Source organism: Peptoanaerobacter stomatis (assembly GCF_000238095.2).
Classification (GTDB): Bacteria; Bacillota; Clostridia; order Peptostreptococcales; family Filifactoraceae; genus Peptoanaerobacter; species Peptoanaerobacter stomatis_A.
In genome coordinates this window covers 130,981-188,651 of sequence record NZ_JH815225.1, presented here as the reverse complement: position 1 = coordinate 188,651, position 57,671 = coordinate 130,981, and the positions used below count along the sequence as shown (strand labels likewise).

The following is a 57,671-nucleotide window of genomic DNA, read 5'->3' as shown; positions in this document are numbered from 1 at the left end:
AGATATTTTTTAAATACACTTACCACAAAGACAATAGATATGTCAAATCACACAGCTAAAATTTATAACTACAATTATGAAAATTATGTTATAGAAAAAGAAAAAGATGAAGAATTAGAAATAAAAAACTATGAACTCAATCAAGCCGAAATAAAAAGACAAAAAGAAATAATTGACAAATTAAAGGCATTCGGCAGAGAAAAACAAGTCAAAAGAGCAAGATCAAGAGAAAAAGCCTTAGAAAAAATGGAAATCATACAAAAGCCCACAAAAGAAAATTATAAATCAAACATAATGTTTGAATGCAGTGTAAAATCAGGAAAAGATGTACTTCATATAAATAATTTATCAAAATCATACGATACAAGAAATCTGTTCAAAAATGTCAACATGGATATATATTCAAGCGAAAAGATAGCAATAATAGGCGCAAACGGTACAGGCAAAACCACATTTTTCAATATCTTATTAGGACTTGAAAATCAAGATACAGGCGAAATAAAATATGGTGTCAATGTAAATACCGAATATTTCAATCAAGAGCGTTCAGACCTTAATATGAACAATACAATATTAGAAGAAATATGGAATAACTACCCTAATCTAAAAGAAGTACAAATAAGAAACTATTTAGCCGGTTTTTTATTCACAGGAGATGATGTTTTCAAAAAAATATCTGACTTAAGCGGTGGAGAAAAATCAAGAGTATCACTTCTGAAATTAATGCTTTCAAAATCAAATTTCTTGTTTATGGACGAACCTACAAATCACCTCGATATAGCCTCAAAAGAAGTATTGGAAGATGCAATTTGTGCATATAACGGAACAGTTCTTGTGATTTCACACGACAGATATTTTTTGAATAAAGTACCCGATAGAATATTTGAATTAAAAAACGGAGAATTTGTAGAATATCTCGGTAATTATGATTATATGATTGACAAAAAAAATGAGTTGGATCAGTACAATCAATTTCTTTTAGAAAAAGAAGACACAATAACAAAAACACAATTGAAACTACAAAAGAAGAAAAATAAAGAACAAGAAACAGAAAAAAGAAAATTAAAAAATGAAGAAAAAAGCATATTGGAAAGCATACACAAAATAGAAGAAGAAATAAATTATATAGATTTAGAGCTGTGCAAAGAAGAAGTATACTCCAATCCGGAAAAATCAGTAGAATTTACCAAACAAAAATCACATAAAGAGCAAGTGCTAAAAGATTTGTACGAACAATGGGAAAATATATTAGAACTCATAGAAAAAAATCAAGATTGAAATATTAAAAAAAATATAGTATCATAGTCTTATAATTATATATAAATTTGTGCATATTACTTTAGTATTTATACAATTTTCATAAAAAACATATTATATAAAATTTCAGTTGAATAATCATATTTTAAAAGAAAGGGACTTGTTTTGTTATTATGAAAAAACCTAAGAAACTTTTCGATAAAAAAGTTATCTGCCCTAACTGCCACACCGAATTCACGACAAAAAAGCCTATATCAAGCAGACTTAGGATATTAGAATCTGAAACAGACGGGCATAGAATATATAAAGATACTTCCCCATATTTGTATGACATGAATGTATGTCCTATATGCGGAATGGCGTTTGATGAGAAATTGAACAACACACTATATGAAGAAGACATTGCAAAACTTATAAACTATTTTTCAAATGTCAAAGACTATTCTCATTACTGTGAAGAAAGAAAGATAGACGATGCAATAAGGATATCAAGATTGGCTTTGTTAATAGCCGATATAATAGACGAACCGCACACTTTAAAAGGCGTTCAAAACCTTAAAACATCATGGTTATATAGGGAAAAAGGTGATATCCAAAACGAGCAAAAATATCTGACTGCATCAAAGATAGAATTTGAGGAAGCATTTGAATCTGAAGATTTTGAATATTTTGGACTTAAGACACATGTACTTTACAATATATTGTCAGAAACTTGTAGAAAATTGGACTTATATGAAGATGCTGCAAAATATTATTCAAAATTATTCAGATGTGCAACTACTCCTACTTATATGAAGCAAAAAGCTCAAAATAATTGGTTGGATTATAACAGCAGAGAATAATTATATTTAATACTATTATCAAATTAAAAGTAGATATTTATAAAAGTATTAGCAATTATATTAGAAAATCAATCTGAGCATATCTTAATTTAAATAGATTTTACTATAAAATCAAAATTAAAAAAATAATTGCCCACTTTTAAAAAGAATATATAAAAGGAATGATTTATAATGCAAAGAGCCGACGATGGCATGGGATTTATACTGAAATACGAAAATGTTGCTTGGTATGAAGACGGAAAAGTTCGCATATTGGACAGAAGAATTTACCCTATAAATATAGAATATGTGGTTTGTACAACTTATTTAGAAGTAGCAAAAGCGATAGCAGATATGGTTACGCAAAGCGGCGGACCATATACGGCTGCTGCTATGGGAATGGCACTTGCAGCATATCAAGTAAAAGATGAAAAAAAAGACAAAATAATAGCTACTCTAACAGATGCAGCCTATAAATTATCTCATGCAAGACCTACAACATCTTCAAAAATGGAAATAATAACCAATAATTCACTTGAAAAAGCAAAAAGTTTATTAAATAACGGAATAAGCGGACTTGATTTAGTAGAAGAACTTAGAATTATCGCATTTAATTATATAAACAATAACTATCTTAAATACATAAACACAGGAAAATATCTTGCATCTTTAATTCCTAAAAACGGAACTATTCTTACACAATGTTTTGCTGAAACAATTATAGGGACTCTATTAAACGAATGTAAAGCCCTAAATAATAATATAAAAGTTATATGCGCTGAAACAAGACCATATTTTCAAGGTGCAAGGCTTACAGCAAGCGTAGTTAGCGATATGGGATTTGACGTTGCTGTAATAACGGATAATATGCCTGCTTTTATAATGAAAGAAAAAAATGTAGATTTATTCACATCTGCTGCTGATGTAATAACAGTAGACGGGCATATAGTGAATAAAATAGGTACATTTCAAATAGCAATAGCAGCAAATTATTTACAAATACCGTATTTTGTTACAGGCTCTCCAAATTTTTCGCATAAAACTGTCGATTCTGTAAAAATAGAATATAGAGATGAAAATCTTGTAATGCAATCCATGGGTGTAAAAATTGTTAAAGACGAAGTAAAAGCATATTATCCTGCATTTGATATAGTTCCGCCTAAACTTTGTAATGGTGTTGTAACTGATAAGGGAATATTTTCACCATATAATTTAAAAGAATATTTCGAAAAATAGTAAAAAAAGAGCTGTTGCAAAATTAAAAATAATTGCAAAAGCTCTTTTTTTTTATTATAATACATTTTTTACTGTTTATGCTAATATATGTTTTATTAATTAGTTTTTTATTTTAAGTGTACTTAATTTTAATTAGCTAATAAAATTTTTAAAAACAAAAATATCCATTACTCTATTAATCTTTAGCATTAGTATATTGATTTTTATTAAAAATATTTTCTAATCGTAAAACTCAAATTCAAATCCATAAATAGATACTGTATCTCCGTCTTGTATTCCATCTTTTCTAAGCATATCGAATATGCCTGTATTTTCCAACACGCTTTGAAAATGTCTCATTGATTCTAAATCATTGAAATTGACAGAATACAACAATCTTTCCAATTTATCTCCCTCTATTTTATATATGCCTTTTTCTTTTATAATTTTTATATCATCAGTTGATTTTTTCACAGCTTTTTCATCTGTGTAGTACTCTTCATCATCAAATATATCTTCTTCTTCTATTTGTGATAACAACTGTGAACAATAGTTCAATATATCCTCTACACCTTGTACAGTTGCTGTTGACATGGCAAATACTTTGTATCCTCTTGATTCTATTTCGTCTTTAAATTCTTCATATATGCTTTTGTCAAAAAGTAAATCCATTTTATTTGCCACTACTATTTGTTTTTTACGACTAAGTTTTTCATCAAACTCTTCTAATTCTTTATTTATTTTTTCAAAATCTTCTAATGGTTCTCTACCCTCACAACCGCTTATATCAACTATGTGTATGAGTATCTTGGTTCTTTGGATATGTCTTAAAAAATCGAATCCAAGCCCTACTCCTTGTGATGCTCCTTCTATAAGACCTGGTATATCAGCTATAACAAATGAGTCTCCATTTTTCAAACTTGCTACTCCAAGATTGGGTGTAAGTGTTGTAAAATGATAGTTTGCTATTTTAGGTGTTGCCTTTGTAACTATAGATAAAAATGTAGATTTGCCGACATTTGGAAAACCTATAAGCCCTACATCCGCCAAAAGCTTAAGCTCAAGATTTACTTCAAATTGTTGTCCTTTGGTTCCAGATTTTGCAAATGACGGTGCTTGTCTTACAGAAGTTTTAAAGTGTGAATTTCCTTTTCCACCATGACCTCCATGGGCAACAATAACTTCCTGTCCATTTTTTCTAAGATCTGCTATTACAAGATTGGTGTCCGTATCTCTTATAACTGTTCCAACAGGCACTTTTATTATTAAATCTTCTCCGTTTTTCCCATACATATTTGAGCCTTTTCCATCTTGTCCGTTTTCAGCTTCATATTTTTTCTTGTATTTGAAATCAAGCAGAGTTCTAAGATTATTATCAGCTTTGAAAATTATATTGCCTCCGTTACCACCATCTCCGCCTGCCGGACCTCCATCTGGTACATATATCTCTCTTCTGAAAGCTACACAACCGTTACCGCCATCTCCGGCTTTTATGGTTATCTTTGCTATATCTACAAACATTGATTCTCCTTTTTACTTTTATAAATCTTTTTTTCTCATATCATTTAGTTTTTCTATCATTTCTTTATCTAAAAAATCATCTAATGTATTTCTTTTATTCTTCACTGTTTTTTGTATTTTTTCCTGTATTTTTACTTGTGCATTATTTACTTCTATATATAATTGTCTTGTAGAAATTCTGTTTCCGCCTTTACCTGACACTACCTGTTGCTCTGCTATATCATCTGTTGCAACTGTAATATCCAAAAATTTTTTGGGGCCTAACTCAGTTATATATCTTTCTATATATGTGTCTGCTGTTTCTTTTTCTTTTGTAAAAACTATTTCAAGATTTTTTATTTTCTCATATCTTGTAACAGAATCTTTGACTTTATACGCATCATAAACTATTATGGTTTTGTAACCTTTAAATTGTGCATATTCACTTATTACATAATTTAATTTTTCTCTTGCATATTCAAGATTTTCTTCTGATAATTTTTTTAAGTCCTCCCAAGCATTTATGACGTTATATCCGTCAACTATGAGGATTTTTTTTAATCTTTTCATTTCTTCCTCATTCTCTGCTTTACAACCTCAAACATAGCTATTGATGCTGATACACTTGCATTGAGTGAATCTATTTTTCCTGTTATCGGTATTGATATTATCATATCACTGTTTCTTTTAACAAGTGTGCTTATACCTTTGCCTTCATTCCCTACTACAAGTGCTACATCTCCGCTAAGATCCGTATCAAAATATGGAGTTTCTCCCATATCAAGTGCATATATCCATATACCTGAGTCTTTTAATTTTTGAATTGTATCATTTAAGTTGGATACTCTACATATCTTCATATATGATGTTGCTCCTGCTGATGTCTTTTCAACTGTTTGATTTATCTGCGCCGAACGTCTGTTTTGTATTATTATTGCATCTGCAGAAGCACAATAAGCTGAACGAACTATCGCACCGAGATTATGAACATCTTCTATTCTATCAAGTATAAGTATGAGATTTTTTTTGCCTTTTTCTCTATTATTTTTTATATCTTCAAGTAAATTATCAAACTCATAATATTTATATTCGCTTATAAGTGCCAAAACTCCTTGATGGTTTGCATTTTCACTCATCATATCCAATTTTTTCTTATCGACTTCTTTTACCAATATCTTCTTATCTTTTGCTATAGATATTATATATTTAAGTCTTTCTTCTTTTTCGCCTGATTTTATATATATTGTATCTATTTCTCTATCATTTTTTATAGCTTCTATTACCGGATTTTTGCCAATTATATAGTTCATTTTATTTCCACACCTATTGTTCAATATTAAAGATTATCTTTTATCTTCCTATCCATTTCTTCCATCCTTGTTTTCGGTATTTCCGGATGTCTGCAACTCATAGCGCCCTCTTTACACTTATTCCTTGAAATGCAAGAAGGACCTGCATTTTTAAACAGATTAGGAGCCGTTTTTTTAACTTCTTCAAGCATAAGATATGCCATTTCCTTTATTTCCCATTGAGCTCTTTCACATATCCTGTGTTCAAAAAAATTTATGAGAGTTCTCGCATTCATAGTAACTACAATTTTAGTTTCACACGCATTTGGAAAAACATATCTCGCATCTTCTATAGATTTTTTTTCTGCCATAGATTTGGCTTGTTTTTCAGTATAGCCTTCTTCTATGAAATACTTAACATTGCCTTCAATGAGCTCATCAACTATTTTATCATATGCTTTTTGATCATCCTCCATAGCTTTTATGAAAATTTCTCTTGCTTTTTCATTTTCAGCTATTTGCGGTGGAATTATATACTCAAATTGCTCTAATTTAACATATCTTTGAGATTGTTGAGAATAACTTGCTATCCTATGCCTTACTAATTGATGCGTACATACTCTGCTTATACCTTCTATCGCAAACGTAAAACTTACGTGCTCTATCGGACTTTGATGTCCTATACTTGTCAAATGTGATATAAATTTTTGTACTTTTTCATCATCAAGATTATCCCTTATATTATCCACTCCCGTTTTAGAATAGCATAGTTTAGCTGACATAGCTACTACATAATCAGGATTTGGTGTATATGCCAATAACTCTACCTTCATAACTCACCTCACTGTATTTGGCACATCTAATAGGACTCGAACCCATATCTCTCGCTTCGGTGGCGAGCGTTCTATCCCTTGAACTATAGATGCACATTTTAATTTTAGTTTATTGAAATTTGGTATAAAAATGTGTATTTATGTCATTGGACCGGTATATTTTTCATTTGTGTCTCTTTAGTACACATATTCAAGATATATTCGTTCGCCTCATTCTATACATTTTATAGTGCAAATTTTACTGAATAATATATATAACTTATACTATTATCTAATTAAAAGAATATACATTTATATTTTGATAAACTAATGAGCTTTATTGTTAATCATCATCCTATGTGTCTTTTTAAACCAGTCCTACTATTAAAAAAAATTGCTATAATTTATATTTTTATACCATATAATTTATCATAGTTTCAATGAATATCCTTACAAAAATATGTTTGAACAATTTTCAAACTATTTTATAAATTATATCATAATTTTTACAATAATAAAACACCATTGCTGTGAATGGTGTTTTTTATAAAAAATCTATCTTATAAAAAATGGAGCGGGTGAAGGGGATCGAACCCTCGCAACCGGTTTGGAAGACCGGGGCTCTACCACTGAGCTACACCCGCAAAAAAACTACAATATACCAATTTATTTATTAAATATAAAATCTGTCATACAAACATATATTTTATTTAAAAATAAACGGTAATATATCAAAAATTTCTATATGGAATTTACCTTAACAATAATAACAAAAAAAATCTAAATTGTCAATTTATTTTAAAAAAAATTTAGATATATTGGAAAATAAGCATATAAAAACTTATTTTCAGTATTTTATTAATACTTTTAATCCATAAATTTTTTATGAAAATGTTTTTAAATATATCTTACATTGTTTTTTACACTATGTTATAATATTAATTGAAAATTATAAAAAATATGAAAGGAGAAAACTTTGAAATCATCCACTAAAGACATATTGAATAACTTTTCCAATATGAAAAAAACATTAGTATTTGACGGTATATTGATCGGAATAGGTGCAGGCTTTGTATCTGTATCTTACAGATTTTTTCTCTCTTATATGGAGAAAATTTGTCGATATTTGTACTCTATACCGCTTAATTTTACATATTTTTTAATTTTGATAATACTGCTCTCATCTCTTGGATTGATAGTCGGGTTATTGGTAAAGTGGGCGCCTTTAAGTAGCGGTAGCGGTATACCACAAGTTCAAGGAGAGCTTATGGGAGTATTTAATATGGACTCCTTAAAAACTATCATATCCAAATTTGTAGGAGGAAGTTTTGCAGCGCTTGGAGGCTTATCACTTGGTAGAGAAGGACCTTCTATACAATTAGGGGCCGCCACGGCTAAGCTTATTGCAAAATTTTTAAGGCGTGATCAAAATGAACAGAGGTATTTGATAAGTGCAGGTGCAAGTGCAGGACTATCTGCCGCATTTTCAGCTCCTATATCAGGTACAATTTTCGTACTTGAAGAAATACATAAAAACTTTTCACATTTAGTACTTGTACCGGCTATAATAGCAAGTGTTATCGCCGACTTTATGAGCAAGACAATATTTGGGCTTTCACCAAGCTTTTCATTTTCCGTAAAAACACCGCTCAGTTTAAATGAATATGGTCATATAATAATACTTGGAATAATAATCGGACTTATTGGAGTAAGTTTTAATAAAACTCTGCTTTCTATACAAACACTTTATAAAAAACTGCCAATAAAAAATGAATTTAAACCTATAATAGCATTTTTGATTGCCGGAATTTTCGGTTATACATTTCCATATGTTTTAGGAGGCGGACATCACGTAATAGAAAGTCTTGTTGCAAACAGAGTATCCATACAACTGTTAACTATGATACTTGTACTTAATCTATTATTTACAGCCATAAGCTACGGCTCTACAGCTCAAGGCGGAATATTCTTACCAACACTTGTAATAGGTGCTATAGGAGGAGGAATTTATTATAACATAATAGCTCATTTTAGCCTGATTGATATAAACAACGATTATTTTGTAAATTTTATCATACTTGCTATGGCTGCAATGCTTTCAAGTGTAGTACGCTCACCAATAATATCAATAATGCTTGTAACAGAAATGACAGGTTCATTTGAACACATATTATCTTTATGTATGGTTTCAATAACAGCATATTTAGTAGCCGAAATATGTGGATGCAAACCTATTTATGAAGAATTATTTGAAAGAATGCTTAATTCATCACTTCAAGAAACTGAAAATAATTACATAAATGAAAAAGTATTGCATCAGTTCATAATAAATTATGACTCCTCTATTTCAGGAACGTATATAAAAGATATAGATATGCCTTTTAATGCACTAATAGTTTCAATAAAAAGATTAGACAACGAAATAATTCCAAAAGGAAATACGGTCATAAAAGGCGGAGATACAATAACTGTACTGACAGACAACAAACACCTTAAAGATATTATAGACTACTTCGACAACATATGAAAATAAACTTTGTCGAAGTTTAATAAAAGATATGAAATTTAAGTTTATGATATAAATTAACTTAAAGATGGATTTACTTAATTTTTTGTAAAAAATTTATCATTACCAATCTCAAATTTAAAAAATACATAAAATTATTATAGATATTTTTATGTATAAATATTACATATTTTTTTAATAATACCAAACTCTATTACAAATTATAAAATATCTAAACTTTATATGATTTGCAATTTTAAAAAATACAAATTTTTTAGTATATGATTTTTAATTAGTGTTTAGTATTAAATCAATATACATAATAAATGAATTGAAAAATTCATTACTTAAAAAATCACAAAATTAGGAGGTATTTAAAATGAACTATGAAAAAAAATGTTATTTTAAAGTTATTACATATTTTTTACTGCTTATATGTTTAATCAGCATTTTGCCAAGCAAAACATTTGCAGAAAAATCAATTACAGTTTACATCAATGAAAAGAAAATTAGTATGAAAACATCTCCTGTTATATCAAACGGAACAACATTTGTACCGCTTAGAGATATATCAGAAAATTTAGGTTGCACTGTTTCATGGGATTCATCAACTGCCACTGCTAAAATTAAAGATAAAAAATCTAAAAAAACTATCATAATTGAAAAAAATTCGTATACTGTAAATGGTAAGAAAAATCCTTTAAGTCCAGCAACTATAAACAAAAACGGTGTTACTTTAGTTCCGTTGAGACTTGTGTCAGAAGCCTTGGATTGTACTGTTGATTGGGACCCTTACGACAGTTCTGTTTCAATTTTAAAATATAGAGTTGTAGAAGTATCTAACGCAACGGAACTTCTAAATAATATAAAAAACAATACAAAGATTATTTTGACAGCATCAGAATATAATTTAACTAAAGTTAAAAACATATCAAATCCTGCAATAAAAACTGAGCATGCTTTTGACGGAGAAGAACATATCATATCAAATGTAAATAATATTATAATAGATGCCAAAGATGGTGTCGTTCCAACTTTATTAGTCACTCCAAGGTATGCAAATGTGCTTCCTTTTGAAAACTGCAAAAATATTAAAATTAAAAATATTATAGCAGGTCACACAATTGATACAGGATATTGCACAGGTGGAGTTATAAGCCTTGCAAACAGTTCTAATATATATATCGAAAATTGCAAACTGTATGGTTGCGGAACATATGGAATAATCGGAGAAAATGTTTCTGATTTATTCGCAGTAAACTCAGAGATATATGAATGCACATATGGTTGTGTAACATTTAATAGCAGTAGAAATATTAATTTATCATCTTGTATATTTAGAGATTGTAAGGAATTTTCAATGTTTGAATTTACAAATTGCTCTGATTCAAAAGTAGTAAGCTCTTTAATTAAAAATAATGAAACAAGCACATATTTTTCTTTTATTAATGCAGAAAACGGAAATAATATAATATTTGAAAGTTGTGAATTTTTAAATAACACTTATCCTAAACTGTTTAACGGTAATGTCAAATTCTATAACTGTACTATACAATAAAAATAATTAAGCTCGCTTTATTATTTAGCTTAAATATAGATAGTTTTTAATATAATGAGCATACTCATACTAAAATCTTATGGGAATAATGGAAAATCATAATAATTAATTTTTCCGGTAGACTATTCATATTGATGCTATATAATTATATACATAATTTTATTAGAAAATAATATCAAATTAAAAAGATTATATAAATTTTATCCATTAATTAAACCAATATTAGCATAAAAATACAAAAAACAGTTATATATCAACTATTTGAAATATAACTGTTTTTTTATTACAACTTTATTATTCAGCAACTCTGACATTTTTTAAAGACACTATATAGCCTACAACTCCTCCTACTATTGCTAATGGCAACCAACCGAAAGCATCTGTAAACATAGGATAAATAGAGTTTATCTGTTCAGATATCGCTTTTGGCAATATAGATGTCAATATCCCATATATAAGCACAGGTAAGCAAGAAGCTTTATATATATATTTGTTTTTTATAGAAAACACGTTTAATACTATCAATATTATACTTGTTGGATAAAGCGCTGATAATATAGGTGCTGAAAATGCTACTATTTTGTCTACTCCCAAATATGCCATACACGCACTGAATATACAAGTAAATACAACTGTAAATTTATATTTTAGTTTTCCCTTTGTAATTGTTTCAAAATATTCCCCTGCTGTTGTAGTAAGACCTATTGCAGTTGTAAGACACGCAAAACTTATTATCATTGCAAGTATGAATTTTCCTATATCTCCCATAGTTTGTTCAGCTATATATATTACCATATCACTCTTACTTATATCAGGTGATACCGAAGCGCTCGCACAAGCTCCTATATATAAAAGTCCGAAATATATGAGCGCAAGCCCTAATCCTGCAAAAAAACCTGTAACTGATGTTATATTTCTGAGTTTTTCTCCTTTATAACCTTTTTGTGAAATGCTTTTTATAATAATCATTGCGAACATTATTGAAGCAAGAGCATCCATAGTCTGATATCCATTAACAAAGCCCATTGAAAAGGCACCTTCAATTTTTAAATCTTTTGGTACTCCCAAAGGATTTACTATTCCATTTACTATAAGTATTATTAAAGATATTAGTAATAACGGTGTCAATATTGCACCTAATTTATCTATAACATTGCTTGAATTTAGTGAAAAAAACAATGTAACTAAGAAAAATATTATTATCGCTATATATGAGTTTGAGTTTGGAAATAATGTTTTAATTCCTATTTCATATGTTAATGCGGCTGTTTTAGGTATAGCAAGAAGCGGTCCTATTGCAATCATTATGCAAGTTCCAAGAATTAACGGAAATCTATTAAAAACTCTATTTGCAAAATTATCAAATGTTCCTGATTTGGCAATAGCTATGATACCAAGTATAGGTAAACCGGCACCTGTAATAATAAAGCCAAGCGCAGACAATAAAAAATCACTTCCGCTTGTAAGTCCTAAATATGGTGGAAATATAACATTACCTGCTCCAAAAAACATAGAAAACAAGGCAAATGATACAATTAATACATCTCTTTTAACCGATTTATTCATAAAAAAATCCCTCTATCTATAATATTTTATTCTATACTTTTTTATATTCATAAAAAAAGCAATATATAATGCTATAATTAGTGAAAAATTATAGCATTTTTTAATCACTTATATTTTCCCGATACAAACAATTTTGAATAGTATTCTTTAGATTTTATAACTTTTTCTATATACATTCTGGTTTCTATAAAAGGTATATTCCAGCTTGTATATTCTTTACTAACATCTAAAAAACCTCTATTTATCCATTCCAATATATTTTCAGGTCCTGCATTATAAGCTAAAATGGCATACTTTTCATTTTTAAATCTACTTATTAGATGCGAAAGATACCACACTCCGACCTCTATATTGGTTTCCTTATCATATATATCATCTCTTTTTATGTCTATTACATTTTTAGCATGCTCATAAGTCACATCCGACACTTGCATCAATCCTTTACTGCCGGTTTTTGACTTAGCAAACGTATAAAATTTTGACTCATTTTGAATTATTGCATATATTAGTTCCTTGTCAACATTATATAATTTGCTGTATTTATCAACAATATTTTCATATCTTACAGGATGTGAATATTCATAAATAATTTTTTTAATCTCATCGAATCCTACTATTTTGAAAAATATCACTAAAAATATAACTGTAAAAAGAGGTATTACCCATTTTTTAATCTTCATATCAATCCCTAATTATCATATTCAATACTTCATCTATTTTAAAATGCAACTTGTCCAGTGTTGTGTTATTTTCAACTATATAGTCGCTATTTTTCATTTTTTCTTCTACACTCATCTGTTTTTCTATTATAAGTCTTGCCTTTTCCTCATCTGTATTATCTCTCAATATAATTCTTTCTATTTGAGTTTTTTCATCGCAATATATGAGTATAATCTCATCACATTTTTTATAAAGCATAGTCTCAAACAAAAGCGGTGCATCTAAAAAAACTGTTTTTTCATTGTTAAATGATTTTATATTTTTGTCAATCTCTTCAAATATCAAAGGATGTAATAACGAATTGAGTTTCTCAAGTTGCTTGCTGTCATTGAACACCATGTTTGAAAGTTTTTTTCTGTCTATTTCTCCTGATTCATCAATCACATTCCCAAAATTATCAATTATCACTTTATATCCTATATTGCCTTTTTTGGTTATGTTTCTTGATATATAGTCTGCGTCTGTTATTTTATATCCTTTTGATGATATATATTTGCTTACTTCACTTTTTCCGCTTGCAATTGAGCCTGTTATCCCTACTATTTTCATAATTATTACCTACATAATCTTAAAATTGTAATTTATGAATTTATGATATTTATTATCCGGTGTTATAACAGGAAACTCCAATCTCATCCATTTATCATTTAATATAAAATCATAGAATCTTATATTTATAAATTCATTATTACTAATATTATTGGAATTTACAAATATATGAGTATTATTGGTAGTAATATTTAAAAGTCTTTTTGAATTTTCATGATATATACTCACTGTTGGCTCTATATCCATATTTTCCAGTTCAAACAATGTATTATACACTTCATTTTTGTGTATTCTTCCGTAATGACTTTTAACTCCGTCTTTTATTGATCTTAAATACGAAAAATCAAACGGAGTATTTTCTACGCTGAGTTTCCTTATTTTCGCCTCTTTAGAAGATATTTGATAGAAAAATTTGCTTGGAATAAGAAGTCTGTGATTTAATATACCTTCTTCATCTTCAGGTCTTATGTTAAAACTCAAATTGTTGAATATGTTAAGCGATATGCTTTTTTCCGACTCTATTTCATAATCTATCAAGAAGTTATTTTCTTCGTCCAAGCTGTACTTTATAATCTTATTTATATTAAAACCGTTGCTGTGGAGCGTAGTAGATTTTAAACTGACTCTTATCAAATCTTTTTCTCTAAATGTCTCAAACTCATACTCTGAAATGTTTGATTTGGAAAAAACTTCCATATCATCCATAAATATATATTCTTTTTTGTCAAGCAACGAAGATTTATCAGATTTTATCATTATTATATTAGCATAATCAAACGAATTTTTGTCGTAAAGATTATCTTTTTGATGTTTTATTATATTTTCGAAGTTTCCGTTTGAATCAGGTACTTCAAATTTTGTTATAATCCCACAATAAGTCAAAAAAGCTATCTTTATTTTTTGAGAATTCTCTATTATTATTTCATTAGTATTTATATCACCAATTCTTATCGGTATTATTTGTATTTTCATCCGGTCACCTTGCAACCTTAATACTGACATTTTTTATGCAGTTTCTTTGTCCACTACTTTTTATTTCAAACTCGTCAAATGATGATATAAATTTAGAGAATTTATTATATCCATAGTTTTTTACATCGAATTGCGGCATCTTTTCCAATAACAATTGTGATAATCTTCCCATATCTACTGATTTTGACTCATTGTCTTCCAAAATAGTATATATTATATCCCTTATCTCGTTGTTTTCCTTTATATATGCTTTAACTGAATTTTCCTTTTTGACTATGCCTATTGAAGGAAGATTGGATAAAAATGTAGATAGTTTATAATATCCATAATTTCTCACATCAAAATCAGGATATCTTTTGAGTATGCTGTTACCTATTTCACCTATGTTCATATATTTGCTTGTATCCGATTTTTCCAATATTATTTTTAATATTATATTTTCTATGTCATCTATACTTGTAATATAGTTTTTATCAGATGATTGGCCATCTTCGATAGGCAATTTTTCCTTTATATCCATTTTCTCTTCATCGTTTTGTTCTTCTTCATACTCCACCAATACATCCAGATATTTAAATATACTGCAAGCATTTGTAAAAGGCTTTGGAGTTTTCTTTTCTCCCATACCTATGACAAGCATACCCGCTTCTCTCAATCTCATAACCAACCTTGTAAAATCGGAATCACTTGACACTAAACAAAAAGCCTGCACCGAATTAGAATAAAGTATATCCATGGCATCTATTATCATTGCGCAGTCGGTAGAATTTTTCCCTGTTGTATAGCTGTATTGTTGCACAGGATTAAGAGAGTTTTCAAGCATTACAGATTTCCAACCTGAAAGAGATTGTGATGTCCAGTCTCCATATATTCTTCTATATGTGATAGTGCCGTAGTTTGATGTTTCATCCAAAAGAGATTTTATATATTTAGGTGACACGTTATCGGCATCTATCAAGACTGCAATTTTTTTCTCTTCATTAAACATACTACACCCCTTAAATAATAGACTATGATTATAGTTATTTAATTTTTAAAAATATAACTCTTATATTATCACTGTTTAAAAAGTAAAATATTGAATATTTATATAGCCTTATTTATCAATATTTTTTATATCTAATACCGGTCGGATAAAATTTATATAAGTTGTTTATTTTAAGTATACTTAATTCTACTTAACTGATAAATTTTTGAAAACAAAAACATCCATTATTCTATTAACTTTTAGTATAACTGATTTGGCTGTATTAATATAATTTAAGTAAATATTTTTTGATAATGTTCAGTAAAATTTTTAAACAATTTTATAATTAAATAGCTATAATCATAGTATTATATCATACTTTTATTTATTTTTCCAATACAAAAAAACAGCCATACTCTATAATACAAAGTACTAATTAAAAATATGATGTAATTATACTGCTAAAAAATTATATTTTTTTAAATAGGTAAATATGTAAAAATCAGAAATTTTTATATTTTTTAATAACATTTTATATAAGGTGAATTGAATACTGTTCAAAAAAAATAATATCATTCGCTTTAATAAATTAAGCATAGTTTTACCATAAGAAAGGCTATTCACAAAACTATTTTACACTCCCGCAGAATATAAAAAGAGAACCTCTGCATTTTTGTATTAGAAGTCCTCTTTAATTTTTTTATTGTTTATTATCGTATTTTTAATTCATATTCTACAAAACTTTTTATCCTTTTGTCTATTTTTTCAAGTTCTTTTTTGTTTTTTGCTGCACTTTGATATTTTTCTTCGTCTGTTTTTCCTTTATCTTTGTATTTGAGTAACTTTTCTTTTTCTTTTGACAGTTTTCCAAATTCTTCTAATTTTTCTATTGCCTTTTCGTCTACTTTTTTAAATTTTGCATTAAATGACTTTGCCAAATTTTTTGAACTTAAAGCCATCATATCTCCAATCTTTGCAATATAATCAAGAACTCCTTCTTTTTCATGAATTTGTTCTAATGATTTTTTTAACTCTTCAAACTGTTTTTTTATCTTGTCTATTTCACTTTTAAAACGCTCAATATCTCCTTTTGTTATATTTCCAAAATGACTTTTAGAATCTGAAATTTTTGAAAAAAACTCCAAAAGAAAAAATTCGGCCTTGTTATTATTAATTGTATCTTCAATCGGTCTAACTACATTTTTGTCCATTACAATCTTAAACTCTTTATCGAGTGCAGACAGGTGTTTTTTTTGTTCTTCTCCTGTATAATTTTCCAATATGCCTTTTTTTAACTCTTGGTATTTTTCTTCCATTGCATTTATTGTTTCTGTCGGAGATATTATATATGCAAAATGAAAATCACACCTCCTACGGTGTAGATTGCCTTTTATCTCATAGCGTGCATTTTCTTCTACAGCACACATTTTATCACGATATTCTCTCGAAACCTTATCAAATTCGTCAATATAACCCTCAGAATCATAGATATCTCCCAAAAATATTATTTTTCTTCCTGCAGCTTTTTCAAATTTTGCAAAAATATCTTTTTGGCTTTGATCTTTTTTATCAAGCATTACATTGACATCATCTTGGTCGTTTTTTATCTTGTTATTGTTTACTGTGAGTATATGCACATTATTTTGACCGCTTATAGAACTTATCATATTCCCTCCTTGAAAATTATCCAAATTATTTTAAATCTTGTGGCATTTGAAGTTTTCTTGCATACCAATTCCACTCGGTATCTATTGCTTTTCCTGTATTTACATCTACATAAAAAGAATAATAACCTGAAGCTATCATTTCGCTTGGCTTTATATAATAAAATTCATACTCTCCCGTATTTAAATTATTATGAAAATACATATAAGAAAAACCTGTCATTTTAACTTCTATACAATCATCTGATTTAACATTTTGCGGTCCGCGGTATGTTCCGTTTTTATAAAAAGATTTATTGATCATAGTCATCGGAGATGTATCAACTTCCTGATTTCTTGTATAGTTAATACTGTATCTGTAACGCCAGTTCATATCCGCCTGTTTACCGTTTATATAAACGGCTTTGTCCGTGAGTTGCACTATTTTTCCGCTTTTTGTTGTTTTAAAAACAGGATTGTTTGATATTTTATCTGTAATTATAAACTCATATTCCGTATTTTCATCATAGCCTTGTGATGATGCTATCTTTATCAGGTATACTCCTTGCTGTAATGTTCCTGTTTTAAAATTGTTATTTTGAGGTTCAATATAAGCACCGGATACAAAATTCAGTGATGAGTCAAACAGTTGAACATAATATTTTGCACCCTCCGGAGCATTTTGTAAAACGACTTGATAGTCCGCCTGATTTGTTATTCGTGTAACATAATAGTCTTCATCAAACGGATTGTCTATTGAGTCTTTTAACAGTGTTTCCATTTCATATTCTTTTGCTTGATTAATTTTGTCATTCGGTTCATATTGTGAGTATTTTGTTGAGTTTGTTGCTATAAATGCGCAAGGCGCAGGATTTGTTGTCAAATCTTTAAGCATTACTCCTACAACGTATATGCCGGGTTCGCATATTGAGCTCAACTGTTCATAATTAGCTGCCGGATTTCCCGAACCGTCTACAAATTCCAACTGATCCGTTTGAGAATTGTATCTATATAAATATAAGTCGTAGTTTATACCCGCATCATTAGGAACGTCCATATAGACTGTTATTTTACCTTTTTGAGTTTGTTCTAAAAGATAAACTTGTAATTGTCCCGCTGTTGTAATATTGCTTGTTATTACTTCACCGAAGTTAATAATCTTAGTGTTTTGATTTTCTTCGCTTGCAGTTTCCGTGTTGTTGGTTTTCATCTCATCTCTTACAGAGCGAGTGCTGTACATTAAAGTTCTTTGTGTATTCTTTTCTTTTAAATTTATTTTTTCTTTTATTAATCCTGCAACTGTGTAATCTTCTTGATAAAATCCTGAATTCAGTTGCTTGACAAAATTATAATCTTTTAAATTGTCTTGTGCGTGGATCCGATTACTTGTAAAAGAAAAAACACCGAAAATCAACAGCAATGTTAATAGAACAGAAATTCTTCTTTTTAAATTTTTCATTTTTTTCTCCTTGATTTTAAGTTAATTATTCCAATAAAAGGTTATCATATAGTTTTTCATTAATTTATTATATTATGAAAATATTGATAAAATACTCAAAACAATAACTGTTACAAAAACAATTTTGTGCTTAATTACACATATAAGTTGCAATATCAAAACAATACCTGTATTAATTAAAGTAATCCCGGCTACGGTATCCGTGTTATAGAAAAAATAACTGAATATGCTAATTGCAATGAATACAAATAATATGAATGTCGTTATACGTTTATATATTTTCCTTTCAAGTTTGTCTAAAGGCTTATTTGATGATTCAATTGGAGAAAATAAAATTATTAAAATAGAAAATACAATTGTAGCGATAATAACAAATTTTATGTCTAAATATACAATTCCAAGTAAAAATAAAGCGATTATTTGTGCAGCGGAAGAAATAATTGTACATGTAATTTTGCTTTTTGAATGATATCCTCCTGAAAAACTTCTTAGAGAAATGAATTGTAAAATGAAGATCAATAGCTCTATTTTCTTTTCAAAAATAATTGCTATACTTAATGTAATAATAAGGTTTATAAGTAAAAAAGCCGCTTGCTTTATACCGAAAAAATAAATTTGTTCTTTATCGCTTTCAATTATTCCTTCTTTTTTTAAAAAACAGACTATTTTTTCTATAAAACTTCCATTCATTTAAAATTTCCTTAATTTTTTTACTTCCGAAGGCAGTTCTTCTTGATAGACTAAATATGTGCATGCTGTGTTCGCAGAGTAATAAGCTGTCAATAGAGCCAAAAAAGATATGCATATTAAAATTTTTCTAAAAATATATTTTAACATCGGTTCACCTAAACCTTTCTATATAATATAATAAATTAACTGATTTTATTATCGAAAATTTTTAATATATAATCAATAGAGTTGGAAAAATTGACACGATTTTTGGAAAAATTGGTAAATAATACTAAAACACATTTAAATTGAAGATATCTGCAATATTTTATTTATTGTATTATGAATACTATCAATGTTGTAAAAATACTTTTGTCAATTATTTCAAATTTACATATACCGTTATTTTTTTCAACTACTTTTTTTATATTTTTTATTCCGTACCCGTGTTCTTTTTCATTATCTTTTGTAGATTCATAGTTATTTTTTAAATTCCCATTAAACTTATTTTGTATATATATGATAAATTTACCGTTTTCTTCTTTTATTTTTAATATGATCTTTCTTTCAACTTCATCCACTTTTTTAGATGCTTCTATGGCGTTGTCCAATATATTGCCGAGTATTATCGTCATATCATAAGATGATATATGCAAGCCTGTAGAAATTGAAATGTCTGTAATAAATCTTATTTTTTCATTTTCAGCTAAATTTAATTTATAATTTACTATGCTGTCTATTATTTCATTTCCGCTTGATATATATTTTTCATTGTCAAAACTTATGTTGCTTATTTCGTTCAGATATTTTTTTAATGCTTCAATTTCATCTTTATCAATTAAAGAATTTATAACGGTCATATGATTTTTCATATCATGTCTGTATGATTTGATAGTTTCTTCGCTTTCTTTCATCAGTCTTAACTGATTTTTGTAAAAGTTATTCTGTTCTTCCACGACTTCTTTATTTTTTTTGAAAGTAATTATTTTAACTGTATTTATATACACTTTATATGTAATGACATTTATCAATAACAGCAGTATTGTGAGAATTGAAGTTTGAACCGGCTGTATTTTTTCAAATGAGTAAAATAATATGAGTAGAATTAATGATAAGAGAGGAACTGTAAGTAAATAATATTTTGTAAAATCATCTATTTTATTATTTTTTTCTTTTTTCACTTTTGCTAAAATCAAAGCTACTATATAGCTGAAAGCCTGCATTATAATCAAATCTGCAACTTGTTTTATTTCTATGTCTCTTGTAGGAATTATGTGAGCATATCCTAAAAAAGTCCCGCTAACAATCTCGGCAATAAGTAAAACAGTATCAATATATAAAGCATTAAAAGCTTTGTCAACTAAATCATAACAATAGTTGTTCAATATAATAAAAATAGCTGTATAGCTCGCAAATAGATTAAATATAGGTTTTTGGATTACTGTAGAAAAAAAAACGACTATTATATAAGATACTATATATCTAAGATAATATTTTTTATCATTTTCTTCTACTCTTTCATTTGATAAGGCATTGACCATTAAATGTACTATATAAATATAAAAAACACTTAAAAACGGCATAAATAATTTTGTAATCGGCATATTAACTCCTGAACATTTTACATTTGTTTTAATCAAAATTTTGTAAATAGTTTATTTTTTTCAAATTCCAAGACTTTATTTAAAAAAACGTCTTTTTTACTTCTACTTATGGCAATTCTTCTTCCGCCGTTCATAACAACCTCTTTACTGCCGTATTTTTCTATTTTTTCCATATTTATTAAATATGATTTATGAATTTGAACAAAATAAAATTTATCAAGTTCTTTTTCTATTTGATTCATATCTGCATAAAATAAAATTTCAAACGCTTTTGTTACCATTTTTATTTTCTTCCCGACAATTTCAAAGTATGTTATCTCATCAATTTTTTGAAAAAATGTATCCTGACCTATCTTGTACGAAAATGTCGGAAAAAATTTTTTACAAAGTTTCAGATAGTCTTTTAACTGTTTATGAATGTCTTCTCTTGTAAAAGGTTTGTCCAAAAAATTCATAGGTCTTATATCAAAAAGACTTCTGCAGTAGTCTTGTTTACCCGATATATAAACTATTTGCATATCATCATCCTGCATTTTTTTTCTTATGTAATTTCCTATTTCAACTCCGTTTATATCAGGTAATTCTATATCTAAGAAAAGCAAATCTATTTTTTCTTTTTTCATAATTTCATATAAAGTTTCTGCGTCATTTGCTATATATATTTCAAATTGCTCTTCAGTTTCTATGTAAAATTCTTGTATATATGTATTTATTTGTTCACATACATATGATATATCGTCACAAATTGCTATATTTATCATTAAACCATCTCCTCATATTATATTTATTATACATCCATTTAATCTGTTTTAAAATATAATATATTGATAATTTATACTGAACATTGTTTAAATTAATAATGCTCAAATTATTTTTCAAACAAAATATATTTGAGCATTATTAAAAAATATCTGTATTTAATTTGATAATAGAATAAATATGAAAAAAGTTTTTTACAACATAATTACTGCTATTGATAAAATAAATATGAAAATTATTATATTATTTTAAATACACAATTTTCATATTTTATCTCTATATTATTTTTTTATTTTTTCTAAAATATTATTCATATATGCTATTGCTATGCCGTAATTGGTTATGGGTATTCCTTGATTTCTTGCCTGTTCTACTCTGTTCATAACATATTTTTTGTTGAACATACAACTTCCACAGTGTATTATAAGTGCATATTCGCTTAAATCTATGGGAAAATTATTACCGCTTACAACTTGTATATCCAAATCGGCTCTTGTCTTTTTTCTAAGCAGAGCCGGTAGTTTTATACGACCTATATCTCCGTCAAGCGGGTCATGGCTACAAGCTTCCGCAATAAGCACTTTATCTCCGTTTTTTAAATTGCTTATGGAATAAGCACCTTCTACAAAAATATCTATGTCTCCTTTATGTCTTGAAAATAAAACGGAAAATGATGTTAATGCACTTTCTTGCGGTTTTTGCTCATATACTTTTGCAAAAACTTGTGAATCCGTTATAATCAATTTAGGAGGTTCTTTTAAGATTTTAAATGCCTTTTCAAGATTATCTGCCGTTACTGATATAACTATACATTTGTTGTCTAATAAATCTCTTATAGTTTGTACTTGTGGTAATATTAATCTGCCTTTTGGTGCTTGTATATCTTGTGGCATAACGAGCAGTACAACATCATCTTTTTTTACCAAATGTCCGCATATGGAGCTTTCTTTTATATCTAATGCTATGTTTCTCAATTCTTCTATTATTTTTTGTATGTTCTTTTTTTCTTTTGCACTTACAGATATAGCTCTAAGATTTATTTTTTCTATTTTATGTTGTAATAATTTTGTATTTTTATTTTCGTCTATCTTATTTATTATGGCTATTACAGGAGTTTTTTTGGCTCTCAGTTTTTCTATCCATTCAAGCTCTTGCGATATATCATCATCTGCAAATACTACAACTCCTATATCTGTACGTTCTAAAATATTTTCAGTTTTCTCTATTCTTTTTTCTGAAAGATTGCTGTCGTCATCAAATCCTGCCGTATCTATAAGCACACAAGCTCCTATTCCGGCTATTTCCATAGATTTAAAAACTGCATCTGTCGTAGTTCCTTTTATATCTGATACTATTGAAACCTCCTGATTGGCAATGGCATTTATAATTGATGACTTACCTGCATTTGTTCGACCGAAAAATCCTATATGAATTCTTTCTCCTCTTGGAGTTTCGTTTAAGCTCATTATTTTTTACCTTCTTCATTTCAATAAAATAAATTTTGATATATTAAAATCTGAAATCTCTTTTTCCTTCTTGCATCTGATGTATATAATCTTTTGCTTTTTTCTTTACAACTTCTCTTTGTATTTCTTCGAGTTCATTTAATATAACTGTTTCTCCTTTTTGCTTTGTGTCATTACTTGCGTAATCTATCAAGTATTCTTTAAGTGTCATAAGTGAGTTCGGCTGGCATACATTTACAATCTGACCTGATTTTGCAAGTTTCATAAATCTGTCACCTGTGCGCCCTGCCCTATAACAGGCTGTACAAAAACTTGGCACATATCCCAATTTTAACAGCCAATTTACAATTTCATCCAATGTTCTGTTGTCATCTACATCAAATTGTGCAGAATTATCCTCTTCGCTTTCTTTTTGCTCATATCCTCCTACACTTGTAGATGATGCTCCACTTATTTGTGATACACCTATTTTCAAAACTTCTTCTCTTGATTTTTGTGATTCTCTTGTAGAAATTATTATCCCTGTATAAGGTGCCGATATTCTTACTAATGCCACTATTTTTTTAAATAATTCATCATATATTGCATTGGGAAATTCATTCAAGTCTATATCATCTGCAGGTCTTATTCTCGGTATGCTTATAGTATGAGGTCCTACACCAAATTTAGCCTCCAAATGTTCTGCGTGCATCATCAATCCTATAAAATCATATCTGTATTGATAAAGTCCGAATAATACGCCTATACCCACATCATCTATCCCTGCCTCCATTGCTCTATCCATAGCCTCGGTATGATAAGCATAGTTATGCTTAGGACCTGTAGGATGAACTTTTTCATAGGTTTCTTTATGATAAGTTTCTTGAAAAAGTATATATGTTCCTATCCCCGCATCTCTTAACTTTTTATAATTTTCTACCGTTGTTGCCGCTATATTAACATTCACACGTCTTATTGCTCCGTTTTTATGATGTACGGAATATATTGTTTTTATACTTTCAAGCACATAATCTATCGGACATTTTTCAGGATCTTCTCCTGTTTCAAGTGCCAATCTTTTGTGTCCCATATCTTGTAGAGCTGTAACTTCTCTTATTATATCTTTTTGAGATAATTGTTTTCTTTTTATAGTCTTGTTTTTTAGATGATATGGGCAATAAGTACATCCGTTTACACAATAATTTGACAAATAAAGAGGCGCAAACATAACTACTCTTTTACCATAAATTCTTTCTTTTATTTTTTTTGCTATTGAATATATTTTTTCTAATACATTTTTATCCGAACATTCCAATAACACTGCTGATTCTCTATGTGTTATACCGTTCATTTTTTCAGCTTTCTCAAGTATTTGCTCTATAAGTTCAATATTACTGCCGTTTTCTTTTGCATATTTTATTGTATCCAATATTTCCTTATCATTTATAAATTCTTGTGCTTTTGATGATTTTGGATTATACATATAAACACCACCTTTTTATTTTTTTGATATTAATAATAAAAAATTACATTGAAACCTGTTTAAAATGCTATGTAACACCAAAAATATATTCAAATTTATACTAAAAATTAATAGAATAATGGATATTTTTAATAATTTATTGGCTAAGTAAAATTAAGTGTACTTAAATAAACAACTTATATAAATTTTATCCATTAATCAAACTAATATTGGTATTAGTATTATACTCGTATCACACAGGTATTCTTCCTAAATTTTTTATCTGTTGCTCTAAAATTTTTCTTTCTTTGTATATATCACTCACTTTTATATTTGACGGATATATACTGTAATACTGTTCATATTTTTGTGGGGTAACTTTCCTCATTATGACATTTGCTCCACATGAAAATATATTATCTTTTTCTTTTGAGTCTATAACTCCAAGTGCAGTAGTTGCAGGTAAGTGAGCTTTAGGCAACACTATTCTTGTAAGTGCTACCGCTCTTTTGGTAAGCTCTGTGCTTCCATTTTGCAAATCTCTAAGCGGTGTATCACTATGTGATATAAACGGTCCTATCCCTGCCATATCACAAGGTATGCTCGCAAGAGTAAGTATGTCGTTTGCAATGGTATCAAGAGTTTGAAAAGGAAGTCCTATCATAAAGCCACTGCCTGTATAATATCCGAGAGACTTTAGATTTTTAAGTGCATTAAGACGATTTTTAAGAGTTCCACATGAATGTAAATATGAATATATTTTTTCATCAGATGTCTCATGTTTTAATAAATATCTGTCCGCTCCACATAATTTTATATATTTATAGTCTTCATAACTGAGCTCTCCTGAGCTTACAGTTACAGCCATAGAAGTGTGTTTTTTTATCTGCCTTACAATATCTCCTATCATCTTAGCTGTGTAGTAGTTGTCTTCTCCGGACTGCAAAACTATGGTTTTATATCCTGCATAATATGCAGTTTTTACCGTTTCTAAAATTTCATCAACGCTCATACGATAACGTTTTACATTTTTATTTGTGGAGTTGAGACCACAATATTTACATTTTCTTTTACAGTAATTTGAAAATTCCAATATTGCCCTTATATCCACGTAATTCCCAAAATTTTCATTTCTTATATCATCAGCAAGTCTAAAAATCTTTGAAAAATCGTCTAATGCCAATAAATACGATAACTCTTCCCTTTTAAGTTCATCTCTGTTTTTTATCTTGTGAATTAAATTATTCATGCTTGTCTGCAACCTTAGCATAAATAGTTTTTGAATTTATGCCTTTTATCATTCCAAGCTTACCTGACAAAGTATTTATCTCGTCACTTGGCGCATCTACTATTATACTTATAACCCCTATGTTTCTATCTCTATATGGTACTCCCATTCTACCTACTATTATATGACTGTATTTATGCAACAAATTATTAAGTTCTTCTATGTAGGTATTATCTTCTACTATTATACCTATTATTGCCACTCTGCTTTGCATATATTCCCTCCAAGTCTTTCTATTATTTTAATACTAAACACTGTTGCAAATTATAAAACTTTTGAATTTTATAAAATATGTTTTTTAAAAAACACAAAATTTTAAAGTATATAATTATAATTTGACAAAAAAATATACTATCTGACAAGACGCACTCATCACATAGTATTGTGTAATTAACCAACTCAAATATTATATTTTTCAAATATTATAATATAAAATATTTTTAGTTGTAAATATGATGATATTGTCTTATATTAAGGATTTTTCCTATATAGCCAGAAACAATAATATTGTATATATATCTTTTTGCTTGATAATATATATCTTGCAATCAGATTTATAATAATTTTTTTTAAATACAAATTTCACTTTATTAATAAAATTTGAATTATCAAAAATTTTATATTTTTATTCTAATTTTTGTCTGAAATTAAATTATATTTTTAAGCATTAACAAAAATTTTTTTGATAAAAGATGTATTCTTAACTTGATTATATATAATCGTTAAAATAATTGTCTTTTTGTAAAAATATTGTTTTTAATATATCATATTCATCTTTTTCTAATGAAATATTGTTTTTAAATATAACGTAATCAAGAGATGAATAGCCGAAATATAATTGTGTGAAATCATATATATTTATACTAAAATTACATTTTTCTTCTGTTTTTTTAACCAAATCTTTGTATACTTCAAATTTTGCATTATTTTCTTCTATTATATCATCTTTTATTTCTATACAAAATCTTTCTTGTGAATTTAAGTTTTTCAGTGTACTTAATACATTTATAACTCTTGACATAATAAAAGGTTTTATCTTATAAACAATATTGTTGTCATTATCAAAATATTGCAGAAGATGTGAATTTTTACTCGTATGAAGCAATATATTTTTAATTTGTGTATAATGAGATTTCACTATATCAAGTAACTTGTCATATCCTGATTTCGAAAGTGAAAAAATTTCTCTTACAAACCCTGTTTTTTCCAATTCATATTTGGGATAAAACACCATATATGCTATAGGCTCATTATCAAAATATGCCAAATATACATATCCGTTTTCCAAATTTATCTCATCTATGAAATTTTTAAAATAAATCTCATCTCTTACAAAATATGCACCGAAATTTTCACAAGATTTTGAATATATATATATTAAATCTTTTAACAAACTCTCATCATAGGCTTTTACTTCAACATCATTACATCTTTTATTTTTTATTCTGTCAAGCGGTATATCAAGCTCTATCATGTCAGCGATGTTGGCATATCCGTATCTCGTATATATATTTGTGTCTATCGGCATAAGCATGGATACATCTTCACCTTTTAAATATCTGTCTTTTAGAGTTTCTTTTATCAAAGCGCTTACATAGCCTCTCCCTCTGTTTACAGCGTCGCATGATATTCCAACTATATATGCCGTATCTGATATGTTGCCGTTTATATCAATTTTATATGGATTTGTCATAAGAGATGATATTACAACATTATTTTTTTTCATAAGAAAATTATTTTTTATATCATATCTTTTGGTAAAATAATAATCAATATATTCATCAGTGTCTGTAAAGCAGTATTTCCATAAATTTTTTACAGCTTTTTTGTCTTCATGATTTGCAAAAGTAAATTCCATAATGAAACCTCAAATAGAGTATCTATTTTTCTATTATCACATATTTTTCTACTAATTCTACCGGATTATAAGAGAGTTTTGCTTTTCTCAAATTTTCTAATCCTAAATCATCTTCTCTGTTAACAAATTTTACATCTTCAAATTCTTCGCATAAAAATATCTTATTTATAGCCGGATATAGCCCTTTTATTTCAGGATTGGCTTTCTCAAGATGTACACAAACTGTGTCGTCTTTGAGCATATCAGCAAATGTGAACGCTTCAAGTTTGCCGTCTATATATATACCGCCTACTTTTGTATCTTTATGTTTTTCATAGTGTTTGAATATTTTTTCTACTGCCTCTTGCTCAATTACTATAGTATCATCTATAGTTTTATTTTCAGCCCATCTCTTCATAAGATCAAGTGCGTCATTGAACTGATCTCTTGTAGTCAACCTTTTATACTCATATCTGCCTTCAAATTCTTTTATAAATGAGTTGAAATGGTTCTTTTTTGCATGCAATTTTCTTCCTGACAAGGTTCTGAGTTTTTCCGCATCATACATATAATCGAAAGAATCTCTTTCTTTATATATGTTGAATCTTGAAGGATATTCTTCTTCTATAAATTTTGCATATTCTTCAGGCACGGCTCTCATGACTATCTTACTACTGTTAAAACATTTTGCGAATATTTTTTCAAGCTCTTGTAAATCTCTTTCCCATCTTTTTTTCTTGGATATGGGAACTATTGAAAAATATCCTTTTTCATCATGTCCAAAAACATACATTGTATCATCTTTTTCCATAACATGAGTGTTATATATATGTTGCCACATATAAAGTGTCATAAAACTATATTCACATGCCTTATAATCTACAAGGTCAAAATAGCTTTTCATCATATCTTTTTGTGAAAGATCTATAATCTGATAATCACACATACACTTACTGTCAAAAATAATAATCCCTCCATAACTGTTTTCAATTTATAATCTATACAAGAAAATAAATTAAAAACTGAAAATACTTTATTTTTCATACCCAAATATAACAAATTTATATCAAAAAATATTAATACAATAAATTAAAATTCGAACAATTTTTTATTGAAAAATTTCTATAAAATATTATACTATAAAATGATTGATTGTAATAGAATAAAAATAATTTTATAATAAAGAGGTTATTATGTTTGAAACTATTCATTATGAAGATACTCTGAATATAAACAAGACCAAATTATACATAGATTGTAGAAGCCCATCGGAATTTAATCATTCAAGCATACCACATGCTATAAACATCCCTGTTTTATTAGACGATGAAAGAGAAATTGTCGGCACTTTATACAAAAACGGGGAACTTGAACAAGCTAAAATAGTAGGAGTAACAGCCATATCAAAAAGATTGCCTGATATATTCACACAAATAATAGAATTAAAAACAAATTATGATGAATTATATTTCTTTTGTTCAAGAGGAGGTTATAGAAGCTCAGCACTTGTAAATATGTTGCTTGGAGTAGGTGTAAAATGTCATAAAATATCAGGCGGATATAAGTCTTACAGAAAATATGTCAATGAACACTTAGAAAATCTGATTTCCAATGTAAAGCTCATAACTTTATACGGTTATACCGGCACAGGTAAAACCTCTATATTAAACGAACTGCAAAATATGGGATATAACGTGTTAAACCTTGAAAAATATGCCAATCACAGAGGTTCATTGCTTGGTTCTATAGGCAAATCTGAACCTTTTTCACAAAAAAAATTTGAATCTTTGCTGTTTGAAGATTTAAAAAAATTTGAAAATTCATATGCTTTTGCCGAAGGAGAATCAAAAAGGATAGGTAATATAATACTCCCTGCATCTTTATATACAAAATTAAGAGCAAGCACAAAAATTTTGATAAATTCAGATATGGATTTTAGAATAAACGAAATAAAGACACAATACCTTGTGGACTTTGAAAATGATAAAGAACTTATTGAAAAAACCGTAAAAAAATTAGAAAAATATATATCTGAATCAAGAATAAATATGTATATGGATTTTCTAAAAAATAATAATTTTAATGATTTGATACAAGATTTATGCGAAAATTACTATGATAGAAATTATAAATTACCGAAAGAAAATTTTACAAAAATATATAACAATAATAATTCCATTGAAATTGCAAAGCAAATTGCAAAAGATTTCGAAGAATATTTTGCATAAAAAAACTCTAATATCAATAAAAATTTTTATTGGTATTAGAGTTTTTTTGTTAATGACAACCGCTACAAGAACCGCAACTTCCTGCTTCCGCTACTATTTGTGGTTTTACATATAATCCGTGAAAACTGTCTTCTTCAAGATATTGTATCTCAAAACCTCCAAATTCTTCCATAAGGGCTTTATCCGCCACATATTTTATACCGTCAAACTCTGTTGCATAGTCATTTGATTTTTCTTCGTCTTTAGCTATGTTGAACATAGGTCCATGACAAGCCATTCCTGATATAAATATTCTTATAGTATCTGCATTTATGCTCATAGATGATAGTATACTTTTCAATTCATCTGAGGCTTTTTTGTCAATGCTTATAACGTTCTCCATATTATCCTCCCAAAAACATATATTTTTATTTAGAATACATAAAATACAAGAACAGGTAAACTATAAATAAAGTGAATTAAAATTCAACAAATTCATTAAAATATCTCCTCGTATTTTACAATATTCAATTAAATTTAAAAATCTATTGTACACAATATTTATACACATTTTATTTTAATGATAAACATTATTATAAAACATTTATTTTACATCGTATTTATCTCTTAACTGATTTATTTTATTTACATATGCTTCTTGTTGTTTCTTTGCAAGCAATGTATGTCTTAACTCATCTTTTACTTCTTCAAATTCTTTTTTCTCTTCTGTATTTTTATCAGTAAGCTTTATAATATGATATCCGAACTGTGTCTTTACAGGTTTTGATACATCTCCTATATTTAGAGAAAAAGCTGCATCTTCAAATTCTTTTACCATTTGACCTTTGCCGAAAAATCCAAGATCTCCACCTTGTCTTGAGGATGGGCAAGTAGAGTTTGCTTTTGCAACTTCAGCAAAATCTGCTCCGTTAATTATTTTTTCATATAATTCTTCAGCTTTTTCTAAATCTCCTACCAATATATGACTTGCCTCTACTGTTTCCATTTTTCCAAAAGAATCTTGATTTTCATCATAAAACTCTCTGATTTCTTCATCTGTAACATCCACACTTTCAAGCAATTTTTTTATCATATATTGTGATATGAAATTATCTTTCATAGATTCGAATTCAAATTTGAACTCATCTTTTTCAACTTCTCCTGTATCTTTTGCATCAAGAGCCATAAGCTTTTGATTTACAAGCTCTTGTAATAGATAAAATTCTCCCTGTGCTCCTGAAAACTGAGAAAGAAGTCTTTTATCCATACTTTTTTTCATATAATTCACATCTCTTTGTGTTATATCTAAATCTCCAATTTTTGCTAATACTGCATTTTCATTCATTTAACAACAATTAAGCAATCTGTTATTGCTTATCCTCCTTTTTTTAGTTTAAGTATACTATAATATAATTTTTTTATAATTTCAAGATATAATTTTTTACTTATTCACTACATTTATAGGTTTGCCTGATACATACGCCTTCAAATTTTCTTCTAATATATCTATCAATTTTTTTCGTGTTTCATATGCTGCCCAAGCTATGTGCGGTGTCATTGTAATATTTTTTGCCTTTAACAATATATTATCTTTTTCCATAGGCTCTTTCGTTAACACATCAAGACAAGCATGAGAAATCTTACCGCTTTCAAGTGCATTGTAAAGTGCTTTTTCATCTACGATTCCTCCTCTTGAAGTATTTACAAAAACTACTCCGTCTTTCATCTTTGATATGCTTTCTTCATTTATAAGCTTAGCTGTCTGTTGGTTTAGTGGCGTATGTACTGTTATTATATCTGAATTTGCAAGCAAATAATCAAGACTGACAAATTTTTTGTCCGATGTATCCTGAGTTCTTCTATGCACAAGAACATTCATATCAAAAACTATCGCTTTTTTCTCAACAGCTTTAGCTATGTCACCATATCCTATTATTCCTATTGTTTTTTCTGCCAAATTATGTGTAGTATGCTTAAAAAATGTGAATATCTTTGAATTTATCCACTCACCTTCTTTAATTGCAACATCATAGTCATGCAGATTATAAAAAACGTCCAATAAGAATGCAAAAACCATTTCTGATACGTTATTCGATGCATAGCTTGGTATATTGCTTACTATAATATTTTTTTCTTTACAGTATTGTACATCTATATTATTATAGCCTGTTGCAAGTTCTCCTACAAACTTTAAATTTGGACAACTGTCTATAACATTCTTATCTATTTCGCACTTATTTGTAAAAACGGCTTCAGCATCTCCAATCCTACTTACAACCTCTTCAGGTGATGTAAAATCATAAATTGACGCATCATAATCTTTTAAGAAATCAAAAGACAAGTCATTATAAACTATAGAATAAGCATCCAAAACAACTATTTTCATAATACACTCTCCAATCTTCAAATACAATATCCAATACTAAATCCATTTTAAAATGCTATATGACAGCCATAGTATAAGGCTAATAAAAATATCTGTGTTATTAGTCTTTTAATCAACTTTTATACACTTAGCTTATACTAATAGTAAAATCCAATAAAATGATAGAAAAAAGTGTTTTGTAAATTTAATAAAATACAACCGTATTTATAGATTTATTAATATACATTATCTATTATTCTATTAGAAATTAGTATAATACAATTTATATTATACATCAAAAACTAAAATTAGTACAAAAAAATATAGCCAATAAATTGACTATATTTTATAAATTACACTTCTATTGTATTTGTTATATCCTCTTGGGATAAATTTTTGTCCAAATCAGATTGTTTGTTCTCGACGTCTCTTATTATCATTTCAGATATACCAAGCGGTGATGTCTTTGACATTTGCTCAGCTAATCTTTCAAACATAAAATCTGTCATTATGTCCTTTCCGGGAGCTTTATTTTTTTCGTCATCTTCCTTGAACATAAGTTTTTTGCTCTGTTTTAAAAATACTTTTAAAAATTCTGCCTCCATACCTTGTGCAGCCTCTTTAAGTTTTTTCTTATCAAGCGTATTTATTTTTTCTTGAGATATATTCAAGTTTGAATTTGATATATATGGTTGATATGACGTATCTATATTCATAATAAACCTCTTTATACTATAAGTTTAATTATCTCTTTAATTGATTTACCGTATTAAGCATATCATCCGCTGTTTGTACTGATTTTGAATTTATTTCATATGCTCTTTGCGCTGTTATCATTCTAACCATTTCATCCACAAGCTGTACATTCGACATTTCTAAATATCCTTGATATATTTTAGTTTCTCTTGTTTCGTCTTCTTCTTGTACAGGCTGTCCTGAGTTATCTGTCGGAACAAAAAAGTTATCTCCTACTGCTTTTAATCCTTCAGGATTTACAAAAGTAACTATTTTTATCTGTCCTAATGATAAAGTTTCTCCTTCAAGGCTTTTAGCAGTAACAGTTCCATTTTGACTTACGGAAAATTCTTTGCTGTTTTCAGGCAATTGTATATATCCGTCATCTGTCGTGAGTACTTTTTCCCCTTGTGAAGTTACAAGTGTCAACTGACCGTCTTCAACTGAAAATTTAAAATTACCGTCTCTTGTATAATATCTGTTGTTTTCATTTCCGGCATCATTCGGATTTTCCACTACAAAAAATCCTGTTCCTTGAACTATTGCCAAATCAGTAGGATTTTCTGTTCTTTCTGCACTTCCTGTAATAAACTTTCTTGATGTTGCAACCGGCATAACACCGTGACCTATTTGTAAATTCACAGGTTGACCTAATTGAACATCATTGCTTACAGGACTTGAATAAGTATATAATAAGTCTTTAAACTCTGTTTTTTGTGCTTTATAACCTGTTGTATTGACGTTAGAAATATTATGTGCTATTACGTCCATATTAGTCTGTTGTGCTTTCATTCCACTTGCAGCGGTCCACAAAGCTCTCATAAACTACCTCCAAAAATCTATATCAAAAAATATATCCATACAGTTTTTAATGAATTCTAAATCTTACCTATTTCATTAGCAGCCTTTTGCATAATTTGGTCGTAAGAATTTATAACCTTTTGGTCGGATTCAAACCCTCTGAACATTTCAATCATATCTACCATTTCATCAATAGTATTTACGTTTGAACGTTCAAGGTAACCTTGAAGCACTTTACCTTCAAATGCCTTTTCTTGAGGCTGTGTATTCCCAATCATCTGCATATAACTATGCCCATATTTTTGCATATCTTCTTTATTGGTTATATCAACAAGGGCAAGTTTACCTATCTGTTCTCTTTGACCATCATTGTTCAATGAATATACGCTACCATCTCTTTTAAATTCAACTAATTTGGAGTTTTCAGGTACTGTTATTTGATTGTTATCTTCTGAAAGTACCGTATTATTGAGATAGTCTTTAATCACCCTATTTTCATCCATGGTAAAAGCTCCACTTCTGGAATATTTTATGCTGTCTGTACCATTTATTCTTATCTTAAAAAATCCTTCACCTTCAAGACTTATATGCATAGGGTTTTCTGTTCTTTCTTGACTGCCTTGATTGAAATTAATCATAACTCTATCTCTCAAAGCACCAGAATTTATTGTACCTATTGATTTTCTCGCCTCAGGTATTATAACTTTTGCAACAGCTGTTCCTCCGGCTGTCAAATTGCCTAATGAATCTATTGCAATTTCACCTTGTGGCACATTTATCTTATTACCGTCTACATCTAACAAATATGCTCCGAACTTAGTTATAACATCGGAGTTATACTCTCTGTATACAGTCCTTAAATAACCTTCTTCATCTCTTACTAAACTTGCTGATTTATGATAGCTGTTGCCGTTTTTATCCTCAAGCTGAAGATAACCTCTCGTTATATCTATATCTATTCTTGTATTGCCATCTCTAAGTTGTTTATTGCTTACTTTTGCTCTGTTTGGAAAAGCACGAAGATATCCTTCGTTATTTTCTCTCTTATACAAAAGTTTCTCTGAAAATGCTTCTATAACGTCTACATCTTTTTTAAATCCGGTTGTATCAACATTTGCTATATTATTGGATATGGTTTCTATTCTATTTTGCTTAGTCAGCATAGCATTTGCCGCTGTATATATTCCTCTAAACATAATATCTCCTAAAATACAATTTTAATATATTATCGGTATGTTAACACAAAAAGTTTAGATTATTACAAAATAATATAGATACAGAACAAATTATTAAAAAAACTATATTGTTATTGTATTATCTTCTTCTTGAATTTGTAGATCTTCCCAGATGTTTTAAAGATTTTAATGATTCTCCGGTACCTTTTACAACACAAGATATCGCTTCTTCCGCTATATAAACTTTTATTCCTGTTCTCGCTTCAATAAGTTTATCCAATCCCCAAAGAAGTGAGCCTCCTCCGGTCATAAGTATACCTTTATCAGATATGTCGGCAGATAATTCAGGCGGTGTTCTTTCAAGCACTGAATGAACTGCATCTGCAATTTGAACTACACTGTCTTCAAGAGCCTCTAAAGATTCTTTTGATGAAACTTTTACAATTTCAGGAAGTCCTGATAACTGATTTCTTCCTCTAACTTCCATATATATATCTTTATCTCTATGGTAAGCAGAACCTATGTTCATCTTTATTTCTTCAGCCGTTCTTTCTCCTATAAGCAGGTTATGTTTTTTCTTCATATATTTCATGATAGCTTCATCGAATTTATCTCCGGCCATCTTTATTGACGTACTTTCAACTATACCACCTAATGATATTACAGCTACATCCGTTGTACCCCCACCTATATCTACTATCATAGATCCGCTCGGTTGTGCAATATCTATTCCTGCTCCAATCGCAGCCGCAATCGGTTCTTCTATCAAAAATACGTCTCTTGCTCCCGCCTCCATAGTAGCATCTATAACTGCTCTTTTTTCAACTTCTGTAACTCCGGAAGGCACACATACTATTATTTGAGGTTTAAAAAATCTAAAAAGACCTACTCCACCTGTAACTCTTTGTATAAAATTTTTGAGCATCTTTTCAGTCATATCATAATCTGATATAACTCCATCTTTAAGAGGTCTAACAGCCACTATATGTCCTGGAGTTCTACCAAGCATTCTTTGAGCCTGCTCTCCTACTTCAAGCAATTTCCCTGTAGAAGTATCCATTGCAACAACTGATGGTTCCTGCAAAACTATTCCTTTTCCTTTTACATACACAAGCACAGATGCAGTACCTAAATCTATTCCTATATCCGGTGAAAAACTCATCACGATAATTATCTCCTTAATTATAAAATTATAAATTAAATCATTATTTATTATATATTTCAAATGTTTTTTAAGACTGTTTAAATATAATATTACCGTCTTAAATTTACCTTAATTCTAATCTTCAATTCTCTTTATAGTTCCGCCCAAAGCACTTACTTTATTTATTATATCTACATATCCTCTTTCAATATGATATATATCAGATATTTTAGTATCTCCTTTGGCTATCAATCCTGCAAGTATCAAAGACGCTCCCGCTCTTAAATCGGTAGCCTTTACTTTTGCACCTTGCAACTGTTCTATACCGTTTATCATTGCGGATTTACCTTCTATTTTTATATCCGCTCCCATTCTTTTCAACTCAGCCACATTCATAAATCTATTTTCAAATACTGTCTCAGTTACTATAGAGCTACCTTGAGACACTGATAACAATGTCATAAATAATGACTGCATATCTGTAGGGAAACCGGGATGTGGCATAGTTTTTATATCTGTGGACTTTATTATATCAGGGCCTTTAACTCTGATAAAATTTCCACCTTCTTCAACAATACATCCTACTTCAAGCAATTTTGCAATTACAGGTCTTAAATGGTCGCTTATCACATTTTTTATAGTAATATCTCCTCTTGTAATAGCTGATGCAACCATATATGTTCCTGCCTCTATCCTATCCGGTATTACTGTATATTCCACTTCATTCAATTTTGAGGCGCCAGTTATTCTGATTGTATTTGTTCCTGCCCCTCTTACTTTTGCACCGATTGCATTTATAAAATTTGCCAAATCTACTATTTCCGGCTCTTCTGCCGCATTTTCAATTACTGTAACACCATCTGCAAGTGCAGCCGCCATCATTATATTTTCAGTAGCACCCACTGACGGAAAATCCAAGTAAATCTGGTTTCCAATTAATTTAGTAGTATAAGCATCTATGCAACCATGCTCAACATCTATTTTAGTTCCAAGCGCTTTAAATCCTTTTAAATGCAAATCTATAGGTCTTGAACCTATCGGACAACCTCCGGGCATAGATACAGTTGCTCTTTTAAATCTTGCCAATAAAGGTCCCATCACCAAAAACGATGCTCTCATCTTGCTCACAAGGTCATAAGGAGCTTCATTTGTTCTTATATTTTTAGCATTTACAATTAATGTATCCCCTTCAAATTTTACATCTGCCCCTAAATAACTTAGCAAATCACATATAACTTTAACATCGCTTAAATTAGGAACACCCTTTATTACACTTTGGCCATCCACCAAAAGAGTAGCAGCTATTATAGGAAGCACAGCATTTTTTGCCCCGCTTATCTCAACTTCTCCTCTTAAACTATCGCTTTGGCTCACTAATAAATATGCCAATATTAACAAATCCTTTCATATTTTATTCAGCTTCTATACTGAATATCAAGCTGCTTTCTTTGTAAGAAAAATTTATTATGTTACTATTTATCTTCACTCTCGGTAACTCTTTTTCTTTTCTTATATTATAATTTTTATCTAAAATATTTATATCTCTAAGGTATTCCTTACAATCATTATAGTTTTTGCCGACTATTAAAGAAATTATAACCGACACATTCTCAATATATGCCTTTTCAAAATCAGCGTCTTCTCTTGGTATGCCTATAACACCAATTTTTTTTACTTTGTCTGAATATTGATAAACAGCTATTAAACTGTTTGTAGCCGAAGAACTTTCCTGCAAAAAAGAGTATTCTCCGTTATTTTCTATTATATCTTTTATTGATTTGTCATAATCGAATTTATCTTTATTTTTAACTATAAATTGTTCATATTTTGAGGCAAAATCATCTTTTGAAAAATCAAAAGTCTTTGCTCTATATCTCATAGAAAAAAAATTCATTCCCAGTAAAATAGCCAATATGACGAATAACACAATTTTATTACCCCTTGACATTTTACTTCTATGAAAATTTTTTCCTTCAATAACACTTATAGCACGCTCAAAACGTGCTTTTCTATAGTCTCTTATTCTTTGTGAGCGTCTCTTGCCTCTCATAAGCATATCCCCTTAATGCAAAAAACAATATAGTTATGCTTTTATAAGCTCTGATGCTATCTTTTTAACTTTAGATGCCCAACTACTGTCAGTAGAATATTTTAAGCCTATAGCATCCACAGAATATCCATTAAAATAATCTCCATTCGGACTCAAATAATTATTAGAGAGATGTTTTGCTACATCATATATACTGTCTTTTTTAGTGTTATATGATTTCGCAGATGTATATGGGCTTGAATCATATGCTTGATAACCGAACAAATTATTTTTATCCAAAGCTATTTTACTTCTTCCAAAATTAGATTCCAATTTTGCCATAGACATAAGCACTATTGAATTTATGCCATACAAATCCTCTGCACGTTTAAAATCTTCGCCAAGTCCTTCTAACGGCGTTCCTGAAAGTTTTGAATTGAGATATTCAGCAGAATAATTAGATTTTTTTCTAACATCCGTTGTATCCAAAATTCCATTTATGAGTATAGACCCAACTGTTTTTGCAAGTGGTTTCACAGAAGAAAAGCTGTCTTTTGAAATCTTAGAATTATCAGAAAACACTGCACTATCTTCAGTATTTTCTGTTTTTGTATCACCATAATCAAAAATTATATTTTCATCAGTTAAATTTTTATCTTCTTTAAAAATCCCAAGCTTATATTTCAATATGGAATCAAATCTATTTTGAGCATTATAATATGATTGTGACGGCCCTACATAATGTTGAATATATGAACTTATTTTTATATCCACTTGTTATCCCTCACTCTATTTAAACTTATATTATACAAATTCAAAACTTAATACTTATTGATTATTTTCAACAACCAGTAAAATATTTAATAAAAATGTTTAATTAATATAATCAAACAACATCAATATAAGTTTGCATAATTATATCTACAATATTATAGCCGTTAATCACTTATTTTGTCAATATTTAGCACAAATAAATTAAATTATTTTTGTAAAAAAGTCAAACATTTTTGACACAAAGCCTATAATATAATTTTGATTATTGTATATCATATTTTTTTAACAATATATGCGGGTAACCCCATATATTGTTAAAAATTTTCTAAATCACACTCTCGCTTTTTCTATATAATCTTCTAACATTTCATTTGCAGTTTTGAATTTCAAAACTTTCTTCGCTATATTGTTTTGCCTTTTTGCATATCTTTCAAAACTCTTATACATCTCTTCTTCGCTCTTGAATCTTCTATTTGCATAAAATTTCTCACTATCTTCTCTATGACTTCTTTCTACATACCCATTTTGCCACGGACTGTATGCGGCTGTTAGTTTATGCTCTATACCTAATTCTTCTAATGTTTTTTGAAATCTACTTTTTTTATTTGTTCTGTCTTGCTCATTTGTAAATTCTAATCCATTATCTGTTTGTATTTGCTCTATTTTAAATCCCATTTCTTTTTCTAATGTATTTAAGTAATTACTTGTTTCGTATGTGCTTTTTTCTTTTACAAGCTTCAATATTCTTTTTCTTGTATATACATCTATACCTGTTATTTGATAATATCTGTCTACTTCACTTTTAAATCCTATGCATTCTAACGGTACATATTTTATATCTACTTGTACTTGCTCTCCTGGTCTTGTTACTTTGCTTACTTTCTTTTCTTTCTTCTTTTTTCTAATTTCTTTTTTTTCTTGTATAGTTTTTAATTTTAATTTTTTTATCTGTCTTGTCATTGAATCATAGCATCTTGTATATCCTTTTTCTTGTAACTTTCTGTATACTTGTGCTAACCCTTCATGCTTATGATATCTATAGCAATGTTTTATCTTTTCTTGTTCTTCTGCTGTGTGCTCTTTTGGATGGCTTTTTGGTTTTGTTGACTCTTTTCTTAATGATTCTATTGTTCCATCATATCTTTTCATCCAATAATGTACATACTGTCTTGTTACATGGTATTTTCTTGCTGCTTTTGCATTATTTTTTTCTTTTATTGCATATTCTATTATTTGCTTGCGTCTTTTCATTCCTTCTGTTATACTTTTATTCATAAGAAAGCCTCTTTACTGATTTTTATTTTTTCCAAATCTTATTATATCAGTTGGCTTTCTTTTTTTATACTTTTTTGTCACAAATCTATTGTAGCATAACATAGCACAAATAAATTAAATTATTTTTATACAAAAACCTATTTAAATTAGAATAGGCTAAATTGTTTTACAAGTAAAATTTCTAAAGCTTTTACAAATATCCGACTTACTGATGTTTATAAAAAAACAACCTATCAAAATATATTTGATATAAAACTATATTATATTTGTAAAAAATTATACTTTTTAAAAATAAATATATAAAATTCAAAAATATAATAATTCATAATAGTATTTAGTATGAGCATTTTATTAAAAAATATCTGGATTTATAATATTTTCTAATAAAATTATGAACAACATATATAATTATACAACATTAATATAAATAATTTATTTAAAAAATTAATTGTTATGTTTTTATATTATTATTCTATAAGATTTTAGTATTACATTAAATAGCAGTAATATTTTTATAAAAGATACTTATTCAAATTATATAGCATATAAAAAGCCAACGCATAAATGCGTTGGCCAAATTTTAAGCAACAATTATTCTGGTTGAGGTGCGTCTACAGGACATACTCCTGCACATGCTCCACAGTCTATACATGCAGATGCATCTATAACATATTGAGAATCTCCTTGAGATATTGCTCCTACTGGACATTCAGGTTCGCAAGCACCACAACTTATACAAGTATCATGAATTACATATGCCATATTAAATTCCTCCTAAATAATATAAAAAATTTTGTTTTATTAAATTCAATTGATAATTTAATTTTCTTTTCGTATTATATCACCTATTTTTTCATTTGTAAATACTTTTATTTAATTTTTTATATTATTTATTCTATAGCATTATTGTATTTGAATAAACAAGTCTTTTTAATTTATAGATATTTATTATCATTAGATAAATATTTTTCTTTTAAATCGAATTATTAATTTTGATAAAAAATCCACTTTTCATTATCAATTAATTGTTCAAAAATAATTATCATTTTTATAATTTAATCATTGAGCCATAATCTTTTAGCTTTAAATTATTTATATCATAATATTTTATATGATTTTCTTTCAATATTTTTTTTAAAATATCTCCTGTGCTTATACTGTTTATATCGCCAAAAAACATTATTTCATTGTCATATATCAAACAGCTTCCTCCTAAAAACCCATTATATCTTTCGCTTAAATATATATCTTGACATTCAATTAAATAACATTTTAAATTTTTAGAAATCAATGTTTCATATATATTTGAATCTGATGTTATAAATCTATCTTTCGGCAAACTTATTGTCGAACATCTTGCATATCCTTGCTTCACATTTATAAATTCCAATCCTTTTTCTTCAGCCAATTTTCTCACAACGTTATCCATATAATTTAATTTTCCTATTATATATTTTCCAGTTACTACAAAATTATAGGCTATATCATATGGATATTTACCTCTTAATATTGTTTCTCCTTTTATTATCTTGAAATCTTTTATCTTTTCATACATCAAATTATATGTATCAGGCTCTATGACTGTAACATCACCTAAATCGCACGCTGCAATATCCGGATGTCCGCATATTTCATAATAAAGATTTTCATTTTTTAATGTTTTTATATATTCAATATCATTTTTCTTGAGTTCATTTTCTATTTCTTCATCAATCCTAAAATCCACAAGAAAAGTTTTATTTGAAAGTTTATTCATATATTTCCTTTAATACTAAATCTTTTTTAAATTAAATAATGCCTGATTATACCAAACATATTTCAATAAATTATTATATGTATTAATGTTATATAGTTATATAAGTTATACATAATTTTATTAGAAAATAATATAAATTATTTTACAATAAGAGATTAGATTATTTCAGCATATTACACTAAAATAATCTAATCTCTTATAACACTAATCTTTATTTATCTTCAATACTGACATAAATGCTTTTTGAGGAACTTCAACGTTTCCTATCTGACGCATTCTCTTTTTACCTTCTTTTTGTTTTTCAAGCAATTTTTTCTTTCTTGATATATCTCCTCCATAACATTTTGCAAGCACGTCTTTTCTATATGCGCTTATAGTTTCTCTTGCTATTATCTTCGCGCCTACTGCCGCTTGTATCGGCACTGGAAATTGATGCTTAGGTATTTCATCTTTCAATTTTTCACACATTACTCTACCTCTTGTCTGTGCAGTTGTTTCATGCACTATAAATGATAATGCGTCAACTTTTTCTTTATTTATAAGTATATCAAGTTTTACAAGTTCTGATTGCCTAAATTCCTTAAACTCATAATCAAATGAACCGTAACCTCTCGTTCTTGACTTTAATGAATCAAAAAAGTCATATATAACTTCATTAAGCGGTAATTCATAATGCAACATCACTCTTGTAGCGTCCAAATACTCCATATTCAGCATTGTCCCACGTCTTTCTTGTGACAACTCCATAACTGCACCTACATAGTCTTTTGGCACGATTATATCCGCTTTTACTATCGGTTCTTCTATTATTCTTATTTCTTGCTCAGTCGGTAAATTAGTAGGATTTTGTATCATAAGTACGGTATCGTCAACTTTTGTTACTCTATACACAACAGACGGCGCTGTAGTTATGATGTCAAGGTCAAACTCACGTTCAAGCCTTTCTTGTATGATTTCCATATGAAGTAATCCAAGAAAACCACATCTAAATCCAAAACCGAGTGCAACAGATGTTTCCGCCTCAAACTCCAAAGCTGCATCATTTACTTGCAATTTTTCAAGTGCATCTCTTACATTTTCATATTTTTCTCCTTCGGCAGGATAAACTCCGCAATATACCATCGGTGTTGCTTTTTTATATCCCGGCAATGCCTCATCAGTAGGAGTATCTGCCAAAGTTATCGTATCTCCTACCCTACAACTCCTTATATCCTTTATAGAAGCCGTTATATAACCTACATCACCTGTAATAAGTTCATCTACTGCAATATGTGTTGGCGATATTATACCCACTTCAGTTACTTCAAAAGTTTTTTTAGTGTTCATCATAAGTATATTATCACCTTTTTTGATTTTGCCGTCAAACACTCTTACATATGCAATTACTCCCTTATAAGCATCATAATAAGAATCAAATATAAGTGCTTTAAAAGGTTTATTGATGTCTCCTGACGGTTTTGGCACTTTTTGTACTATGGCTTCAAGCACATCTTGTATATTAAGCCCTTGCTTAGCAGATATTAAAGGTGCATCTGATGCGTCAAGTCCAATTATTTCTTCTATTTCTTCTTTTATTTCATCAGGTCTTGCACTTGGTAAATCTATTTTGTTTATAACAGGCACTATCTCCAAATCTTGATCAAGTGCAAGATATACATTGGCAAGAGTCTGAGCCTCTACTCCTTGAGCAGCGTCAACCACTAATATCGCTCCCTCACAAGCCGCAAGCGAACGTGATACTTCATAACTGAAATCTACATGTCCCGGAGTATCTATTAAATTGAAATAATATTCTTCTCCATCTTTTGCTTTGTATATAAGCCTTATGGTTTGCAATTTTATAGTTATTCCTCTTTCACGTTCCAAATCCATATTATCAAGCAATTGCTCTTTCATATCTCTACGAGCAACCACTCCTGTATCTTCTATCAATCTGTCCGCAAGAGTAGATTTTCCATGATCTATATGTGCTATTATACAAAAATTCCTTGTATGATCTATCTTTTTCAAAAAATTTCTCTCCTAACAAAAATATATTTGTTCTATTATACTAAATATTAGTGTGTTAAAACAATATAAAAATTTAAAAATTGTTAAAATTTTATATAATTACTTTTTTTATAATTTTACAAAAATTACCACAATATATCTAATTATGATACTTATTTATTATTTATAACTTATATATTATATATAATACTATTTTTTATATTTTAAAATTATATCTACTTTTTTATAATTATAATGTAAATTTAGTAGACATTTAGTCCAAAATATTTTATAATACTATATAAATGATTATTATACTATATTAAATAATCATAACGTATTAATTTTTAAAATATATATGGAGGTACTTAAGTATGATTAATAAAAATATTCCAGACAGACCAACTTATTTCTTACTAATATTATTTGGACTTATATTAAATATTTCACTTTTCTTTGCTTTTCTCAGTATAGGTAAATACGAATTAGTTTATTTGGACTTTATCGGTACAATTATATTGCTGATAAACATATTTTATATATTTAAAAACCAGCGGATTGCTGTACTTTCATCACTTATAGAAGGTACTGTACTTTATACTGTAATTACATATATATTGGGCTGGGAGTACAGTTTTCAAAACTGGCTCATAGCTTTATGCTTTTTAGCAATAACAGTACCTTTTCCAAATAGAAAAATTTTCTATATATTGGCAGTAATTGAATGTGTATTATATTTTATATTATATTTTGATGTAAAACTTGATTTTTCTAACAGAAACTTGACATTTTTGACGGTATATTTTTCTCTTACGAATATAATCGGTCTTTTCGGAATGATTTTATTTGCAGAAAAAGTCCTAAAATGGTCTGCAAATATGGAAAAAGCATTTTTTCAAGACAAATTTGAAAGAATGGAAAATATTATGTATACCGATAGACTTACACAACTATATAATAGACATAAAGCTGACGATGTTCTTAGTAATATAGATGATAATATACAGAATTTTTCTGATAACGAGCATTTTTACATCGCCTTTGTAGATATTGATAATTTCAAAAAAATAAATGACACATACGGTCACGACATCGGCGATGACATACTTGTTATGATATCGAATATATTGAACAAGAAAACAAAAAGTTCTGATATGATATTCAGATGGGGCGGAGAAGAGTTTTTAATGTTGTTCAAAACTCCAAAAGGTCAAGAAAAAGCCTTAAACGATAATATTGTGTACAGCATATTGGAGAGAATAAGAACAACAGTTGAAAAATCTTCTATAATCATAAACAACAAAAAAATAAACACAACTATAACATTAGGTGCTGCAAGCTCCAAAGAGTCTTCAAATGTAAAAGAAATAATTAAACTTGCAGATAAAAAAATGTATAAAGGTAAAAACAGCGGAAAAAATAGAGTTATTATGTAATATTTAATATAACATCAATATATTTTAAAAAATGAATATTAATGTTTATAAAAATTATTCTCATAATTGATACTAAAACTCAATAGAATTACAAAATAATAGCACTTTGTAAATTTAATAAAATACAACATTATTTATAGACTTCTTAATATAAACTATCTATTCTTCTATTTGAAATTAGTATGAATAATATTTATAAAAAATCTTTAAAGGGCAATGCACCTATGATATAATAAAAGAGTTAAAATAAATTTAAATTAGGTGATAAAAAATGGGAAAAGTAAAGGTATTAGTGCCCGAATACTTAAAAGATTTTACCTGTATAGGTTCCAACTGCGAAGAAACCTGTTGTAAAAATTGGAATATAACTGTAGATAAAGAAACATATAAGAAATACAAAAAATTAAAAGACAATATTTTTCATCCTCTTAAAGATAATAAAGTAATAAAAAATAAAAAATCTATATCTGATGAAGATTATGCAATTATAAATCTTGATAATAAAAATGGAAACAGTTGTCCATTTTTAAATGAAGATTTACTATGTAATATATACATAAATCTTGGCGAAGATTATATGTGTGACACTTGCAAAACATATCCAAGGCATTTCAACTCTGTAGATGATGAATTAGAAATGTCTCTTACCCCATCATGCCCTGAAGCAGCAAGAAAAATACTATACTCTCCTAACGGAATATGTTTCGAACATATAGAACTTGATTACCAAAAATATATGAATTATAAAAAAAGGATATATACAAAAGGCAGATTTGTAAGCAAAAACGCTCACAAATATTTTTGGAATATCAGAATAGCTTCAATTACAATATTGCAGAATAGAAATATTGATATAGTGTCAAGGCTTACTTTTCTTGGCATACTTTACAAAAAAGTAAATGCGCTTATAAAACAGAAAAATTATCAACTAATAGATGATGAAATAATAAAATTTGTAAATACATTAGAAAATTTAAACGATAACTCTCTTTTAGACAGTTTATCTGAAAATAAATTCCAACAAGCATTATTGTGCAAAGAAATAATACTTAGTTTAGAAAACATTTCTCTTAAAAACAAAGATTCATCAATCTCTATTTTTATAAATTCTACAATAGATTTTTTTAAAAACGATAAAGATGATAATACATTGTTAAATGAATATAATTTTGTTATAAAAAATAAAATAAGACCTTTTTTTGACTCCGATATAGGTAGCATGATGATTGAAAATTATCTTGTAAACAAATATTTTTTAGATTTAATGCCTTTCACATATCCTGATGATATATGGAAATCTCTAATAGTATTATGTGGAGATTACTTTATAATAAAATCACTAATGTTTGGAATAGCAAAAGATAACGATAGCATAAAAAAAGAAGATTTTTTCAATATAGTACGTGCTGTTTCAAGAAGCTTGGCACATAACAGTAATTATTATCATTACTTAATTCAAAACATAGAAAACTGGGAACTTAATACCTTAGGAGGCATGTACACTTTAATAAACAATTAATTTATAAAAAACTATGATTTTATTGCAAACTCTATTTGAATCAAGAGATTCTCAAATTGTTTTGTGAGTTAAATTAATAACACTTTTATAAATACCTGCAAAGCAGATATTTATAAAAGTGCCCCAAGCAAAATATATTTTATCATTATATAAAAAATATCTATTTAATTTAATTGAATAAAATTAAATTAAATAATATACTTACTAACTTCATCTTTATAAAATCAATTAATTTATATTTAATACTATCGTTTTATTAATTGCATATAAATTTAAAATATTCATTATTTTTTATTTGCTATTATTATAATTTAGAATACAGTATCTTACCTGATTCATTTTTGGGAATGTTTTTTATTTTTTTAAATCTAAATGCAGACTTATTAATATGCAAAGTATCCGACAAAAAATCACTGAGAATCTTCTCATCTAATAATTTTGTATAGTAAACAATCATGTTATCATCTTTCCCTGAGCAAATCAACTCATTTTCAGTAAATTGAGAATTTAAAATTCTTTCAACTTCATCAAGATTGACTCTGTTACCAAAAATTTTCAAAAATCTTTTCTTTCTTCCAACTATATAATAATATCCATCTGCGTCAAATTTTGCCATATCACCTGTTACAAGTCTGCCATTTCTTTCATCATCTTTTGATAAATCCTCTATATTTTCACTATATCCAAGTGTTACATTGTCACCATAATAAACCAATTCCCCTATAACTTCCGGAGTATCTATTATATTATTATCAACATCTACTAACTCAAAACGTCCATTTGGTATAGAAATTCCCATACTTCCTATTTTTTCAATAGACTTATCGTGCGGAAGATATCCCATTCTTGCTGTTGCTTCAGTTTGCCCATACATTACTACAAATTTTTTATCATTTTTTAATGCAAAGTTTGCAAATTCTTCGTGAAGTTCAACTAATAATTTCCCACCTGCTTGTGTCATAGTTTTTAAATAAGGTAAATCCATATCAAAAAATCTTATTTTTTTGAGCATTTGATACGTATATGGTACTCCTGCAATGGATGTAGCTTTATATTTTTTTACAAAATCCCAAAAATCTCTTTGTATTATTGATTTATTGGTAACAAGTATCGTTGCTCCTACTAATAAATGACTATTTATAACCGATATACCATAAGTATAATTAAATGGCAATGTAGTAATAGGCTTTTCATATTCATTTAATTCCAAGTATTTAGCTATTGCACTTGCATTAGAGTTTATATTTTTATAGCTTTGTCTTACTAATTTAGGAGAACCTGTACTCCCTGATGTAGTAAGAAGAATTGCCAATTCATCACTAAGATTATGCTTTTCATAATAATCAGTTTTTAAAAATATATAATCTCCATTACTTAATACTTTTTTATAATCAAATTTTTGTTTTTTCATACTAATATTCAAAATCAAATATGAAGGCTTATATATATTTATCAAATTATTACACAATTCTTCATCTAAATCAGGAGAAATCATAACAGGTACAATCCCATTATTTAGAAGACTTATATAGATAGATATACAATCTATACTGTTTTCACAAAATAAGAATACAAGAGTTCTTTTTTTTATATTATTTTTAATTTCTAAATTTATTTTTTTATATTTATCTTTATTTAATAAATTTCCTCTATAATCTATAATTATAGGTTTATCATTATATCTATCATCTAAATTATAAAATTCCATAACAATATCTTCTTTCATTTTTCTATTAATTCAATAATAGCCATATTTTTCATAATATAAAAACAAACTTTCTTTTTAAAATAACTGGAATATTTAGGCTCTTTTAGCATTTTAAGATTCCTTGATTTTATAATAAGAGTTTCAGACAAGAAAGCTAAATGATAATTTTTATTATTCTTTTTAATATGTTCATCAAGTATATTACTATTAGGGAGATTTTCTAATAATTCAATTCTTACACCACTATCGCTATTTAAAAATATTCCTCTTATACCTTGCTCATAATCATTAAAAAAATCTGTTTCCTCTTTATATCCTAACATTTTATAAAGCATGATTTCATCTGATATGGATTTCGTAGCTATTCCTATATGATGAAATTCCAAATTTTTAAATATATCTTCTTGTGTATTCATTAACATCGCCTTTTCTCTATAATCCACCATCTACTCTTATAACTTGACCAGTAATATAACTTGAATACTCTGAAAGTAAAAATAATGCTACATTTGCTATTTCGTCAGTATGCGCTATTCTCTTTAGTGATGTACTATCAATATATATTTTTTTCTTTTCATCACTAACATTACTTATCAAATCTGTATCTACTATACCTGGAGCAATGCAATTAGCTCTTACATTATATGAGCCTAATTCTTTAGCTATTGATTTTGTAAAAGAAAGAATTGCTCCTTTAGTAGCAGAATATGATGCCTTTCCATCACAACCATCTATTGCCACTGTAGAAGTAAAGTTTACAATACTACCATTCTTCTGTCTTTGCATTTTCTTACTTACAAGTTGTGTAAGTAGAAAAATAGAATAGAAATTCACAGACATTTCATCTTTAAAAACACTTGATGATGTCATAGAAAATAATGTATTATTCATAATACCTGCAGTATTTACTAAACCATCTATTTGTTTTTTTTCAGAACTTATTTCTTTATATGCATCTTTTATATTTTCTTCACTTCTCATATCTGCATATATAGGTTTTATAAAAATACCGTTTTTTCTTTCTAAATCTCTTAAAAAATTTATATATTCATCAGTTATATTTCTACTTACAGCCCAAATATTTGCCTTATTGGATGCCAATATCTTTACTATTGATTTTCCTATGCCTCTATTACTTCCTGTAACTATTATATTTTTATCATTTAACATTTTATCATCCCTTAGAATTGTATATCATATTTTTTTAATAATTCTTTTCCTTTTTCATAAGAATCAAAGTCTATCATATCATCTGTTTCAAATGATATATCAAAAGCTTCTTCTATCGCAAAAATAAGAGACATATGAGCAACTGAATCCCACACTTTAAGTTTTTGATAAGTAGGATTTTCTTTCAAATCATTTTCGTTTATTGAAAAAGTTCCCATAAAAACAGCATTGTATTTTTCTATATTTGTCATAATAAATTCTCCTTTATATTTAATAATATCACAATTTTATAGCTATATATCATATTCAAAATTCTATTTTTTGAATTTTAAATATTTATGTTTAATAAAAATTTGGTCTATCCTGATCAGCATCACCTTTAAATAAATAAAAATTGTCTTTTTCAGATATATAAAAATGTATATCTATATTTTTTTGTACAAAAGGCTCAAAATAATTTGGAATTACGTTAATATCATTACTGTCTTTTTTTATAAAGCCTGAAGAATTTAATATATCTTCGCTTATACCATATTGATAAAAATCGACATATTCATAATTATTTTTACACATTAATTCTCCCAAAGCATTATATATATGTTTTAAATCATCATCAACTCCAAAAAAATCTATTATTCTTAATTGTCTTGATTCTTCTACACACTGCTCTCTTGTAATAATTATAGAATTACATTTACCATAATCACCTATTATTCCATATGTTTTATATTTATATATAGGATGTTCAAAATATCTATATTTTATATAATCTTTACTTTTATACGGTTTTCTATCTCTACACACACTAAAATTAAATTCCGACAGTAATTTATTAAATTCAAAAAATTCTTTAAGTTCATAATTTTTATTTGATGTAGGGTTTTCTAAGATTTTTCTATCATTTATTATAGCTATTTTATATTCTTTTATATCATTTAGTCTATAATAATGCTCTAATGTACCTATGGTATAACCTAATTTTCTATAAAATAAAAATGTAGTAGTATTTATACCACAGCAGCAGGCTATTCTTGAATTTGTATTATTAATAACATATCTCAAAATTTCATATCCTAAAAGAGGATTTGTACTATCTATAGACTTCCATAATGCTGTAGCTATATCAGGCTTATCTTCGTTAGAATACGGTATGTATCCTATAAGACCTAATATTTCTTCTGAATCATTTTCTGCTATTACATAAGTAATTTTGTCATCTATTTTATGCTGATATTCAAAAAAATTTTTATTATTTGCAAGTATATGATTTTCAGCCCAGTATTTTTTTATAAATGTCATTATTTTTGAAACATCATGAACATTAGCAAATCTTATCTTTACTTTACTTTTCATAAAATCTCCTTATACTAAAAGTTAATACAATAATGGATATTTCTGTTTTTAAGAATTGATTAGCTACCAAAAATTAAGCATACTTAAAATAAATATCTCAATATAAATTTTATCTATTAATTAAGCAGATATTAGTATCAATTATTAGATTTCCTGCAGTATACCATCGCCCCTTGTTAAAAATATATCTGTTTTTGTAGAAAAAGCATATAATCTTCCATAATTAGTAGGTGATTTTCCATTATATGTATATGAATAATCTATATCTTTTTTTAATATAAAGCCTGAATCAAGCAAAATTTTACTATCAAATCCATAACATAAAAAATCAATAAAGTTACAATCGTACTCATCTGCTAATACCGACATATCTATATTGTTTATATATTGGTAATTACCTAAATAATCTACTATACACAAAATTTTTTTTTCATAATTTATCTTAAAAACAATAATACAAAGCAAAGTATCAGCATCATACAAGGCATATATTTTATAATCTAAAAATAAATTTGAAATATATCTTTTTAAAAAATAAGAATAAGTTTTATAAAAATTAACCTTCATATTAGAATATGACTTTTCATCCAAAAAATAAATATCTGATGTGAGATTTATTAGTTTTAAATTATTGGAATTATACTTGTACTTGTATTTATCTACTATATAATATTCGAAATTCAATATATTGGGTGCAAATCTCCTATGAGATATAAGTGATTCTTTAATTTCAGTTATTCCACAAAATATATTTGGCTTTACAGTGTCAATCATATATTTTCTTGTTAAAAAACCTGTCATAGGAGGTGATTTTTCATTAGAAGACCATAATCCAGAAAGCATAAAATGTTTATTAGGCATATAATAACTTGATAAAGACAATATATTATCACTTTTATCACAAGATATAACGCAATTCATATTATACTCATCAAAATCTAAAAATTCATTTTTAAAAAAATCTTTCTTTTCATAATATGATTTTCTTTTTTTAAAATTAGTTTTCAAAAAATTTATAATCTTATCTAAGTCATTTATCGTTGCTCTTTTAAAAAACAAGTTGTTATCCATAATTAATCTACCTATATATTATTCTTGACAACATATTAATAATATCATATCCGTCCCAAATTAAATCTAATTCCAATGATTTTCCGAATGGTACAATTCTATCAACACCTTTTGTACCAATTTTTTTTATAAAGTCTACTATTTCACCGGAAACAATGCCATAATATGTTATTGTTTGAGTTTCTTTTTTTAATAATGGTGCAATTTCATCATAAGAATCAATAGATATTTGACTAAATAATCCTAACTTACCTTTTATTTTTATTGTAGAATTTTTTATTGAATTGAGATTCAATATATATATATAGTTATCATATCTTTCCAACTTATCTATTTCTTCATAAATTGTAGCATATTCACATGCAAGAGTATATTTTTCACTTGCATAAACATCTTCAATTTCCCATTTTTTTACAGTATTATAAACAAATTTCCAAAAAATATCTTTAGATTTTTTCAATAATTCATAATTTTCGACATCATTTTTCCATACTATCAGATGTGGTGAAGAGCAAGCATTCTGATCTATTAAATAAGTATCATTATAAAAATTTTCTGATAATCTTTTTAATTGCTCATCTGATGAATCAAGTATACTTTTTGCAGATATTATAGAAAACGAATATCTATCTGCAAAAGTTAACTCCATAGTTCGTGTATTTATAGGGGATGTTCTTATTTCATTTATTGTATTATCTCCTCCCCAAATAATTCTAACATCACATAGATTGGAATAATAATCTGTAATTTTTTTATTATGTTCATAAGATATTATACTTATATTATTTTTAATACTACTATACTTATCATTATCTAAAATATTATTTATACTATTACATATTATTTTTGTTTGCTTGAAATCTTTTTTTGAAACTCTTACTATATTTATATTACCAGATAATAATCCAAATACTAAAGAAAATGCAAAGTTTATCGGCACATTAGATGGTGCAATATGAAAAACTACTCCTTTTCCTATTCTTGTCATTGAATTTGCATACAGCTCTTTCTTTTTTAGTATATTAGATTTTCTTATATAAAACGCAAATGTTATTATATCAGGATACAACTTCTTGTCAGTAGTATTCATTAAGTGTATCGACAAATCATTCAAAAACTCACAAATTAAACTGTCAAATATATCTAAAATCTTCCCTTTATATATATCAGATTTTATATAATGATATACATTATTTTCTCTCATAGGTATCACTACATCCTCTAATTTCAGCATTTTGTATTCTGCCTAATATTTTAAAATACTTTCCTTTTCTATTGCAAGGACAATCATCTTCTCCTAATATTACTCCTTCATCTTCTGTAAGTATATTATGTCCAGGATATGATTCCGGTATAAGAGATATTAGCTGTATAATTCCTTTTTCTCCTATATCACATATAGAAAAGTCCTCTTTTCTCCTAATAATAATATCTGAATATGTACTTGTGTGCATATTTCCATGTTCACAAGTAATATATATACTGCCAGTTTGTTCAGCCATGCCATAAAATTCTGATATTCTTTTTATATTTGCTACTTGATTCAAGGACTCTTTAAAAGCCATATCAGATATATTTAAATTTTTCAGTTTTTTCCAACCGCCACCATGAAGTAGTATAACATTTGATAAATCTAAAGTTTTTCTACGTCTTTTTAATTCTTCGTAAAAATATTGCCATATTATAAAAGTATATCCAAATATGAAAATATCTTCATTTTTATGTTTCTCTAAAAATTTTTCTAATAAATCTATATCCAAATTCATATTATCATCAAGTGCAAAAATTTTATCTTTTGCAAATAATGAAAAACCAAGTATACCAGATTTTCTTGCTGAAATAAAATTCGGATCGCTCACAACTCTTTTTGTATCTATTATTATCATAGGCATACGATTATGAGTAATAATACTGCTCATTATCTTTATTAGAGTTTTTTGTTGGTATAAAGATGTGGCTCTATCTAAATATATTTTTGAAACTTGCTGCCCTGTTGTTCCTGATGAGGTCATTTTTTTAAATATTTCATCATCAGGTATGCTTTTTAAATCCAATTCTTTAAAAAGTCTAATAGGTAAAAATATTTGTTCTTCAACATTATAATTTTTATTTTTATCGAATCCTAAAAAATCAAGAATTTTTCTATAATCATCACATTTTTCATAATGCAATTTAGTTAGATAATTTAATCTTTTTAATAAAAGTATTTGTTTTTCAGCTTTAGTTAATGAAAATGGTTCATATTTTAAGACATCATCATATTTCATATATATCACTTTCTTTATTAATATTAAATTCTTTTTTATAAGCGTCAAATACTGCTTTTGATACAAGAGGTGCTATTCTTCTGTCAAGGGCGCTTGGTATTATATAGCTCGGATTTAATTCACTATCACTTATAGACTCAGCTATTGCATTTATTGCAGCCAATTTCATACTATCTGTTATCTTTTTAGCTCTTGCATCCAATAATCCCCTGAATACTCCCGGAAAAGCTAATATGTTATTGATTTGATTTTCATAATCTGACCTACCAGAACCAACAATAAATGCCCCATATTTTTTTGCAACATCTGGATATATTTCAGGAACAGGATTTGCCATAGCAAAAACTATAGATTTTTCATTCATAGATCGTATCATACTTTCATCTAATAGATTAGACGAAGATACACCTATAAAAATATCCGCATTATTGACAGCATCTTTCAAGTTACCCGTTATTAAATCTTTATTCGTAATATCAGCAATTTCTTGTTTAAATAAATTGTCATTTTCTCTATTTTTATATATTATACCTTTTCTATCGCAAACTATTATATTTTTTGCTCCAAGTAACATTAACATATTAAGTACACCGTATCCGGCAGCTCCAGCTCCATTTATGCATATTTTTACTTTTTCTATAGGTTTATTTACTAACTTAAGTGCATTCAATAAAGCTGCACTTACTACTATTCCTGCTCCATCTCTATCATCATGAAAAACAGGTATATTAAGTTCATCAGATAATCTTTTTTCTATTTCTATGCACTTTGGTGCAGCTATATCTTCTAAATGGATAGCACCAAATGTAGGTGATATATTTTTTATTGCAGATATTATTTCTTCTGTATCTTGTGTATTCAAACATATAGGAAAAGCATCAACATCTGCAAATTCTTTCATAAGCATAGCCTTACCTTCCATAACGGGCATACCTGCTTTAGAGCCTATATTACCAAGACCTAATATAGACGAACCATCTGTTACAACAGCCACCAAATTCCCTTTTGCAGTATATTCATATATAGAGTCTGGATTTTTTTGTATTTCTTTACAAGCAAATGCCACTCCAGGAGTATGTGCCAAACTGAATACTTCCTTACTATTTATATTTATCTTGCTTTTTATACCAATTTTTCCTTTGTTTTGCTTATGGAGTTTTAACGCCTCTTCTTCAAAATTAACCATAGCTCCTCCTAAATTATATTTATTTAAATAAAATATTAAATTTAAGTATTTTTGCTTTATATTAAAATTTGATAGAATGCTATAAAAATTATACTGTATAAAATATGATATTATTTATAGACTTATTTTTATAAAATATCTATTATTTTATTAGATAATAATATTAAATATATAAATAAAATCATTTAGATTTCGGATAAAAATCATTTGTATCAAATCTGCTTAAAGTCAATGCATTTTTTAAATTTAATTCAGTCTTTGCAATTTTTGTTGAAAATCCCAACTTACATCCTTTTTCTATAGCATAAGATACAGTGTCCTTATTATATGAACCATATGGATAGCAAATAGTTAAGCAATTCTTATCTATTATTTCATCCCAAAAATAAATACTTTTATCAATATCTTTTTTCATATCTTCTATGCTCATATTTTTTAAATGTTCATGATTATATCCATGTAATCCAAATGACATACCACTTTTTATCATAAGCTTAATCTGTTCCATATTCATATACGTTTCATTAAGCAGTATATTCTTTTTGCTGATGTCATTTTCCAGTACATATTCTAAAAATAATTCATCTACAATTTTATTTCTCAATTCATACGGTAGATATGTCTGTAATACTCTTTTTAAAAATATTATATTTTCATTATCAAATCTGCTTTTTTCTACATTAATTTCATTAAAAATTTCATCATTCGATGGGTAATTAAATTCGATTCCTCTATAATAATCCAATTTTTCATATAATTTTTTAATAAGAGAGTTTTCATCTGCAACAGCAAGTATATAATGTATTTTATTAACATCCAGTAATTCATTTTCATTTAATATTTTTGCTGGCATTGAAAAAAAACCTCTAATTCCATTGTTTTTTAAAATCGGAAATACATTGGTGTAATGATCTAAATATCCATCATCAAATGTCAAAAAAATAGAATTTTCTTTTAATTTTTTCCCACCATATATAGCTTCAAAAATATCTTCCAAACATATAAACGTATATCTTTGTTTAAAATATTCAATCTGTTTTTTAAACTCTGACAATTTTAGCCCTTTTATATTCGGATATCTTGTGTTTTCAAGCTCTCTCACATAATGATACATAACAATGGTTATTTCGTTCATGAGTACTTTTACACCCTCTATATAAAATTTACTATAATTCTTTATATAACAACAAATCTTCTATAATTATAGTAATTCTTTACTAATTTGTCTATTTTTTATATTTAATATTATTAGTTTCAAATAAAAAAATACACTATAGACAATATAGAGTATAACAAAAAAAACTCTTTTTTTCAATATACTCCAATTATTACGTTTATTTTTATTCACTAATTAAACTAATACTAAGCCCACATAGAATAATAGATAATTCATATAAGAATACTATAATTTACACATATTTTTTATCGTTCTGTTAAGCTTTATACTAAAATCTAATAGAACAATGGAAAAACATAATAATTAATTTTTTTAATAAACTATTTATATTGATGTTATATAATTATATAAGTTATCCATAATTTTATTAGAAAATAGTATTAGTATAAATATATATAGTACATAATTGCTATATTTTTAATAACTATTATTTTTGCAACTAAAAAAAGCACTATATAATACATCTAAGCATTATATAGCACTTTCTTAAAAAATATTATACTATCTTAATAATTGTAATACTTGTTGTGGCAATTGATTTGCTTGTGCAAGCATTGCTTGAGATGCTTGTGTTAATATGTTGTCTTTTGTAAACTTACTCATCTCTTTTGCCATATCAGTATCTCTTATTCTTGA

54 protein-coding genes and 2 tRNA genes (1 of these 56 running past the window's edge) are annotated in these 57,671 nt (G+C 27.6%); 8 read left to right on the top strand and 48 right to left on the bottom strand.

The window, feature by feature from the left end:
- The 3 genes from HMPREF9630_RS00795 to HMPREF9630_RS00785 form a co-directional block, all read left to right on the top strand.
- Nucleotides 1-1,278, top strand: the 3' portion of a protein-coding gene (locus tag HMPREF9630_RS00795) for an ABC-F family ATP-binding cassette domain-containing protein (protein ID WP_009526642.1). 660 nt of this gene lie to the left of the window's left edge; only the last 1,278 of its 1,938 coding nucleotides appear in the window; the start codon falls outside the window, past its left edge; its stop codon occupies nt 1,276-1,278.
- 152 nt (nt 1,279-1,430) lie between these two features.
- Nucleotides 1,431-2,099: a DUF2225 domain-containing protein gene (locus tag HMPREF9630_RS00790; RefSeq protein ID WP_009526641.1), complete on the top strand. Its 669-nt coding sequence runs from the start codon at nt 1,431-1,433 to the stop codon at nt 2,097-2,099.
- 171 nt (nt 2,100-2,270) lie between these two features.
- Nucleotides 2,271-3,314: a s-methyl-5-thioribose-1-phosphate isomerase gene (locus HMPREF9630_RS00785; RefSeq protein WP_009526640.1), complete on the top strand. Its 1,044-nt coding sequence runs from the start codon at nt 2,271-2,273 to the stop codon at nt 3,312-3,314.
- Between the two features lie 219 nt (nt 3,315-3,533).
- Here the strand turns inward: HMPREF9630_RS00785 and obgE are convergent, their stop codons facing one another.
- The 6 genes from obgE to HMPREF9630_RS00755 form a co-directional block, all read right to left on the bottom strand.
- Nucleotides 3,534-4,814, bottom strand: coding sequence for a GTPase ObgE (obgE, locus tag HMPREF9630_RS00780; RefSeq protein ID WP_009526639.1), 1,281 nt, complete (start codon nt 4,812-4,814; stop codon nt 3,534-3,536).
- Nucleotides 4,815-4,832: 18 nt separating this feature from the next.
- Complete coding sequence (locus HMPREF9630_RS00775; RefSeq protein ID WP_009525845.1) at nt 4,833-5,363, bottom strand: NYN domain-containing protein; 531 nt, start codon at nt 5,361-5,363, stop codon at nt 4,833-4,835.
- On the bottom strand, nt 5,360-6,103 hold the full coding sequence (gene rlmB, locus HMPREF9630_RS00770) for a 23S rRNA (guanosine(2251)-2'-O)-methyltransferase RlmB (RefSeq protein ID WP_009526638.1): 744 nt from the start codon (nt 6,101-6,103) through the stop codon (nt 5,360-5,362). The genes HMPREF9630_RS00775 and rlmB overlap by 4 nt, the downstream gene beginning before the upstream one ends.
- A 26-nt stretch (nt 6,104-6,129) precedes the next feature.
- The gene (thyX, locus tag HMPREF9630_RS00765) at nt 6,130-6,915 is read right to left on the bottom strand and encodes an FAD-dependent thymidylate synthase (protein ID WP_009526637.1); all 786 of its coding nucleotides are present in this window, start codon (nt 6,913-6,915) and stop codon (nt 6,130-6,132) included.
- A gap of 18 nt (nt 6,916-6,933) precedes the next feature.
- Nucleotides 6,934-7,008 (bottom strand) — tRNA-Arg (locus HMPREF9630_RS00760).
- A gap of 456 nt (nt 7,009-7,464) precedes the next feature.
- Nucleotides 7,465-7,538, bottom strand: a tRNA-Gly gene (locus HMPREF9630_RS00755).
- A gap of 332 nt (nt 7,539-7,870) precedes the next feature.
- Between HMPREF9630_RS00755 and HMPREF9630_RS00750 the strand changes: the two genes are divergently transcribed.
- Together HMPREF9630_RS00750 and HMPREF9630_RS00745 are read left to right on the top strand one after the other, a co-directional pair.
- Entirely contained in the window at nt 7,871-9,421 is a 1,551-nt protein-coding gene (locus HMPREF9630_RS00750) for a ClC family H(+)/Cl(-) exchange transporter (protein ID WP_009526636.1), read from the top strand.
- 358 nt (nt 9,422-9,779) lie between these two features.
- Nucleotides 9,780-10,958, top strand: coding sequence for a stalk domain-containing protein (locus HMPREF9630_RS00745; protein WP_009526635.1), 1,179 nt, complete (start codon nt 9,780-9,782; stop codon nt 10,956-10,958).
- A 294-nt stretch (nt 10,959-11,252) separates the two neighbouring features.
- Here HMPREF9630_RS00745 and brnQ read toward each other — a convergent pair whose 3' ends face one another.
- The 17 genes from brnQ to HMPREF9630_RS00665 all read right to left on the bottom strand — a co-directional run bounded on the left by brnQ (nt 11,253) and on the right by HMPREF9630_RS00665 (nt 28,844).
- Nucleotides 11,253-12,524 (bottom strand): branched-chain amino acid transport system II carrier protein, encoded by a 1,272-nt coding sequence (gene brnQ / locus HMPREF9630_RS00740; protein ID WP_009526634.1) that lies wholly within the window; start codon nt 12,522-12,524, stop codon nt 11,253-11,255.
- 104 nt (nt 12,525-12,628) lie between these two features.
- Complete coding sequence (locus tag HMPREF9630_RS00735) at nt 12,629-13,204, bottom strand: lytic transglycosylase domain-containing protein (RefSeq protein WP_009526633.1); 576 nt, start codon at nt 13,202-13,204, stop codon at nt 12,629-12,631.
- 1 nt (nt 13,205) lies between these two features.
- Entirely contained in the window at nt 13,206-13,793 is a 588-nt protein-coding gene (gene coaE / locus HMPREF9630_RS00730; protein ID WP_009526632.1) for a dephospho-CoA kinase, read from the bottom strand.
- A gap of 9 nt (nt 13,794-13,802) precedes the next feature.
- Nucleotides 13,803-14,765: an aldose epimerase family protein gene (locus tag HMPREF9630_RS00725; protein WP_009526631.1), complete on the bottom strand. Its 963-nt coding sequence runs from the start codon at nt 14,763-14,765 to the stop codon at nt 13,803-13,805.
- A 4-nt stretch (nt 14,766-14,769) separates the two neighbouring features.
- Nucleotides 14,770-15,753 carry an NYN domain-containing protein gene (locus tag HMPREF9630_RS00720; protein WP_009526630.1) on the bottom strand — a complete coding sequence of 328 codons (984 nt, stop codon included), beginning with the start codon at nt 15,751-15,753 and terminating at the stop codon, nt 14,770-14,772.
- Between the two features lie 689 nt (nt 15,754-16,442).
- Nucleotides 16,443-17,399 (bottom strand): hypothetical protein, encoded by a 957-nt coding sequence (locus tag HMPREF9630_RS00715; RefSeq protein ID WP_009526629.1) that lies wholly within the window; start codon nt 17,397-17,399, stop codon nt 16,443-16,445.
- Nucleotides 17,400-17,424: 25 nt separating this feature from the next.
- Complete coding sequence (locus HMPREF9630_RS00710) at nt 17,425-18,834, bottom strand: hypothetical protein (RefSeq protein WP_009526628.1); 1,410 nt, start codon at nt 18,832-18,834, stop codon at nt 17,425-17,427.
- A gap of 72 nt (nt 18,835-18,906) precedes the next feature.
- Nucleotides 18,907-19,524, bottom strand: a complete 618-nt coding sequence (locus HMPREF9630_RS00705) for an accessory gene regulator B family protein (RefSeq protein WP_009526627.1) — start codon at nt 19,522-19,524, stop codon at nt 18,907-18,909.
- Nucleotides 19,525-19,671, bottom strand: a complete 147-nt coding sequence (locus tag HMPREF9630_RS10140) for a cyclic lactone autoinducer peptide (protein ID WP_081580839.1) — start codon at nt 19,669-19,671, stop codon at nt 19,525-19,527.
- 164 nt (nt 19,672-19,835) lie between these two features.
- Nucleotides 19,836-21,107 carry a sensor histidine kinase gene (locus HMPREF9630_RS00700; protein ID WP_009526626.1) on the bottom strand — a complete coding sequence of 424 codons (1,272 nt, stop codon included), beginning with the start codon at nt 21,105-21,107 and terminating at the stop codon, nt 19,836-19,838.
- 32 nt (nt 21,108-21,139) lie between these two features.
- The gene (locus tag HMPREF9630_RS00695) at nt 21,140-21,868 is read right to left on the bottom strand and encodes a LytR/AlgR family response regulator transcription factor (protein ID WP_009526625.1); all 729 of its coding nucleotides are present in this window, start codon (nt 21,866-21,868) and stop codon (nt 21,140-21,142) included.
- Nucleotides 21,869-22,147: 279 nt separating this feature from the next.
- The gene (gene hydF, locus HMPREF9630_RS00690; RefSeq protein ID WP_009526624.1) at nt 22,148-23,332 is read right to left on the bottom strand and encodes a [FeFe] hydrogenase H-cluster maturation GTPase HydF; all 1,185 of its coding nucleotides are present in this window, start codon (nt 23,330-23,332) and stop codon (nt 22,148-22,150) included.
- Nucleotides 23,333-23,375: 43 nt separating this feature from the next.
- Entirely contained in the window at nt 23,376-24,794 is a 1,419-nt protein-coding gene (hydG, locus tag HMPREF9630_RS00685; RefSeq protein ID WP_009526623.1) for a [FeFe] hydrogenase H-cluster radical SAM maturase HydG, read from the bottom strand.
- 232 nt (nt 24,795-25,026) lie between these two features.
- Nucleotides 25,027-26,022: a [FeFe] hydrogenase H-cluster radical SAM maturase HydE gene (gene hydE, locus HMPREF9630_RS00680; RefSeq protein WP_009526622.1), complete on the bottom strand. Its 996-nt coding sequence runs from the start codon at nt 26,020-26,022 to the stop codon at nt 25,027-25,029.
- Nucleotides 26,015-26,275, bottom strand: a complete 261-nt coding sequence (locus HMPREF9630_RS00675; RefSeq protein ID WP_009526621.1) for a TM1266 family iron-only hydrogenase system putative regulator — start codon at nt 26,273-26,275, stop codon at nt 26,015-26,017. The genes hydE and HMPREF9630_RS00675 overlap by 8 nt, the downstream gene beginning before the upstream one ends.
- Nucleotides 26,276-26,770: 495 nt before the next feature.
- The gene (locus HMPREF9630_RS00670; RefSeq protein WP_009526620.1) at nt 26,771-27,919 is read right to left on the bottom strand and encodes a GNAT family N-acetyltransferase; all 1,149 of its coding nucleotides are present in this window, start codon (nt 27,917-27,919) and stop codon (nt 26,771-26,773) included.
- Between the two features lie 22 nt (nt 27,920-27,941).
- Nucleotides 27,942-28,844 (bottom strand): DUF2156 domain-containing protein, encoded by a 903-nt coding sequence (locus HMPREF9630_RS00665; protein WP_009525944.1) that lies wholly within the window; start codon nt 28,842-28,844, stop codon nt 27,942-27,944.
- Nucleotides 28,845-29,091: 247 nt separating this feature from the next.
- Here HMPREF9630_RS00665 and mnmH point away from each other — a divergent pair, with 247 nt between their 5' ends.
- Nucleotides 29,092-30,126 (top strand): tRNA 2-selenouridine(34) synthase MnmH, encoded by a 1,035-nt coding sequence (gene mnmH / locus HMPREF9630_RS00660; RefSeq protein WP_009526619.1) that lies wholly within the window; start codon nt 29,092-29,094, stop codon nt 30,124-30,126.
- A gap of 49 nt (nt 30,127-30,175) precedes the next feature.
- Here the strand turns inward: mnmH and HMPREF9630_RS00655 are convergent, their stop codons facing one another.
- The 14 genes from HMPREF9630_RS00655 to lepA form a co-directional block, all read right to left on the bottom strand.
- Nucleotides 30,176-30,508 carry a heme biosynthesis protein HemY gene (locus HMPREF9630_RS00655; protein WP_009526618.1) on the bottom strand — a complete coding sequence of 111 codons (333 nt, stop codon included), beginning with the start codon at nt 30,506-30,508 and terminating at the stop codon, nt 30,176-30,178.
- A 201-nt stretch (nt 30,509-30,709) separates the two neighbouring features.
- Complete coding sequence (locus HMPREF9630_RS00650) at nt 30,710-31,450, bottom strand: peptidylprolyl isomerase (protein WP_009526617.1); 741 nt, start codon at nt 31,448-31,450, stop codon at nt 30,710-30,712.
- A 96-nt stretch (nt 31,451-31,546) separates the two neighbouring features.
- Nucleotides 31,547-32,491, bottom strand: a complete 945-nt coding sequence (locus tag HMPREF9630_RS00645; RefSeq protein WP_009526616.1) for a D-2-hydroxyacid dehydrogenase — start codon at nt 32,489-32,491, stop codon at nt 31,547-31,549.
- A 332-nt stretch (nt 32,492-32,823) separates the two neighbouring features.
- Nucleotides 32,824-33,186: a rod-binding protein gene (locus tag HMPREF9630_RS00640; RefSeq protein ID WP_009526615.1), complete on the bottom strand. Its 363-nt coding sequence runs from the start codon at nt 33,184-33,186 to the stop codon at nt 32,824-32,826.
- Nucleotides 33,187-33,214: 28 nt separating this feature from the next.
- The gene (flgG, locus tag HMPREF9630_RS00635) at nt 33,215-34,027 is read right to left on the bottom strand and encodes a flagellar basal-body rod protein FlgG (protein WP_009526614.1); all 813 of its coding nucleotides are present in this window, start codon (nt 34,025-34,027) and stop codon (nt 33,215-33,217) included.
- Nucleotides 34,028-34,083: 56 nt separating this feature from the next.
- A complete protein-coding gene (locus HMPREF9630_RS00630) occupies nt 34,084-35,202 on the bottom strand; it encodes a flagellar basal body rod C-terminal domain-containing protein (protein ID WP_009526613.1) in 1,119 nt (372 codons plus the stop codon).
- 118 nt (nt 35,203-35,320) lie between these two features.
- Complete coding sequence (gene mreB / locus HMPREF9630_RS00625) at nt 35,321-36,343, bottom strand: rod shape-determining protein (protein WP_009526612.1); 1,023 nt, start codon at nt 36,341-36,343, stop codon at nt 35,321-35,323.
- A gap of 117 nt (nt 36,344-36,460) precedes the next feature.
- The gene (gene murA / locus HMPREF9630_RS00620) at nt 36,461-37,714 is read right to left on the bottom strand and encodes a UDP-N-acetylglucosamine 1-carboxyvinyltransferase (RefSeq protein ID WP_009526611.1); all 1,254 of its coding nucleotides are present in this window, start codon (nt 37,712-37,714) and stop codon (nt 36,461-36,463) included.
- Nucleotides 37,715-37,736: 22 nt separating this feature from the next.
- The gene (locus HMPREF9630_RS00615; RefSeq protein WP_009526610.1) at nt 37,737-38,375 is read right to left on the bottom strand and encodes a hypothetical protein; all 639 of its coding nucleotides are present in this window, start codon (nt 38,373-38,375) and stop codon (nt 37,737-37,739) included.
- Between the two features lie 33 nt (nt 38,376-38,408).
- The gene (locus tag HMPREF9630_RS00610; protein WP_009526609.1) at nt 38,409-39,128 is read right to left on the bottom strand and encodes a glucosaminidase domain-containing protein; all 720 of its coding nucleotides are present in this window, start codon (nt 39,126-39,128) and stop codon (nt 38,409-38,411) included.
- A 330-nt stretch (nt 39,129-39,458) separates the two neighbouring features.
- Nucleotides 39,459-40,403, bottom strand: coding sequence for a DDE-type integrase/transposase/recombinase (locus HMPREF9630_RS00605; protein ID WP_009526608.1), 945 nt, complete (start codon nt 40,401-40,403; stop codon nt 39,459-39,461).
- Between the two features lie 591 nt (nt 40,404-40,994).
- Nucleotides 40,995-41,165, bottom strand: a complete 171-nt coding sequence (locus HMPREF9630_RS00600) for a DUF362 domain-containing protein (protein ID WP_009525956.1) — start codon at nt 41,163-41,165, stop codon at nt 40,995-40,997.
- Between the two features lie 286 nt (nt 41,166-41,451).
- A complete protein-coding gene (locus HMPREF9630_RS00595; protein ID WP_009526607.1) occupies nt 41,452-42,159 on the bottom strand; it encodes a DUF6873 family GME fold protein in 708 nt (235 codons plus the stop codon).
- Nucleotides 42,160-42,363: 204 nt separating this feature from the next.
- Nucleotides 42,364-44,169 carry a translation elongation factor 4 gene (lepA, locus tag HMPREF9630_RS00590; protein ID WP_009526606.1) on the bottom strand — a complete coding sequence of 602 codons (1,806 nt, stop codon included), beginning with the start codon at nt 44,167-44,169 and terminating at the stop codon, nt 42,364-42,366.
- Between the two features lie 353 nt (nt 44,170-44,522).
- Between lepA and HMPREF9630_RS00585 the strand changes: the two genes are divergently transcribed.
- Nucleotides 44,523-45,584 (top strand): GGDEF domain-containing protein, encoded by a 1,062-nt coding sequence (locus tag HMPREF9630_RS00585; protein ID WP_009526605.1) that lies wholly within the window; start codon nt 44,523-44,525, stop codon nt 45,582-45,584.
- A gap of 271 nt (nt 45,585-45,855) precedes the next feature.
- The gene (gene fliB, locus HMPREF9630_RS00580; protein WP_009526604.1) at nt 45,856-47,103 is read left to right on the top strand and encodes a flagellin lysine-N-methylase; all 1,248 of its coding nucleotides are present in this window, start codon (nt 45,856-45,858) and stop codon (nt 47,101-47,103) included.
- Nucleotides 47,104-47,407: 304 nt separating this feature from the next.
- On the opposite strand, the gene HMPREF9630_RS00575 is transcribed toward fliB, so the two are convergent.
- From HMPREF9630_RS00575 to HMPREF9630_RS10135, 11 genes are all read right to left on the bottom strand, one after another.
- Nucleotides 47,408-48,811 (bottom strand): AMP-binding protein, encoded by a 1,404-nt coding sequence (locus HMPREF9630_RS00575; RefSeq protein WP_141567338.1) that lies wholly within the window; start codon nt 48,809-48,811, stop codon nt 47,408-47,410.
- A 14-nt stretch (nt 48,812-48,825) separates the two neighbouring features.
- Nucleotides 48,826-49,227, bottom strand: a complete 402-nt coding sequence (locus HMPREF9630_RS10035) for a VOC family protein (protein WP_009526602.1) — start codon at nt 49,225-49,227, stop codon at nt 48,826-48,828.
- 16 nt (nt 49,228-49,243) lie between these two features.
- Entirely contained in the window at nt 49,244-49,981 is a 738-nt protein-coding gene (locus tag HMPREF9630_RS00565) for an SDR family NAD(P)-dependent oxidoreductase (RefSeq protein WP_009526601.1), read from the bottom strand.
- 11 nt (nt 49,982-49,992) lie between these two features.
- Nucleotides 49,993-50,232, bottom strand: coding sequence for an acyl carrier protein (locus tag HMPREF9630_RS00560; protein ID WP_009526600.1), 240 nt, complete (start codon nt 50,230-50,232; stop codon nt 49,993-49,995).
- 91 nt (nt 50,233-50,323) lie between these two features.
- Nucleotides 50,324-51,334: a hypothetical protein gene (locus HMPREF9630_RS00555; protein ID WP_009526599.1), complete on the bottom strand. Its 1,011-nt coding sequence runs from the start codon at nt 51,332-51,334 to the stop codon at nt 50,324-50,326.
- A 144-nt stretch (nt 51,335-51,478) separates the two neighbouring features.
- Entirely contained in the window at nt 51,479-52,405 is a 927-nt protein-coding gene (locus HMPREF9630_RS00550; RefSeq protein WP_009526598.1) for a hypothetical protein, read from the bottom strand.
- Nucleotides 52,406-52,412: 7 nt separating this feature from the next.
- Entirely contained in the window at nt 52,413-53,639 is a 1,227-nt protein-coding gene (locus tag HMPREF9630_RS00545; RefSeq protein WP_009526597.1) for an acyl-CoA reductase, read from the bottom strand.
- Entirely contained in the window at nt 53,596-54,672 is a 1,077-nt protein-coding gene (locus HMPREF9630_RS00540; protein WP_009526596.1) for a LuxE/PaaK family acyltransferase, read from the bottom strand. The genes HMPREF9630_RS00545 and HMPREF9630_RS00540 overlap by 44 nt, the downstream gene beginning before the upstream one ends.
- A complete protein-coding gene (locus HMPREF9630_RS00535) occupies nt 54,662-55,858 on the bottom strand; it encodes an NAD(P)-dependent malic enzyme (protein WP_009526595.1) in 1,197 nt (398 codons plus the stop codon). Before HMPREF9630_RS00535 ends, HMPREF9630_RS00540 begins: the two co-directional genes overlap by 11 nt.
- Before the next feature lie 181 nt (nt 55,859-56,039).
- Nucleotides 56,040-56,993 carry a polysaccharide deacetylase family protein gene (locus tag HMPREF9630_RS00530; RefSeq protein ID WP_009526594.1) on the bottom strand — a complete coding sequence of 318 codons (954 nt, stop codon included), beginning with the start codon at nt 56,991-56,993 and terminating at the stop codon, nt 56,040-56,042.
- A gap of 543 nt (nt 56,994-57,536) precedes the next feature.
- The coding region (locus HMPREF9630_RS10135; protein WP_009526593.1) for a flagellin at nt 57,537-57,671 on the bottom strand (135 nt) is incomplete at its 5' end.

Bases quoted from the DNA above. Each gene is read 5' to 3' on its own strand.
- HMPREF9630_RS00790 (WP_009526641.1), top strand. From the start codon at position 1,431: ATGAAAAAACCTAAGAAACTTTTCGATAAAAAAGTTATCTGCCCTAAC.
- HMPREF9630_RS00785 (WP_009526640.1), top strand. From the start codon at position 2,271: ATGCAAAGAGCCGACGATGGCATGGGATTTATACTGAAATACGAAAAT.
- obgE (WP_009526639.1), bottom strand. From the start codon at position 4,814: ATGTTTGTAGATATAGCAAAGATAACCATAAAAGCCGGAGATGGCGGT.
- HMPREF9630_RS00775 (WP_009525845.1), bottom strand. From the start codon at position 5,363: ATGAAAAGATTAAAAAAAATCCTCATAGTTGACGGATATAACGTCATA.
- rlmB (WP_009526638.1), bottom strand. From the start codon at position 6,103: ATGAACTATATAATTGGCAAAAATCCGGTAATAGAAGCTATAAAAAAT.
- thyX (WP_009526637.1), bottom strand. From the start codon at position 6,915: ATGAAGGTAGAGTTATTGGCATATACACCAAATCCTGATTATGTAGTA.
- HMPREF9630_RS00745 (WP_009526635.1), top strand. From the start codon at position 9,780: ATGAACTATGAAAAAAAATGTTATTTTAAAGTTATTACATATTTTTTA.
- brnQ (WP_009526634.1), bottom strand. From the start codon at position 12,524: ATGAATAAATCGGTTAAAAGAGATGTATTAATTGTATCATTTGCCTTG.
- HMPREF9630_RS00735 (WP_009526633.1), bottom strand. From the start codon at position 13,204: ATGAAGATTAAAAAATGGGTAATACCTCTTTTTACAGTTATATTTTTA.
- coaE (WP_009526632.1), bottom strand. From the start codon at position 13,793: ATGAAAATAGTAGGGATAACAGGCTCAATTGCAAGCGGAAAAAGTGAA.
- HMPREF9630_RS00725 (WP_009526631.1), bottom strand. From the start codon at position 14,765: ATGAAAATACAAATAATACCGATAAGAATTGGTGATATAAATACTAAT.
- HMPREF9630_RS00720 (WP_009526630.1), bottom strand. From the start codon at position 15,753: ATGTTTAATGAAGAGAAAAAAATTGCAGTCTTGATAGATGCCGATAAC.
- HMPREF9630_RS00715 (WP_009526629.1), bottom strand. From the start codon at position 17,399: ATGATAAGTTCTATAAGCGGTCAAAATAATGTGCATATACTCACAGTA.
- HMPREF9630_RS00710 (WP_009526628.1), bottom strand. From the start codon at position 18,834: ATGAAAAATTTAAAAAGAAGAATTTCTGTTCTATTAACATTGCTGTTG.
- HMPREF9630_RS00705 (WP_009526627.1), bottom strand. From the start codon at position 19,524: ATGAATGGAAGTTTTATAGAAAAAATAGTCTGTTTTTTAAAAAAAGAA.
- HMPREF9630_RS10140 (WP_081580839.1), bottom strand. From the start codon at position 19,671: ATGTTAAAATATATTTTTAGAAAAATTTTAATATGCATATCTTTTTTG.
- HMPREF9630_RS00700 (WP_009526626.1), bottom strand. From the start codon at position 21,107: ATGCCGATTACAAAATTATTTATGCCGTTTTTAAGTGTTTTTTATATT.
- HMPREF9630_RS00695 (WP_009526625.1), bottom strand. From the start codon at position 21,868: ATGATAAATATAGCAATTTGTGACGATATATCATATGTATGTGAACAA.
- hydF (WP_009526624.1), bottom strand. From the start codon at position 23,332: ATGAGCTTAAACGAAACTCCAAGAGGAGAAAGAATTCATATAGGATTT.
- hydG (WP_009526623.1), bottom strand. From the start codon at position 24,794: ATGTATAATCCAAAATCATCAAAAGCACAAGAATTTATAAATGATAAG.
- hydE (WP_009526622.1), bottom strand. From the start codon at position 26,022: ATGAATAATTTAATTCACAAGATAAAAAACAGAGATGAACTTAAAAGG.
- HMPREF9630_RS00675 (WP_009526621.1), bottom strand. From the start codon at position 26,275: ATGCAAAGCAGAGTGGCAATAATAGGTATAATAGTAGAAGATAATACC.
- HMPREF9630_RS00670 (WP_009526620.1), bottom strand. From the start codon at position 27,919: ATGGAATTTACTTTTGCAAATCATGAAGACAAAAAAGCTGTAAAAAAT.
- HMPREF9630_RS00665 (WP_009525944.1), bottom strand. From the start codon at position 28,844: ATGTGTGATTATCAGATTATAGATCTTTCACAAAAAGATATGATGAAA.
- mnmH (WP_009526619.1), top strand. From the start codon at position 29,092: ATGTTTGAAACTATTCATTATGAAGATACTCTGAATATAAACAAGACC.
- HMPREF9630_RS00655 (WP_009526618.1), bottom strand. From the start codon at position 30,508: ATGGAGAACGTTATAAGCATTGACAAAAAAGCCTCAGATGAATTGAAA.
- HMPREF9630_RS00650 (WP_009526617.1), bottom strand. From the start codon at position 31,450: ATGAATGAAAATGCAGTATTAGCAAAAATTGGAGATTTAGATATAACA.
- HMPREF9630_RS00645 (WP_009526616.1), bottom strand. From the start codon at position 32,491: ATGAAAATAGTTGTTTTGGATGCTTATTCTATAGTTTATAATGACTTG.
- HMPREF9630_RS00640 (WP_009526615.1), bottom strand. From the start codon at position 33,186: ATGAATATAGATACGTCATATCAACCATATATATCAAATTCAAACTTG.
- flgG (WP_009526614.1), bottom strand. From the start codon at position 34,027: ATGAGAGCTTTGTGGACCGCTGCAAGTGGAATGAAAGCACAACAGACT.
- HMPREF9630_RS00630 (WP_009526613.1), bottom strand. From the start codon at position 35,202: ATGTTTAGAGGAATATATACAGCGGCAAATGCTATGCTGACTAAGCAA.
- mreB (WP_009526612.1), bottom strand. From the start codon at position 36,343: ATGAGTTTTTCACCGGATATAGGAATAGATTTAGGTACTGCATCTGTG.
- HMPREF9630_RS00615 (WP_009526610.1), bottom strand. From the start codon at position 38,375: ATGAGAGGCAAGAGACGCTCACAAAGAATAAGAGACTATAGAAAAGCA.
- HMPREF9630_RS00605 (WP_009526608.1), bottom strand. From the start codon at position 40,403: ATGAATAAAAGTATAACAGAAGGAATGAAAAGACGCAAGCAAATAATA.
- HMPREF9630_RS00600 (WP_009525956.1), bottom strand. From the start codon at position 41,165: ATGGCATATGTAATTCATGATACTTGTATAAGTTGTGGTGCTTGCGAA.
- HMPREF9630_RS00595 (WP_009526607.1), bottom strand. From the start codon at position 42,159: ATGAATAAACTTTCAAATAAAACTTTTCTTGTGGATTTTAGGATTGAT.
- HMPREF9630_RS00585 (WP_009526605.1), top strand. From the start codon at position 44,523: ATGATTAATAAAAATATTCCAGACAGACCAACTTATTTCTTACTAATA.
- fliB (WP_009526604.1), top strand. From the start codon at position 45,856: ATGGGAAAAGTAAAGGTATTAGTGCCCGAATACTTAAAAGATTTTACC.
- HMPREF9630_RS00575 (WP_141567338.1), bottom strand. From the start codon at position 48,811: ATGGAATTTTATAATTTAGATGATAGATATAATGATAAACCTATAATT.
- HMPREF9630_RS10035 (WP_009526602.1), bottom strand. From the start codon at position 49,227: ATGAATACACAAGAAGATATATTTAAAAATTTGGAATTTCATCATATA.
- HMPREF9630_RS00565 (WP_009526601.1), bottom strand. From the start codon at position 49,981: ATGTTAAATGATAAAAATATAATAGTTACAGGAAGTAATAGAGGCATA.
- HMPREF9630_RS00560 (WP_009526600.1), bottom strand. From the start codon at position 50,232: ATGACAAATATAGAAAAATACAATGCTGTTTTTATGGGAACTTTTTCA.
- HMPREF9630_RS00555 (WP_009526599.1), bottom strand. From the start codon at position 51,334: ATGAAAAGTAAAGTAAAGATAAGATTTGCTAATGTTCATGATGTTTCA.
- HMPREF9630_RS00550 (WP_009526598.1), bottom strand. From the start codon at position 52,405: ATGGATAACAACTTGTTTTTTAAAAGAGCAACGATAAATGACTTAGAT.
- HMPREF9630_RS00545 (WP_009526597.1), bottom strand. From the start codon at position 53,639: ATGCTGAAATTAGAGGATGTAGTGATACCTATGAGAGAAAATAATGTA.
- HMPREF9630_RS00540 (WP_009526596.1), bottom strand. From the start codon at position 54,672: ATGAAATATGATGATGTCTTAAAATATGAACCATTTTCATTAACTAAA.
- HMPREF9630_RS00535 (WP_009526595.1), bottom strand. From the start codon at position 55,858: ATGGTTAATTTTGAAGAAGAGGCGTTAAAACTCCATAAGCAAAACAAA.
- HMPREF9630_RS00530 (WP_009526594.1), bottom strand. From the start codon at position 56,993: ATGAACGAAATAACCATTGTTATGTATCATTATGTGAGAGAGCTTGAA.